This window comes from Mucilaginibacter sp. CSA2-8R, from assembly GCF_038806765.1.
GTDB lineage: Bacteria > Bacteroidota > Bacteroidia > Sphingobacteriales > Sphingobacteriaceae > Mucilaginibacter.
Genome location: NZ_CP152389.1, coordinates 980,418 through 1,038,088 on the forward strand (window position 1 = coordinate 980,418; position 57,671 = coordinate 1,038,088).

Here is a 57,671-nt window from a genome sequence, read left to right on the forward strand (position 1 = left end):
CAATACGTCGTACTTATCAAAACCGATCTTTTCCGCCTCATACATATCCCATTGCACGGTCGGCATCCCTTTCGGCGGAAGGTCAAGGGCCGTGTAATACGTGATCGGTTCTTCAGTGATCAGCACACCACCCGCGTGAATAGACCGCTGATTAGGCATGTCGGACATCAGTCCGTATATCGCCATGATCTTTTTAAAGGTCGGATTTTTCTGGTTGGCTTCTTCCTGCCGCGGATCGGTGAAACTGTCGATCTCTGATTTGGGCAGGCCCATGACCTTACCGATCTCGCGAATAATGCTCCGATCCTTGAAGGTAGACATTGTTCCTAACAATGCCGCATGATACCGGTCATACCGCTTAAAGAGGTAATCCTGAACATCTTCGCGTTCATCCCAGGAATAGTCAATATCAAAGTCCGGCGGCGATGTACGCTGCGCATTCAGGAACCGTTCAAAATACAGATTTAGTTCAATTGGATCTACATCGGTGATCTTCAAACAATAAGCGACGATGCTGTTCGCGCCGGAACCTCGTCCCACATGATAGTAGCCCTGGGATGATGAGTATCTGATGATGTCATGGGTGATCAGAAAATAAGCGCAAAAATCCAGTTCGTCAATGACCTTCAATTCATGCTTTACCTTTTTGAGCGCTAGCTTATTTTGTTTACCATAGCGGTAGTACAGTCCCTTCATGGTCAGCTTTTCCAGCAATTCCCGGTCGTTCGCTTTACTGCCGGTGAACGTGCTGCGATTCAGATTTACCCGGCCTTTAGGATAATCCATGACGCAGCCATCCATTAGCCTACGGGTATTGTCCAGAATAAAGGCGTAACGGGAAAATTTCGCTTCCATCTGTCCGGGTGGCAGGAACATATCGGTCGGATGGCATTTGTCCTCCGGACGAACCATGGTCAGTACCATATTCAGATCTATGCCCCGCAAATATTCATGGAGACGGTAACTGATCTTGTCCAGCACAAAGACCGGTTGCAATGCCACTAATTTGTCTTTAACGGCTCCAATATCTTTGCCGAAAAGTTTATTCAGTTCGTCGAAACGAATGCCAACGTATTCATTTTTCTTCAGGTCACCGGTGTATTGAAACGGATAGATGGTAACGGCATTGAGGAAAGCTGGCGCAGCGTCCGGCAGTGGTATTTTTTGTAAATTATGTTCGCTCAAAAACTCGTTCAGTTCCCGCATTCCTTCGCGGTTCTTAGCGATACCGATATAAAGCAACTGCTTATCCCTGCGGAACTCGATCCCGCCGATAGGCCGGACACCGGTCTTGTCGCATTCCCGCATAAATTCCATGATTCCCGTGGAGTTATTGATATCGGTCAGCGCCATCTGCGTAATGCCACGCGCAGCGGCCTCCTCGACCAGCGTCGGGATCGACATGGTTCCGTAACGCAGACTATATTGAGAGTGAACATTCAGGTACATAGCTTAAAGGTTAAGGTCAACACCCGATGCAAGTTTAATAGAACCCGGCCCGAAGCGGTTCCGGATCTTATCCATGGCCTGGTAGAGGCTATACTGTTCTTCTGACGCGGCATAGAGATCGATCTGCTCAAAGCCGCTGACCAGTTCGGACAATCGTACGCCGACCAGCCGGATCAGTAATCTTTTCTGGTAAAGCTGTTTGAACAGCTCTTTCGTCTTATCGATCAGCACCCGGTCTAATGCCGTATAGGGCACTCTTGCCTGTTTGGTCACGGTCTCAAATGTAGAGTAGCGTATGGTTAGGGTCACGCAGGCGGTCTGCTTCTTACTTTGTCTGAGTTCAAAAGCCAGATCCATGACCATAGAGGTCAGTAAGTGGTTGATGGTGTCTATGTCAATGCTGTCACTGCTGAACGTGGATTGCGTGCCGATACTTTTCCGCTCCTGGTAAGGGACAACCGGGGCATCATCAATGCCTTTGGCTTTTTGTAATAACCAGATGCCGTTTTTCCCAAGGATACTGGTCATATACTGCGGGTGAACCTGTGACAGGGTGTGGATGCTTTTGATGCCCATATCACTCAGCTTAATGAATGTTTTTTCACCCAACCCAGGGATCTTTCGTATGGAAAGCGGATCCAGAAAAGGCCGGACACCGGGGCGTGCGACACTCAGTTCACCATTGGGTTTGCATTCATTGGTGGCCATTTTGGATACGGTCTTGTTGACCGAGAGTCCAAAGGAGATCGGCAAGCCAGTTTCCCGGATGACTTTAGCACGTATCTCCCTGGCGTAGCGAAGGGTGCCGAAATGTTTATCCATGCCGGTCATATCGATGTAGTGTTCATCGATGCTGGCCTTTTCCAAAAGCGGCACTTGTTCGCGTATGATCTCAGTGATTTCGTGTGAGGCTTTGGAATACTCATCCATATTACCGCGTATCCAGATCCCCTGCGGACATAGACTTTTAGCCAACCTTGCAGGCATTGCCGCGTGTACGCCGAATTTGCGTGCTTCGTAACTGCAGGACGTGACCACACCGCGATCGGATAAGCCCCCGATGATCACCGGACGGCCCACCAAACGCGGGTCTTTCCTTACCTCTACAGAAACGAAGAAGGCATCCTGGTCCATATGAATAATCTGACGGTCAGTGCTCATGAGTGCGATAGCTATTACATTTTTGTAAAATATTAGTGGATAGTGCAATGCGCGGAGACCTAAGATCTATACCGTTTTACCATCCACATACAGGCAACAAAATTAATGCTAAAAATATTAGTAAAACAAAGCATATTTGAAATATTTTTGCGCAAGGTGTTCGTGCGACCGAATAAAGTGCTGACAGCAAATCCTATAGGATGTGTGATCTACGGTTGCACTTTTAATACTGAACCATGGACGATCTTTTATATCTGGAATAAATAATTTAATTTTAAAAAACGTGAGAGCGGTAGAACCAACATTTGAGGTCATTTTAGACAACATACCCGTGATCGTGACCGAAGCAGCGATCGGGAACAGACGGGTCTTTCACTGTCAGTACAGCGATGAGCGGAAAGCATTGACCCTCACGGTAGGAATAGATCTTAAAGACAAAAAGTTCTGGACCTCTGTACCGGAGGGGCGGCAGGATGAGGCAGAAAAAGTTGGCAAATTAATTGCGGCATTCATTAAAAGTAAAAAAGCATAGGTCATGTGTTATTACAACGGACAGCGCGTAACTAGGGCGGAATACATCGAATTAAAGGGGCTGGCAAAAGAGGTCAGGAAGTACAATTTCCTGAATACGGGCGTTCATAATGGGTTTAATTATGCGCCATGTGCGATACTGGTCGCTTCAGAAGATGGCAAAGATTTCGACATCGTCCAGGCGGAATGGGGCTATGTTCCCGGCTATATCAAGACCCGGGCCGAAGCGAACATTTTCCGTGCAAAATACACTACGCTAAACTTCAGATCGGAGAATCTTTATACAAAAGAAGACGGTAAGCGCTCTATGTGGGCTGATGCGGCCAAGAACCGTCGCTGCCTGGTATTGTCGAGTGGTATCGTTGAGTCGAGGCACGTACCGAAGATCGGCAAAAAAGGACAGGAACTTAAAGAACAGATCAAGTACCCGTACCAGGTGACCGTCAAAGACCATGAATACTTTTTTATGCCTGGTCTATACAATGAGTGGTTAGACCCGGAGACCGGGCAATTTGTGAATACAGTTGCATTTGGGATCACAGATTCCAATACGATCATGTCACAGATCCATAACTCCAAAAAGCGGATGCCAACGATCCTGACGGAAGATCTGGCGTGGGAATGGCTGATGGAAAAGCCGGGCGAAGAACGCCTGTCACAGATCGCCCGTACGCAGATCCCATCGCGAATGCTTGACTTCTGCACCGTAGACCGCGATTATCGCACTTCGGGAGAAGCCACTCCGTTAGCATATCCTGAGTTGGGAGCGATCGTTCTTACCTTCGTTGACACGGAAGAATTGTCGTTCAACTACTGGCCCGAAATGCAAACTGTCAAGGCGTGATCAAACTTAGATAATTGAAGATCAAGGAACGGGCTACTCAAAGCCCGTTCCTTCATTTGATCAGACACCCAGTCCTTTTTTACGCGTCTGCTTTTTTACAGGCAGGTCCTCTTTTGCCTGCTCGCTTTGCGACTTCTTATTAATTTTCGATTCAGGTTCCAACAGTGCTTCCCGTTTGATCTTTTTCATGCTGTCATCGTAGAGGTCGATCGTTTTGAACTGCGGATTGGCGGCGATGAAGTATTTGGTATCCTTGCCATCTGCTGTCACAGTAATCTGCTGTACATTCCCTTTTTTTAGAGAGCGCAATAAGTTTTCCTGGCTTTGCGGGTTCTCCATTTCTTTGATCCCGACACCGCTGATCACTTTCTTAACATCGAAGCCATAGTTCTCGTGATAGTGTTTAAGCTTCATATTGCCTTTATCGTTCAGGTTATCTTTGTCTAAAGCAACCCAGGCCTGGTATTTTTGGCCTTCCAGGTTATACAGTTGTTTGTGAACTGAACGGCCTTCCATTAAGTTAAAGGCTTCTTTTGCGGTTATGCCGCTGCCTTTATTGATGTAAAAACTCTGTTTCAGGTCTTTGGCCGGATCATTCTGATGCGGGATATTTGCATCATACTTGTTAAAAAAATACATTTCATGATCATTACCTGCTTTAAAATGCAGCGTGTAATCAATTGTTTTCTGGTTGAACTCATGACGGGTCTGAAGATCGAACTCCGGTGATTTGGCCCCGATCTGTTTTTCCAAATCGCCGTTTAAGCTTTCGCCGAACCCCAGGTTCAGCAAGCTTTTCTTTAAAAATTCTGCGTTCTCGGTATTCATAATTACTCGTTTTATGATTAAAAATTGATTGATTTCGTTCTCGCACATAAGCGATGGGGCTGTGCTATTTATTGATCTTCAGTAGTACAGGAAATTGATCGTCTAACTTCACCTTGATCTTCCTGATCTTTTTGCTGAATAGACCTTTTGCCGCGTTTATGCCACCTGCTGCTGCCTGGGAAGCGATCGATTGATCCATACTCATGATCTGCATATTTTGTAACGCACTATTGGCATTAGCGCCAACCTCTGCACTTAGTTCCGCTTCCGGTGCAGGGAGGCCGGGCATACCATCCAGGCTATAGATGATCAGATCTACTGGCACGATCTGCTGATCTATGCGAATGTTGCTGATGCGTACGATCAGCCTTTGATTCGTAATTTGCCCTGTTCCATAAACCTCTTGTCCCACAGGAAACAGCTGGCCTTTGAGCGTAACGCTTTCTGTCAGTTTTAATTTAACTGCTCCGCCGTCACGCACTTTTTGCTTGCCATCTATCGTCGCAGCGATCGCTTTGAAAGGCTTTTCCGGCTTGTTCACCGTTTTCTTTTCCGTAACGCTTTCCGGGTTTTGGATATTTTGGATCTGTGTTAGCATTCTGCTTAACTGTTTCATTTCAGGATCAGCCCCGGCACCTGTGTTGTTCATGCTTTTCATCATCTTCGAAAGCCGTTTAACATCGGCATCTGTTTCGGGTATTGATGAACCGCCACCTGCATATCTGGTCTGTTCCGGCTGGTTGATCTGGCTATTTATCTGTGCAAGCTTAGCTTTGATCTGCACCTCACTGGCTTCTGCACTGTTTGTAGTGGCATCCGATGTTACGCTGGTGTTCAGCTTTACCGATGAGTTTCCTCTGGGTAATTTTGTGCCATTTAAACCTAAGGCCTCTGTAAACGCTGGACTGATCCCATCGGCATTTAATCCGACCGAATCCTTTTTAGCATTTTGATAAACACCCATTTTGTCTTTCTCTTGCTCGTCTTTGAATTGCGCCTGAGGCAAGGTGGTGTTCAACCCGTTCGCCGGGTTGTTTGCGTCGAAATTGCTTTGTTGTCGCCCACCACCTAAGGCCCAAAAAGCCATCAGTAGAAAGGGAATAATGAGTACAGGTATCATCACCATGAACTTGCGTTGTTTTAAGAAATCCGGTGTATGCAGCGGCAGTTGACCGCTTTTAGCTGTTACTTCCATGATCTGTTATTTTATCGTTAGAGAATCGGTGAATTGTTTTTGGCCGTGTTGCGGTTCAGGCAGATCTGACGGCCTGCCGATGTGAACCGCGCTATACGGTACCTTGCTTTGTTTTGAAAGGGCATCAGATGGTCCACTAAGGGTGGTTAGTAACCAGATCGTTAAGGCCAACATAATCAAACCTAACATCCATTTTTGCCGCCTCTTGGAAAATCCATTGAACCAGACGTTGATCGTTATTGCCAAACGTTTTTGCAAATGGAGGATACCGTTAGCAATGGCCACTGCCGCCCGATCTGATGCCTGGTTTTGGTTGGCACGGGTATGTTGATCTTTAAAAAACTTCATGGCTATGGTCGTTGAATGGTCGTATCTTTATTGGCTATTGTTTCCCATTGCTGGATAAGGAAGCCGTGTGGGTTGTTATCCGAACGCGTGACATTCCTTAGATAGCCCTGGGTGATCAAACTCCGGTTTACCGTGGAAGTGGACCGGATCAGTTTTTGCGTCGCATAACATTTGAAATAGTATGGGTACTGGTCAATGTCCAAACGGACGCTGTCGACAACGACCTGCTGAGAGATATTACCGGAGATCAGATTATTGTAATAGCTTTTCTCTTTCAAGTCATTGTACTGGTTCTTTGCACTCTCATCAGCCAGGTAAAGCGCTTTACTGATGTTGGCGTTGATCACTTTCTCATCCGGGTCAAGCGTGAAAAAGTAATGGTGAAACATGCTGATGTGATCTTTAGCCTCCACCGGAATGTTATCTTTCCGATCCGCGGCAAATGCTTCCAAGGCTTTGCCGTTAGCCAAAATATAGATATGCCGGCCAGCCATATCGGCGGCCTGATAGCTTTTGTACATGGCAAAGCAAGAGATCACCATACACGCTGCGATCAGCAGGTAGGTAAATATTTTGACGTGTTTAAAAGCTGTTTCGATGTTTTTGAGATGTGTGAACATGATCGTTGATGTTTAAGTTTAAGATCCTTGTTTACCTGCAATGCGTTGCGACTGGAGGTCATTCGCTGTGGGTGAAGCATTCTGCCCATTATTTTGATAGCCATCTGCAAAGTGACCAGGTGCATTGATCAGATTGACCGCACCGGTAGCCATGCGGCTACCTAGAGCTGACCCAGCCTGTATAGACGTATTGGATGCCATGCTGACCATCGAATTGACCTTTTGAAGTAAGCCATTGCCGCCACCGGCATTCACAATGTAATTGGCTACGCTCGGTACCGTGAAATAACCGATAATACCGATGATCAGGAATATGAGGTAGGCCGTGTCGGTCGAACTGAAGAACGTATCACCCGCAGTTTGTACCTGCGAAATATCCAGCTTCAGCATGTTTTCCTCAACTTTTCCGATGATAGCCCCGAAGATGTTAGACACTGGTAGCCATAAGAAAACATTGATGTATTTGGCCAGCCAAACGGTCAACGTATGTTGGAACCCATCAAAGACAGCGAGGCCAAAAACTATCGGCCCTAAAATGGCGAGGATGATCAGGTAAAACGTTCGGATGGTATTAATACAAAGTGCGGCTGCTTCAAAGAGAACCTGCAAAACTTCACTCATCCATTGTTTGACCGTATTGCGGAAATTATAGGACGCCTTCGCCATTGCAAACTTTACGTCATTCCCAACGCTGGCAAACATCCCTTCGTCTTCACCTGTAGGATCGTCCGGGTGCGTGTATTTATACCATTTATCCCGGTCACCATCTCCATCTGAACCCACATACATCTGCCAGGTATCTGTTTTTTCTACTGCATCTTGTTTCGCTTTTAACAGTGCTGCTATGGCCGCATCAGAATTCTTGACCATATTGCCTGTTGCGTTTACCGTGGGCTGCATGATCCCATTGACCACCGCGATCACGGTCGGGAATAACAGAATGGCTAAACCCAATCCGAAAGGTCTTAAGAGCGGGTAAAAGTCAATTGGCTCTGCGCTGGCGATCTGCCGCCATACACGACTACCGATATAACCTAAGGCACCAAATCCCGCGATGGCCCTTCCGACACCGACCAGTTGGCTGCACATCGGCAGCATGTCGTTATAAACTTCGTTGAGCGTGCCTTGTAAACCCTGTATGTCGCCCGCCAACCCCTCGGCTTTGGAAAGTCCGGGCAAAGCGATAGCCGTAACCGCGATCATCGCGGCTATCCAATGTTTCTTTTTCATATAAATTTAGATTAGTTGTTTATCCCGTAAAGTTGCTTGACCGTTTTGACCTGGCCCATTTCTTTGGTTCGTTGTAAGCTAAGCATGGTGCCTTGACGGTTGAAATGGCGAAGGAATTGCAGTTTATCATTACTGCCGGTGTAGATCCGATCAATGGCTTTGATCCGTTCGTCATCGCTCATCCGTAGCTTGGTCGCCGTGAGGACGTTGGCCAGATCGCTTAGATCATTAAGGCTTTGTTTGACCAAATGCGCGTAAACGCTGCCCATGTAATTCAGTTCTTTTGGATTGAAACTCCCGCTTTTTTTAAATCTGGCGAAGGCTGTCTTATACTCCTTGAGTAAACTGGCTTGCTGGCTTACTATTTCCGCAACCCGCCCATAGTTCCGAACCACGGGACTGACCTGTAAGAGGCCATTCAGGTAGACGCCATGCAAACTAAGGTTCCCTTTAGCTAAAGAAGATACGGTACCATACCCTTGCTCGTAGATCTGGTAGCCGGTCTTCATATTGGCCAGAATACTTTTCAACTGGGTCAGCTTCTCCATATTCAATAATAATTGCTGCATTTCCTGGCCCTGCGCATTGGCCGTTTTCGAAAAGCTGATCGAAATAAATAGCAAAACCGTAGTGGCTGATTTGATGATGTGCTTTTTCATAATGCTCAGTTAATGATGATCGCCATAAATCGCCCTGATCGCCTGATCATCCCGAAAAGCTTGTTGGTGTTGGAGGCTGTATCTTTGTAATTGGCCAATAAAGCTGGAAGTGAAGCGGTAATTATCCTGCATGGCGGTATAGATCTGGTCAAGCCTGCTGATCCGTTCCTCGTCATTCATTTGCAGTTTCCCATCTTTGAGCAGCTCATGCAATAAGGATAACTGGTGCTCACAATCAGCTAACAGCGCCTTTTTGACCTTTTGGAAGTAAACCTTTTGTTCGAGTGTAAGCTCACCGTTTTGAGCGATTCGGGCAAACTTGCCCAACATCTCATTTTGCCAGGTCATGATCTGATTCACTTGCGGGCTATTCTTCACTACCGGGTTGACAGCGCTTCGCTTTGAATAATATTCATTGTGCAGCTCAAATTCCTGGCCAAGCGCACCGGTGATCGTGGCTAAGCCGTTGTGCGCAATATTGTAACCCTGTTTGACGTAACTGGAATACATATGTAGTGCAGCGATCTGTTCCAAAATGTATTTTTTCTGGGTTTTCTTTTGAGAGAACCATTCGGCAATTGTTTGCGCATCCGCATGAGCGGACAGCAAAGCTGCTGCTGAGGTCAGGAGCGTATACGTTAGCAAAACCTTACTTTTAAGGCTGATCTGATCGGCCTTATGCTTCATATCTTTAATTGATCCCATACCATTTTTTGATTGATCTAGTATCTGCTAAATCGCGGCTGCGTTGTAGAATGATACTGATGTTTTGGTTATTGAATTGCTTTAGATCGTTATAGTTCTCGTCCAGCTGATCGCCGGCCTTGTCGATCAGTTCCAAACGTTGCTGATCTGTCATTTGCGTTTTAAAGCCATTGATGACCATTAAGATCTGATCCAAATTTTGCATACTGGCTTTCAGAATCCCACTGTACACATTTTCCATGTAGCTCAATTCTTCCGGCCTGAAATGCTTATCCTGTTTGAACAAGGTCCAGGCGCGGTGGTACTGCTGTACCAATGCGGCCTGTTTGAGTGTTACGTCTTTGATCCGTTGGTAGTAAGCAATGGTCGATTTGATCTTCCAGAGTTCGGTGTAGTAATCGCTGTAAAGCTTTTTCTGCTGATCTGTCCAAGCTGATATCTCGGTGAGCTTCAATTTAGAAAGCTGGTTCTCAATCACCTTTTGGGCGTTTTGCAACCAAATGGTTTTATTCTGCATTCGCTGAACTTTCAGATCGATCGCTTTAATAACCTTTGTGACCGTTATCTTGATAACCTCGGTCACGACAAATTGTGCTTTTGCCTTATTTGTTAAGGTGATCGATAGCAGCAATGCAAGCCACACGGTGATCATTATCTTGATTTTTTTCATAATACCTCCTTGTTACTAAATGAGATCGGTGTGTTGTAAAAAGATCAACCAAATACCCAAGGCCTTAGAGACGCGTAAATTTTGATGCTTTGAGTTGGAATGCCTGATCATTAGGAAGAAGAAGAAGCTGCCGTCCATAATCCGTTTCGGATAACATTCGAGTTCTCTCGTTCCATGTCGCTTTCCAGGTTTTAACTTTGAATTCCTTTGGTGACCGCTTTTTGTTGTGTATACGATTAAAACCGGTCTTTAATGTGACTCGATAGATCTGATCTGGAATTATGGTTTGGACTATCAAAGTATCGTATGCAATGCTGTATTCGCTTTGTCCTTCGTGCACATATTTGCCTGTAATTAATTTGACAGACCTGTTGTTGCATGCTGCAAGAGCCGCTATTAGCAATAGCATTGAAATGAGTGATCTTTTCATGATGATTTTATGCTGCCTGTTCTAATTCTTCCCGTACGATAGCTGCAATACCGCGCTGTATACTGCCGTATTTTTTCGCGTAGGCGTGTACTTTTGCTTTTTCCGAAGATTCGGTGGTATAGGTCCAATATTCTTCCCGGCTCACCTCAGTGCGGTAGACTTTAGAAAGCTGGCCATTCAGGCTGATGAAAACTTCTTTGTACTTTAAGCTTTCATCGTTGTTCCTGTTCATACTCATGATCAGCGCGGTTTCCTTATCCGTTATACCTAAGAGCTGCTGAATTTTAGGAAAGTCATTTTGGTATTTACGCTGGTCAAGCAGAATCTTACAGTCACTGTTGTTGATGATCGCTTGCTTTACCACGGGAGAGCTTATAATGTCTTCAATATCTTGGGTGACCACCAGCGCCTCCCCAAAATACTTCCGCACTGTTTTGAACAAGTACTTGATATACTCGGCCATTCCTTCACGCGCGATGGCTTTCCAGGCCTCTTCGATCAGAATCATCTTACGGGTAGCTTTATCAAGCTTTCGCATTTTAGAGACGAACGTTTCCATGATGATGAGCGTTACGACCGGAAACAAAATGGGATGATCTTTAATGTTATCCAGTTCAAATACAATAAACCGTTTTTGCAGGAGGTTCAAATTTTCCTTCGCGTTCAGCAGGTAAGCGTATTCGCCACCTCTAAAAAATGGTTTCAGCACAAAGAGCAGGTTATCGATATCAAAACGATGGTCCTTTACTTTGGATCGCTTCATCGTCTCGTAGAAATCACCCGCCAAAAACTCGTAGAAAGTGTCGAAACACGGGAAAGTATCAGGCTGCTCCTTTAACTTTTCGTAATAGTGATACAAAGCATCAGAGATAGCTACATATTCTGAACGCTGTACACCTTCGTCCTCTTTTTTCCAGAGCGCAAGGATCATCGCTTTGATGCTTTCCTTTTTTTCGGTATCCAGGTGATCGCCTTCCGGAATATAGAAGGGGTTGAAGCTGATCGGATCCTGTTCTGTGTAGGTAAAGTAGTATCCCCCAACAAATTCACATAAGCCCTGGTAGCTATGACCCACATCCACCAAAACGATATGCGCGCCCTGCTCAAAATAACTACGTAACAAGTGATTGGTAAAGAATGACTTGCCGCTGCCTGACGGACCTAAAATAAACTTATTACGATTTGTGGTGATCCCTTTGCTCATCGGGTCATCGCTGATGTCCACATGAACCGGATTACCCGAAAGTCGATCACCTAACCGCAATCCACAAGGACTTAAACTTGAGCGGTAGTTCGTTTCCAGATTAAGAAAACAAGAGGCTTGTTCGACGAATGTATCAAAGGAATCATTCATAGGGAAAGTTGCTTCATTGCCCGGCAACCCAGCCCACCAGATCTGTGCAGCACCGTCTGTTTCCTGTTTAGGCTGTGCATCCATTTGCGCTAAGGATGAACTGACCCTGTTTTTCAGGTCCTTTAGATCGGCAGGGTCATCTGTCCAGGCCAGAATATTAAAATGAGCTTTTACCGGTAAACGCTGCTGGCTGATGGCTTCATTCAAAAAGTCATGCGTGGCATCCCGGCCGATCGCATTTTCCCGCGAGTAGGCGGATAGCGATTGTAAGCGCAATTTTTTAGCCTCCAGTTTTCTCAAAGTTTGCTGACTGTCTTCGATAAAGATGTACTGGTTATACAAATGGTTGCAGTTCAGCAAACCACCGATCGGTGTGGCGAATCCGGTACTGAATTTTGTCTTGTCAGTACTGTATTTATCGTAAGTGATCCTTGGCCCGCACAAAGGCGGGAGGTCTTCGGCATCACTCAGCGTGTAAAGCTGGCAGTGGTCATCACCGATACGGATCTCGTCCTGGATATGCAAGTCTTTCAAAACCGGAGGCTGATGTTCGTTCAACAGGAAGCAATATTGTTCTAAAGCACCTGTTCGTTTCGCCGTACCTGCCAACTGATCATCATCTAAACGGGTCAGTGAGATCAACCCGCTATCTTCCAACACCTTTACAAATTGCCCGGCACTATCCTGAAATTCATAAAACAGCTCATCACAGGTAGTTTGTACCGGTACAATGCGTTTACGCATCAAGGTACTGACCGCACTGGTGTATTGTTTAAACTTATCCGGCTTTTTCGTCAGGTAGATATGGCAATGGTGATGCAGATAGGCCCGCTCATTAAAGTAGCCTTCACTGGAATGGGAAAGGAATGTTTCTGACACCGCTTTACCATCCTTTGCAAATGCCGCCTGATAGCGGTCGCCTATGAACCAATCCTGCTTATGGAAAATACTGTTCTTTGGCAGGAGCTTGAGCGCTTTGATCCATACCTCGTGGAAAGCATGGTATTCATCGTTCGACAAGGTGAAGATCTCGGGGAGCTTCACTTTGAAACCAAGCGTCATATCGCCCTGCGCTGAGATCAAACAGTTGTGCTCGATCTTATAAATGGGGAAAACTTGTTCCGCTTTGCTGTGTGAGATCATGATCATCGTTTTAACCGTAAGAAAATTTTTCGGGAGCTGAATTTAAGGTGGTTTGGCAGGTAGCGTTTAGCCGCTATTTTCATCAGGCCGTGTTCACCATATTTGTGGCTTAGTTTAAATACCTGATAAAAGAGCAGACTACCTAAAACCGCAGTAATGATCAGACAAATACTGACTGGTACACCCATAATGTACATGGCGGCGAAGAGAATTAGTAAGATGACCAGGCCACCGGCCAGATAGCCGATATACTGCGCTTTCAAACCCTTAAATTCAATCGGCTTATTAATGCCTTTATTGATCTGATAGATTGCCATGGCAGATAGTTTTAAACGCCAAAAAATGATTTTAAAACCGTGGCTACGACCACCAAGAAGATGCAGCTGCCGAACCAGCTGGAAGCTACTTTACCGGTGTCATGTTCACCATCGTTCCATTTTTTGTAAACTTTGATCGCACCTACCAGTCCTACGATAGCGCCGATCGCATACATCAAGCTGGTTCCCGTATCGAAGTAGCTTTTGACCTGTGTAGTAGCTTCCTGAATACCCGCATTTCCATCCTGAGCATAGAGCGGCAAGCCGAGAAACAATGCGCTGAAAAGCATGATCATGCGCATTGATACTAATTTCAAATCCGTAACGATTTTTACTTGTTGATTTTTCATGACGTAATTTTTAAAGTGTTTATAATGAGATCCTTTACTAACTGAGTTGCACGTCTACCTCGGAGACTGAAAAAGGAAGTTTTTCATCGGACAGCTGTAACGTTTGCTGCTTGACCGCAGGCCAGTCGATCGCTTCACCATCCGCGTGATAGGAATCATATTGGATACGAAGCAGCGAAAGGAATTCAGCCTTATCGTCAACCTCCTTAAAAGCATTTATCAATTGGGAAACATCATTTAGTAATGCCTCAGTCGGCCCTCTATCAGTTGTGTTCGCGACCGGGTGAACTTCATTTGCAATGGTTTCCGTTTCCGGTTCGTCATCGATAGCGAAATGCAAGTGATCAGCATCGGAAACAGATACACCATGTTCCTGCTTAGCGACTCCCATGACCTGGTAAGATGTTCCATGGGTTCCGCCTTGGTTAAGCCCGGAGACCTTCTTTCGGTTGGCAATGGCCCGAAGGTCTTTCTGATAGTACCGTAATCCGATATAGAAATAGTAAACGAGGGTAATGATGACGAGGGCAGCGAGGAATTGCTGCCAGGATATTGAAGACAACATAAGCTTTGTTTTAATGATCGCCGCACCATGCGGCGATCTCTTAAGCAAAGGTTGAAGTACCCTGAATTTCTTTTTCACCCCTCGTACATGAGGTAGGTGTTTTTTTTTCTTTAAAGCTGTCGTTTTATAGCTAAATCACAAGAAATGATTGGGTAGGTTTAAAACCTTATCTTTTGTTGGAGAGAGAAATCTTCGTCCATTTTCTCGTCGATCCGCCGGAGTAACGCCAGTTTTAATTTATCCAAAAAGGAGGTCAGTTCCTTTTTGCGGCGGGTGATATCCGTGTATTTATGGTAGTAAGCACCGAGGTCAACGTGGAATGCGGCCTGGAAAAAACTTACTGCGGTTTTGATCTCTGCATTACCATTATTGAATACCCCTAACGCTACCAAAGCGTAGATCAATTCTACCAGATCAGTTTTGTTGGCTGTCCATGTCAATGGGGATTCGAAAGCCGGCTCTTGGGGTTGCTCGTCATGGAGGATGATCCTTTGCAATTCAAGGTTTAAATAATCCTGATATTTTTCGTTAGCAATGATCTTGGAAAGTTTATAATCGTGGCTGGTGGAGTACATTTCATCTTCCTCAAAATCCTCGAGTTCAGCTTGTACGTCAAAGCCCCCACGTGTAAAGTAGATCTCGTCCATCTGCGACGATCCTGAGCGATAATACTGATAAAATGCCTGGTTATGGTCAAAGAAGCGTTTTAGGTCGGCCAGCTCGTAAGTGATATAATCTTTGACGATCTCATCGCCGCCAAGCGGCTTCTGCATGATGAAATTATATACATTTATAAAAAAGATGTACTTACTGTAAAACTGAGGTTTGATCACTTTGAAAAAGTTCATTTCCTCTGGTTTGTCCTCAAAAGCATAGCTGGAAATGTAATTTTTCAATTTGGCCATTGCCTTTTTACATAGCATTATCGACGCACGATATTGTTCTTCTGTGGTATGGACGTTCAGGGGCACTTCATTCAGCTCCCTGTCGAGGGCACCGAATAGGCGTTCAGCAAATACTTTCATGATCCTAGTTTGGGAAAAACATCTTATTGAGCCGGTCGATCATTCGCTGCAGCAGATCTTTGATGGCCGCAGCCGTGAACTGGTCAGTTGCATAATACAATTTATTCATACTACCGTACGAGATCCTTTCCTGGTACTTGCTGCGGAAATGCCGGGTAAAGAACTTCAGGAGGGATGCGATATTCTTGACGGCAAAAACATCTTCCTCGTAGAGTAACCGAAGTAATAGCGCCAGTTGCGCTACGGTAAGCTTAAGTTCGGTCTTGATATACCGGTCCGGCTCATCATCGTTCTTTGAGATGGTATCCGTACGCTTGAACTGTTCCAGCCAGTTGCCGATCAGCTCATCTACTGAGGCCAGTGAAGGATCGTAGCGCATATCCCTGCGTACCGGCAATGAATGAATGATCAATGATTGCTGCTGCAACGCCGCATGTCTTCCGGCCTTATCTGCCTGCACGGTGTTTTGAACGATGCGCTGTTCATACCAGTAACAGAAAACGCCGTAATTGAAATTCAGCTGGAACAAAGCTTCGATAATACTGTAGGTCAGATCCCGGTCGTCGTTGAAGCCGATCGTGACCTCCATCATCTCGAACCATTGATACAGGTATTCCACATGTCCATAGATCATTTTTTTGGAAAGCGTAGAACTGATCAACGTCCCGAGGAAGTCAAGCAAGAGCGTCTTCAGTCCCGGTTCCAGTTCGACCTGCTGCAAGGCCGCGCTCATCCGGTCGGCATCATCCGAGAGTTTAGCGCGGATCTTAGCGGTCATGGCATCCGGGATCTTTCCCTGCTCATCCATATATCGGGAAAAATGATGAATCTGAAAATGCCCTAACGCTAACAATACATCCAGCACAGCAAGCTCATATTCATGTTCCTGTAGGTTGGCCGTATCCACGGTTCGGTAGAGACCGTCTGAAAGTTCCAGGAGCAAACGCTGCTGATAAGAGGTGTAGCGCTTGATGATATGGTCTTTCGCCTGGTCACCCAGGCGGGAAAGCCAGACCCTTTTGATCCGTTCCACCTCTTCAGAGATCTTTCTCAAAAGATCCGGGCCTACGGGAGACTCCGCTATTAACAAGCGCAACGTTTTAAGTTCATCGTTAATGATCATGATCGTAGCTGCTATTCTACCTGTTCTTTTGAGGTGATCCCGGGGAATGGAAATGAGTGCTGCCGCTGACGGTGGTCAGCACGGTGATCGTCGTATTGGTCGGATCGGTCTCAAAAGCAGATGCCGCCTGACCATGGCCTGCCGCATGTCCGTAGCGGTAGATACGTTGTGTTCTCTTTTTTAAGAATTTCGCTGATAACTTGTTCATAATTTAATATTTAGCTAACTTTTAGCTTAAATTACCAGTACAAAGAAGGTACAGAGAATCTGTTACATGAACGACGGGATCACCGGTAAACACAACCGCTTATGATGTTCAACTTACCTAAATCGGATCAGGATAGGTCCTCTCTGTTGTTCATACACATGGGAGGCTGGTTGCTCTTTATCGCTTATGAAGTAGGTTTCATCAGTTTGTCTACCCAAACGCAACTGGCATTGAAAGAGCTGGTCGTTTACTATGCTTTGAATATCACTTTATTCTATGTCCATGCGCTATTGATCATGCCAACGGGCATAGCAAGCAGGAGGCCTTATCTGTGGTTACCTATGCTGATCCTGGCGGAACTTCTGATCTACCTGCTGATCAAGAATCAACTCGACCGCTGGCTTTCGGAACCATCCATCACTGACCGGAGTTCTTACCTGGCCATCAAGCGTTTTCTGGTCTATAATACTTTCAGGGGAATTTATATCTCGGGAATAGCCACATTGTATTGGGCGATCCGCAGGATGATCCGATTTATCCGGATCGCTCATATCAGCGAGACGGAAAAACTCAAAGTGCTCAAAGACAAAGCAGAACTCGAACGCGATCTCATCGAAGCACAGAACGCACATTTACGATTACAGATCAACCCGCACTTCCTTTTCAACACCTTGAACTTCATACATAACACTTATTACAAGACCGCCAGAGAGGCGTCGGAGTGTATCGTACTCCTGGCGGAGATACTTCGCTTTGCACTGGAAGATCAGGATAAGGACGGTAAGATCCTGGTCAGCCATGAAGCAGAACAGATCGTCAATTTTATCGAACTCAACCAGGTACGGTATGACCATACGTTGAACCTGCGGTTCACCACCGATGGTGATCTTCGCCGTAACCGCCTGATCCCGCTCATCCTGCTTACGCTGACCGAGAACGTATTCAAGCATGCTTACCTGAAAGACCAGCAACATCCCGCCACGATCCACCTTTCTATAGACGCTGATCATACGCTGCATTTCCGGACCTGGAATATCAAACGTCAGCAAAGTGCGGTCAAGCGCCTGCGCTCGCTGGGCATTGACAATGTCATCAAGCGGCTTGATCATTATTATCCCGACCAATACCAACTAACCATAAATAACCGAGAAGATACTTATGAATTACACTTGACCGTACACTTATGCTAAGATGCTATATCATTGATGATGAATACCACTCTGTTGAAATATTGATCAGTTACATTGCGCAAACGCCGGGGCTGGAACTGGCAGGGTATGCGACTAATCCGCTGACCGCGCTGAACGACATTACCGGCGTGCACCCGCCGGACGTGACCTTCCTGGACGTCGAGATGCCTGAACTTTCGGGGATGGAAGTGGCCGGTTTGGTAAAGCCTTACACCACGGTGATCTTTACTACTTCCTTCCGTGAATTCGCCGTGGAGGCGTTCGAGAAAGAGGCATTCGATTTCTTGCCGAAACCGATCAGCTATGCGCGTTTCCGGCAATCAATAAGCCGGATCCAACGGGATCAAGAAAAAAAGATCACCTCGCAGCAGCGAGAGTTCTTTTTTGTAAAGTCAGATGTCCGGGGAAAGATGGTCAAGGTCGCGATCAAGGATATCATCTATGTGGAAGGTGCCCAGAACTACATCAAGATACACCTGACCACGGGGAACATGATGCCTTACCTGACGATCAATGAGATCGAGGAATACTTACCCTCAACACAATTTGCCAGGATCCATCAGTCTTTTATCGTAAATAACGAATTCGTCAAGGCTGTAGAACCAGGCCGTGTGATTTTGATCAATGATCATTCCCTGAACATCGGCCGATACTATAAAGATGCTTATCTGAAGAAGATCAAAGGCGATCTGCTCATCTCCAGACGTAAGTACTAAGCGGAACGGCCCCTTGCTAACCTGGAAAGCGAATGTTTGTACAAGCAATGGTAGACCACCAATTCCTGACGCCGCTGGTCATCTACAAATAAACGGTTCAGGTGCATATGTATTAGATCAGCGATCAGGCCTATCCGACGTTCGTGTCCAAAGCGCCTGATCTTTTTGCTGAACCGACGTGCACCATTTGTCAGCTTTTGTTGTTCTTGAAGCAATCCAAGTTTCGCGTAGTGATCAGGCGACGACAAGACCTGCGTTATGTCCGTTCTCAGGTCCCGGTATTTACGGTCCAGGTCTATACGAAGTGATCTCTGGCCGGAAAACTCCGACTGAAAGGTCAACGACATCTGTTCACAAAAGCCGACCCTATCTTTCAGGTCGGGGAGAAATATTTCAAGCAAGTTTTCCACGCTGGAGAAAGCTAAGCTGTGATAACTGACCTCCGTGCGTTTTTGTTGCAACTGGTAAATGTACTTTAAGATCAGCGCACTGCTCAAGCCGGAAAAAACTTCGACCTCATTTATCATATCGGCACCATACCGCTCCAGTTCCCGTCTATAGGTATCTGCCTGGTATTCGCGTATCAGGTGTTGTCCTACGTCTCCGGCAAGAGCTTTTTGGAAGAGGGTCAATACCCGACCCAGGTTACCTTCGTCAACTTTAATGCGGAGACGGATATGATACTGGCTATCCCGGTATCGTACAAAGAACCAGTTGGTCGGTCGATCCGCATTGACCTTCTTCAATAGAGGGGATATCTTTTGGGCGAGCAGATCATTAGCTAAGGACGGCTGACAATAAAGCTTCAGATACAACCACTTACTGCCCAGCAAATAGTTGCGAACGACAAGCTGTCTGCTGGCTTCCGAAGGCGTTCGAACTGTATGATAAATTTGATCGGAACGGTATAAAAAAGCGACGAACTGATCCACCAGACCTTTACCATCTGCACTTACGACCGGTTTTACCGGCAGAAAGAACTCTTGTATGACCGCCGACGTGGAACCTTTCAAACAGTCTCGTAAGAATAAGACGTCCTCGCTTCGGTCGAGATGAAAGACCAGATACTGGTCATGCCGCTTTAACGAGATCACGGCTGGCCAATGCCATTCCTGCCGATAACGATCGAACAATAACAATGTCGCATCTTTTGGGCCGGTGGTGAGTTGCCGGATATCATCAGCGGATAGTGACCAGGTGGCCCGATATAATATCGTATCGCCGAATATTACCCGTGGATAATGACCCATCCCCGGAAAGTATCGCGCCATGTCCAGATCAAAGTTACTGTGAAGGCCCTGATACTGTAGGTCGCAGAGCAATTGAAACGGTGCGAACTCATTGCGGTTATAGTTGTAAGCCGAAGATAATCTCGGTATGATCTGCCGGCCCAGGCGTCTGGATTCCAGCACCAAGCGGCCATTCACGACCGAAAGCAACAGGTCAGAAAGCGGCAGTTGATTTTCCTGCGGCAGAACCGAAGGAGCATTGATAAGTATCTCGTACGGATAGACCGGCAAGCGACGGTTGATATTATCAGCATGCGTATCGGACAATTGTCCTAACTCCGCAAAGATCATCTCAGGGTTCGACTTCTGCTCCAGGGCAGCTGTTTCCTGAGCGATCTGATGCACCTCCGGGCTCCATAGGGTAAAGCGTCCGATCAGTGCGGTGGCAGAAATGCCGCCGGCACTTTCGATATAGAGATGGTCATCTAAGACCCTGAACATCACCGATATTGAGGCGGGCGTAGGGAGTGTGTCACTGAGTCCTTCATTCAGTTCCGCGATATCATCGGGTGTGATGCAGATGATACGATCACCGTCCTTCAAAGCATTCCACTTTCGAAGCAACAGCCGGTGTGCCGCCGTCCATTGGAGGGTGACCGGGCCAGTTGCAGAACGTTCAAAAACGATCTCATTGAGCAGTTCATCACCGATCAGTTGTACACCCGAAGCGGTATAATTGATCCCGGACTCCGGGTCAAGGGCGATCAGTAACGGCACCTTGCGGCGCTCATAACGGGCCTCGAACTGCCGAATAAAATCGTTCAGTCTTTCCGGGCTTGAAGGGAGACTTAATACGCGAAGCGCTTCCAGGGAAGCTTTGATCTGGTCCTGGTATTGGTGATCAAGGCTGCCGCTGATCACCCGCCGCTCCAAACCTGCATAAAAATAATTTTTATAGGAGATATCGCTATTCAGTAATTTTTGAAGTTCCTGATTCAGATCCTGCAAGCGATTAAAATCAACAATGGTCAGATCCTTCATTCTTTCTATTAGATCCTTCAAATTGGACCTCAAAGGCGACCGGGCAAGTGTATTGTTATCAAGTAGTGAGGTCAGATGATCCGGACCGACCAGGTAGGGCCGCTCTAAGTTGACCAAGATCTGTGCATCGGTCAAGAAGCTCAAATACTCTTGTGCCATAGCCAGATCACACTGAATTGTGTCGGTGATCAGCTTGATGATCGCGGAACCTTCAGGACTGATTTGAACACAAAGTTCAATAACCCGATCGACCAGCTTATCTACTTGAAACGAGTCCAGCTCAAAGAGTAACTTACTACTTCCGGAAACCTGTCTGGTTGTCAAAAAACGGTATTCCTTGCCCATCTTGTACAAGGTCGGATTTACACTGAATCGCTGGTCGTCAACTGATCGCTCCTGCAGCAACTTCGCGCCCAGTTGTAAAGCGACCTGCTGGTCTAAATTCAGATGCAGTTGCGCTTGTTCTAAGCTTACTAATTCGATCGACTTATCTTTACCCCATGAACCCACTGAGAAGGATGCGAAAGCGCCAAACGGTGTTGGCCTAAAGGTTAACCTATTGATATATTTATTATAACTCAGTAATTCTTTTGGAGATGTTGTATCGATTGGCTGGTCACTTCGTAAAGTAAAAAATATTGGATTTGCCAATGCGAATGCTACTAGCAAATGAGAATCGTGCTTCCGAGATATATCCGTTGACAGTTTATACCCTTTGTAATCATGAGTTGGGGTTCTGATGAATATTTTTGGATAAACATTGTATTGATACATCGTCTACTTTGTTTCTTTTACATGATTTGTTTTGACTTATAGAGGAAGGTGTTTTTCTTGACAGGGTGCGCGGTAATAAGTACTTGCGTATTAAGACGCTTTAATGCATTTGAGATTGAAGTGCCTTTGTAATGCCAACCGAGAGATTCGAAATAGGCTCTGACTTCTCTTATCTCTCTCGGAGACTGAAAAAAATCACTTGACAAAAGCTTATGCTTGATAGCATATACGATCTCTGGAGCTTGGTCGAAAAAATATGACTGAACGTCTTTATTGAATTTATGCTTTTCAAGGAGTTCTTCTCTTAAATTTTTGTTAGGCTTAAATGTTTCATTAGCTAATTTGGTCAATGTGAAGTTTGTGAATTTGAGGATGTTATCTAATAGATTTAGGTTGTATCCATTTTTCCCACTTTCGACATTCACTAAACTTGCTTTCGATATCCCGGTTGCCAATGAGAATTTCAGCAAAGAAAAACCCAACGATAATCTAATAGCTTTTACATTCCTTCCTATAATTGTCCTTGAAACTTCTTTCATGGACAAATAGAAAAATGCATATCATTTCTATTTGACTACGAAAAATATACTAATGAGATAATTTTTATTATATTTGATTTTGTAACAAGGTATTAATAAGAGTCTTGCGGTCGCATATTCTGACGCCGTGACGTGAGACAGCAGTTGATACCCATGTCTATGTGTAGATATACATATATTTGTATGTCGAGATAGATGTGGGGGCTGCTGTAATTCCATGTCATGTAAGGCGTCAGAAACTTTATTGCGACCATGGTTTGCCGCCCTCACATTTATTAATCTAGCAAACCACCCAAGACTCGTATTTCATACGAGCATGAAACCAGTTGATTTCCATCTTCCAGTACTTGTTGATCGCCAGCGATGGTTAGAGATCGTTCATGCTTATTATTTTCCCTTTCTCTGTTCCAAATTCTTCTATCGTAATCTTTTTAAGGCACCCGAGTGACCTCACTAGAACGGCAACTCTAATCAGTTAATAGTTCACCGCTGAGTTGCCGTTTTTAACTGATCAAATTCTCACTCAACGCTACTCACACATGAAAAAAACTATATTGATTATAGCCATGGCCGCGCTTTGCCTAAATTTTGAGTCCTCAGCTCAACAATCAAAAGCGCCTACTTATAAGATAGGTGACCGCATACCAGATATCACGATCAAAAATGTCCTCAACGCCAAAGGATCAACATTACGACTTTCTGATTATCGCGGTCAGTTATTGATCATCGACTTTTGGGCTACCTGGTGTTCCCCATGTGTAGCCATGATCCCTAGAATGGATAGCTTACAAAAGCAATTCGCGGGAAAGTTATCCTTTCTACCGGTGACCACACAAAGCAAAGAAACCGTTCAAAACTTTTACCAGAAGTTCAACCGCCAGCGATCATCCGCCCTGAAGCCTGTACAGGTCGTTGCTGACAGCCAACTGGATGAAATGTTCCCGCACCGCACCCTTCCGCATTATGTCTGGATCGATGGCTCTTCCACCGTCAGGGCGATCACGGAATTCAATGAGATCACAGCATCGCATATCCAGACCTTTCTGGAAACCAATCAGCTGGATGTACAGAAGAAAGAAGACCAGCCCGCGATCGCCTATCAAAATGATAAGCCATTGCTCGTGAATGGTAACGGCGGCGATGGACAGGGATTGATCTACCATTCTGTAATGACGGGATATAATAGCGGCTTGCCGCTGCAACGCGTGATACAGAAAGAACCGAACGGCGGCTACAAAATATTGTGCAAGAATTTAAACGTGCTTCAACTGCTGGCCACAGCTTACGCCGATCAAGGCAAGGACTATCTATTCAACCTGGATAGTATCAAACTAAAAGTTCGTGACCCTCAAAAACTCACCTCCAATGCGATAGGCATGGCCTATGACCAATGGTTACAGTCGGGTAACGGCTATTGCTACGAACTCATCGTCCCGGCGGCGCTTAAAAAAGATGCTTTCGCCATCATGAGAAAGGAAATGGAAAAATTATTCCCTGCCTATGCACCTTCCATGCAAAGCAAGACGGAAGCCTGTCTTATCCTACAGCAGATCGACCCCGGCGTTATGTCCCGCTCAAAGGGCGGTGAATATCGCGTTTCTGTGGACGCTTTCGGTGCAGATCTCAACAATGCCTATCTCAAACAATGGGTCGATCAGGTCAATGTTCAACGGTTGACCACACTGCCCATACTTGACAGATCCGGAATAAAAGACCGGATAGACCTGAAGATCAGCAACGGCTTCAAAGATACCAAAGTATTGAACCAGGAACTTCGGAGCTATGGACTTCAGCTGATCGCAGGTACACGAACCGTCCCTTTATTGATCGTTGAAGATCGCTAACTACTTGATCAACCTTACTCACATGAAATATATACTATTTTCTATCATTTTCGTTTCCTGGAGCATAGCCCTTCAGGCACAGCATATCATCAACGGTAAAGTGCTCGGCGGTCCTGACAGCACCGTACTTACCGGTGCAACGATCAAGGTCCTGCCAACCGGCGCGGGTACGGTGACCAATAATGCTGGTGCATTCATGATCAATGCGCCATTGTCAAGCAGGCTCCTGATCAGATATCTCGGGTTCAAACCCTTGGAATATATCGTAGGTTCCGGTCAAGACCACAACCTGATCTTTCTCCTGCAACCTGACCCGGCACAACTAAAGGAAGTCGTCATTTCAACCGGCTACCAGGAATTGCCCAAAGAGCGTGCGACCGGCTCATTCGTACAGGTAGACCAGCCATTACTCAACCGTAGCGTCAGTACCAGCGTGATCGATCGCTTGGCAGATGTGGTGCCGGGCCTGACCTTTAACAAAGTAGGCAATAAGGTATCGGAGCAGACGGCCATTTCCATCAGGGGACAAAGCACTCTTTTTGCGCAAACATCTCCGCTGATCATATTAGACAATTATCCATATGACGGAGATATCAACAATATCAATCCGAATGATGTAGAAGGTGTCACGATACTCAAAGATGCTGCCGCCGCCTCCATATGGGGGGCCAGGGCGGGCAACGGCGTCATTGTGATCACGACCAAAAAAGGCCGGTATAACCAGGCGACCAATGTCTCATTCAACAGCAACGTGACCGTTGGCCAAAGACCGGATGCCTTTTATTCGCCGGTGATGAGTGTGTCAGATTTCATAGAAACTGAAAAAACGCTGTTTTCCAAAGGATATTACAATAATCAGGAACGCAATGCCAATAAGATCGCATTGACCCCAGTTGTAGAACTACTGATCGCTAAGCGTGATGGAAAGATGAGCGCCGTTCAAACGGATGCAGCCATAGAGGCGTTAAGGTCAAAAGATGTCCGGAAAAACTACGAACGATACCTGTATCAGCCATCCATCAACCAACAATACAGCTTAAGTATCAACGGTGGATCCGCCGGACAGAAGTTTTATTTGTCTGCCGGCTACGATCATAACCGTAACAGCACCGTTGGCAACGGATATGAACGGATGACCCTGGATGCTAATCACAGTTACTTATTGGCCAATAAAAAACTGACGATCAATTCCAGTCTATTCATTTCCTACAGCAACACTCCTCAAAACGGCCTTGCTCTTTCCGCATTGAATTATGCTACCGGAAAATTACTTTACCCGTATGCAAGCCTGGCCGATGAACAAGGCAACGGATTAGCGGTCACACATACTTACCGTGATGCCTTCCTGCGATCCGCAAATGCGAACGGTTTACTGGACTGGCAATACAAACCATTAGAAGAACTCTCCGTAGCAGATCAGCGTACGGGTCTTCAGAACATCCGAACGAATATCAATCTGAAATACAATTTAGCGACAGGCTTGAGTGCTCAACTACTATATCAGTTCGATCAACTTAACTCGAATTATCGGAATCTACAATCTGTAGCCAGCTGGTATACCCGCGATCAGATCAACAGGCTTTCGATCCTGAACAGTGACGGCAGTATCACCCGGCCCGTTCCCTTAGGGGGGATCCTAGACATCAGGCACAGTACTACCAACAGCCATAACCTCCGCTTTCAAACGGATTACTATCGGAACTGGACATCTGCGCATCAGCTCAACCTGCTTGCCGGGGCTGAGGTACGTGATATTCACGCCGCCGGGAGCAGTTACCGTTATTACGGCTATGATAATGAGCATGCCAGCAGCCAGCCTGTCGACTACATCAGTACGTTCACTTCATTCGTCAATCCGGCATCCAGAAGTAACAAGATACAGAACAACGATGCGTTGACCGATCTGACCGACCGCTTTGTTTCCTATTATGCCAACGGTTCGTATACCTACCAGCAACGCTATATTCTGACGGGCAGTATTCGGCTCGATCAGAGTAATCTGTTCGGCGTGTCGGCCAATCAAAAAGGCACCCCGCTTTATTCGGCAGGACTGAGCTGGAATATCAGTGATGAACCGTTCTATAAAGTGAACTGGTTGCCATCGCTTCGCCTGCGTTTTACCTATGGCAGCAACGGGAATGTCGACCGCACACTTTCGGCTTACACGACGGCATTCTATTACAATGCAAGCAATTCGTACCTCAATTTGCCTTATGCAGTGATCGCTAATCCACCCAATCCGGAACTGCGTTGGGAAAGAGTGAATATCGCCAACTTAGGTCTTGATTTCGAAGCACTGAACGCCAGGATAACCGGTATGGTCGAGTACTACACCAAAGCGGGTAAGGACCTGATCGGCAATGCACCGCTGGCACCGCAGACCGGTGTGGCCCAGTTCAAAGGAAATACGGCGAATACGCAGGGGAAAGGTGTCGATCTTACGCTAACGGCTAAGAATCTAAATGGTGCTTTCAAATGGCATACCACTTACCTGTTCACTTGGTCCAAAGATATCGTCAGTAAATACCTGCTTGGATCGACGAACACCTCGCGTGATTATCTTTCAGGCCTCTACAGTACGATGCCGACCGAAGGCAAGCCCCTTTACGGTGTTTACAGTTATCCATGGGCCGGTCTTGATCCGGCGACCGGAGACCCACAGGGATATCTGAACGGCGTCGTAAGTAAAGACTATGGTGGAATCATTGCAGCCTCAACGAAGGACAATATCACTTACCATGGCTCGGCTCGCCCGGTAACTTACGGTGCATTGCGTAACACCTTTTCCTTGGGTAATTTTTCCGTCTCAGCCAATATCACTTATCGATTGGGCTATTTCGTGCGCCTGTCTTCCATTCAATATGCTACGGTGCTGTCAGGACTTGGCGGGCATGGAGACTATAGTGATCGCTGGCAACGACCCGGCGATGAACAACGAACGCAAATCCCGTCGATGCCTTCAGTGATCAATACTAACCGCGATAATTTTTATACCTATTCTTCAGCACTTGTAGCGAAGGGAGACCATATCCGTTTACAGGATATTACCGCATCTTATGAACTGACACGGAAGCATTGGCGAAAACTTCCTTTCAAAACTTTGCGCATTTACGGCTATGCTAATAATCTCGGTATCCTGTGGAAAGCGATGAAAGGTGACCTAGACCCTGATGCCGTGAACGGCGATACGCTACCGTTACCTAAGACCATTGCCTTGGGACTCAAAGCTGACCTTTAAATCTCAGATCATGAAAAATATATACCTTATAATCATATTACTGCTACTGTCCACTGGTTGCACTAAAGAATACCTGGAGAAACGGCCGAATAAAGCATTATTAGTGCCGGAAACTCTTGATGATTTCCAAAAACTACTCGACGCCAGCTTTGACGCCAACCTTAATACGGTCACCGGCCTGAACGAGATCGCTGCTGATAATTTCCAAGCGGACGAACCAACGTTACGATCGCTGGATGTGATCGAAAGGAATAGCTATCTATGGTCTCAGGATATCTACGAAGGCAATTCAGTAAATGACTGGAACTTTCTTTACCAGGAGGTCTTTGTCAGCAATGTCGTACTTTCCGGCTTGCAAAAACTGGATGAAAAGGTCAATGCGTCGCAATACAATGCGATCAAAGGAACTGCACTTTATTATCGTGCAGAAGCATTTTACAGCCTTGCTCAAATGTTCGCTGTACCTTACAATGCTGCGACAGCCACAATTTTGTCTGGCATCCCGATCCGTACCGATCCTGATGTTAACCAGATCTTGAGCAGAGGTACTTTGCAGCAATCTTATGACCGTATCTTAGCTGACCTGCAAGAGGCGGCTCGACTGTTACCTGCAAATGTGCACGTAAAGATCAGGCCCACCAATATTGCCGCATTGGGCATGCTGGCGAGAGTGTCGATCACCATGGGCCGTTACGCAGAAGCATTTAATTACGCCGATCAGGCCTTGCACCAAAATGGTACCTTGATCGATTATAATACGCTAACACCTACAGGATCCGATAGCCCATTCCCCATGATCCTGCCTTTTGGCAACGAAGAGGTGTTATGCTACAATAATCTGGTCGGCTATTCTTTCTTTCTGGAACCATTGGTGCTGATCGACCCTCAATTGTATCAGAGTTATGCAGACGATGACCTTCGCAAAACCTGTTATTTCGCGGACCAGGGTAATGGTGGCTTTAATTATATTGGTAGTTATTCCGGTACCTATGCCACGCTTTTTGGTGGCCCTGCGACAGACGAACTTTATCTTATTCGTTCCGAATGTTCGGCAAGGTTAGGCAACATGGTGCAAGCGCTTAATGACCTGAACGCACTACTGGTTAAAAGATGGAAAGCCGGTACGTATCGACCGGTCACTATCAGCGAAGCAGAAAAATTGTTGGGGATCATATTGACTGAACGACGGAAAGAACTTGTCGGCAGAGGCCTGCGCTGGACCGACCTTCGTCGATTAAATCAGGACCCTAGATTCGCGACCACGCTGACCAGGAATTATGAAGGGAAGACCTTAACGCTGGCACCCGAAGATAAGCGCTACACGTTTCCTATCCCTATGGATGAGATAACCCGAAGCGGAATAGAACAGAATGACCGCTAACAAGAAAGCCGTATGAGGATCATACGGCTTTCTTGTTGTATTAGTTAGCTTTGTAGCCCAGGTTGACCGTGCCTTCCGCATTGTCAGTATTTTCCTGCAACGTGTGCTGGTTAGGGTCATAACCATCGGCGAAGGAGGCGGTACAGATCTTGGTGGCAGACACGCAGTTGCCGCTACCGCTTCCCTGCATCCACGAATTACTGGTCTCGCGGGTGGATGAAGTGGCGATCCGGCGCCATACGCTGGCGAACTTTTTAGGCTCCGGTGTCTTAAAGGCGAAAGCTGCACTGATTCCTAATAACATGGCGAACAGGGTAAGATTTGACTTGATCTTTCTCATGGTGACGAACGCTTTATTACATCAAAAAGCGTTCAGAAAAACTTTAATTAAAATGATCTTTGATTTTTGCCTACTCTTTTGTCGGGTTTTCGGCACCTCCTGTGCGAACCTGGCTATATTGATCCAAGAGCGCTATTTGGTTTAATCCTTCCTGCCAAGCAATCTCCTTTCCCTGTTAATGATGTATATACCGGTCCAACTTAACAGCAAGAAAAAAATGTTGAACAGCAGGTGCGTTTTCCAGTCCATCGATTGGATCACGCCCCCACATGAGCAAGGCATCCAGCCAAAGTAACCAGCCAGTACCAAGGCTACATAGCCGGTGAACAATGTCATGAGTATGGATGATGCAATGTACCCATATAGCCGGCTGCGATTTTTGAAGATCAGGAATGCTGTTACGAGTTCAACGCCCGGCAGTGTCCAAATGATGATCCCAGCTGCCCATTTTGGAAGGGTTTGATTGTACATCTGCTGATTGAATATATCGAAGGCAAGCAGCTTACTGAACGCTGTATAAGTATAAAGTACGATCAATAAGGCACTGATCGCCGTCATCAGCCATTCATGGTTTCGTGAAGCAGGTATTGTATCGATTCTCATAGGATAATGCTCGACACAAAAGAACGATGGTTATCTATAGCAAAACAGTAGTAAAACGGTAGTGTCTATACAATGCCATGAAAGACAGGTATTGATCGTAAATCGAAAACCTCAGCTAATGAACCGGAATATGTCAAAGACAGACCAACACTTTTCGAATCTGTTCCCGGCAACTTTTTTACTACACCAGCAGGATGAAAGATTTTATTGATCATGGCCAGGCTGGCCAATTTGGACACAGGCTGTGTCCAAATTCATTAATCCTGTTCCTCATCGGTAGCAGCAATACCTGCACCATTAATGATACGACTGAAATCATCCTCGGTAGGTAAGTAGCGCGCAATGTCTTCCGGTAGCTGGCGATAATGGTAAGTTGCCACACCCATAGGCTTGTTGACCAGTTCCAATGCATATTCTACGGTCAGCTTACTTTTACTTTTGCAGAGTAGAATGCCGATACTGGGATTATCTTCCGGATAGCGAACGGTTTTATCCAGCAGATGCAAATACCAGTTGAGTTGTTGACTATGTTCCGGCTTAAATTCCGAAGCCTTTAATTCTAACGCGATCATACATCTCAGCTTGCGATGATAAAATAATAGGTCGATGAAATATTCTTTGTCATCCAGCTCCAGGCGAAACTGACGACCCATGAAAGCAAAATCGTTACCTAATTGGCCAAGTGTCTTTGAGATATTGTCAACAATGGCGTTTTCCAGTTCACGCTCAGTGTGCTGGTCATCCAAGCCCAGAAAGGAAAGATTGTATTCATCCCGAAATTCCTGCCGGTGGATACTTAAGCGGGTCTCGTCGATCGTTTGTGAAAAGTTATTCTGAAAATCAAGCTGTTTATGGTAGCGGTCGTATTTAATTTCTTCTTCCAAAATACCCCGGCTCCATCCGCGCTCGAAGCACTGCTGGAGGTAAAACCCACGTTGTTCGGGCTCTTTTACTTTGGCAAAGATCAGGTTGGTATGCCCCCAGGGAATTTTGGCCACAGCCTGTGTCCAAATCTCATTGCCTGCTGTCTGCTCATAAACCAGACGCATCCGTCTGAGATTACGGGAAGAAAAGCCCTTCACACCCGGATACTCGGCCTGCAAATCTTTCGACAAAGTATCGATGATGCCGTTACCCCATCCGCTTTGCGTCCTGACTGACAATACTTCACCCATGTACAGGTAAAGTCCGATAAGTTCCCGGTTTACGGCAAGCAAGCTTTGGTAACGCGCCTGGCTGATACGTAGCTTCAGATCCCTAAGGGTGACCTGATAATTTAATGGAACTATAGACATAGCTGTAATGATTTAAAGAGATTGTGACCTGATGCAAAGTTAATCCAATTGCTTAGAAGTAGTTATTATAGTGGTCACCAGCTTTTTGATGTCACGCTTGATCTGCTGGTATTGATACTGAATTTCCTCAGCGGTCACGCTTCTCACCGAAGGTATATCCTGGTAGGAGCGTTCTTCTTCCTGAATAGCCTGATGATTATTTTGAATAGCGCAGTGGAAAGATTTAAGTGAGATCGGATCATCAGGGTTATCTGCCACCATACCTACAAACTCGCCGGAGGAAAGAGAGGCGATCGTTGATGCAGGCACGGCGAAATCGAGATGGGTTGATTTACTGACAGAAGTATCAGAACTATTCACAGACATACTTTCTTTTTGCTGATTGATCTTACCGATCCGTTCGGACAGTTGCTTTGCCGTATCACCGGTAACCTGGCCACAAATGACGTTACCTACAATGTTCATGATCACTTCTGCCTGTTCCCGGCCATAATCCTTTTTAAGCTGACTATAGTCCTGAACCGCTAAGGTAACAGCCACCTTATTAGACCTTGCTGTAGCAATCAGGTTGTCGATGCCGTTAAAGTAAATGGTCGGAAACTCGTCGAAGATCATACTGCACTTCTGCTGGTTTCTACGGTTGACCAATTTGTTGATTCGATTAACATAAAGAGAAAGTACGGCACCGTTGACCTGCGCCTTTTGCGGATTGTTAGCCAGACACACGATCTTGGGTTCTTCCGGATTATTTATGTCTAAAGAAAAGTCGTCGCCACTGAGCACATAATAGAGTTGTGGAGAAGATAACCGTGCCAAACTGATCTTGGCACTGGCCACCTGACCTTCCAACTGTTCATAAGCTTCATTCCGCCAGGCAGAAATGAATGGGTTGATCAGCACCTCGACCTCCGGTTCCTGCAATAGAACCGCGAACAATTCTTTGTAATCAATCTGTGCCAGTTCGATCACATGCGGCAGGGTGCAGTATTGGCCACCTTCGAACTTTTTCAGGAACCAGATAATGGCCGTAACAAAATTGATCGGTGATTCCACAAAAAAGTCACCCTGCTTTTTGATCCATTCCCTGTTCAGCCCCAGCATAATGGTCCGGCTGGAATCGATGGCATCGGTAATGTCCGTCATGGTTTGCGGTTCTAAGGGATTAGCGCGGTGCATCACCTGATCCAGGTTGATGATGTATTGGACGGGCTTAATGGGATACAAGTAACCATACTTCAGTAAAGCATTATAAACTATCCGCGTCAGATCATCATATTTAAAATCGTATACGAGCATCGTAAAACCCTTTTGGATATGCTGGGTAATGAGGTGGCGGATGACAAAATAAGACTTACCAGCGCCGGGACTACCGGCGACCAGTGTACCACGGAAGGGGTTAATTATATTGATCCAACTGTTGCGGTTCTTGCCCCGCATTTGATACTTAGCAGGAAGATTAAAGGAATATTCATTTTCGAGCAACCGTTCTTCCTGCGGGAAAGACTCATTGTCCTTGTTAAAGATGTCCTGATCTAGCTTGAGCCGCAACTTCCGCATCAGCATACTACCACCGGAAAGGATCAACAGGTAACCCGCGGTTGTCACTGCAACATAAATAAAAGTGAACGATACTTGATCAATAACAACGGAATGCAAAAGCGAACTGGTGCCATACAGCAACAAACCGAGTAGTATATATGTACCTGCCGTCCGAAGCCTGATCTTATCGTCCTTTTTACCTTTGCTGCCCACCAGTGAAACGATCAATAATAACAACGCAGCACTCTTGGCATAAAGCGTATGCTTAAAAAGTCCAAGATTTGTGACAGGTACCAAGATCCTGTCCAGTAACGGCGTTGTCATTTGAATGACTTTGAGTCCCGCATAACAGAACAGGTAAAAGTGGATGATGAGAATCACCAAACTTACCAGCCTGGTAAAATCAATGATCTTTCTGAGTGCTTGTTCATTCTCTCCGGTTTGCATAGCCATAAAATTAAAGGGAGTGTCCGCGTCGTTTTTTTCGTCGCTTATTTTGTTTAAGCTTCGCTAACGCGCCAAAATCTGTGTATTCTTCCTGGTAAAGCGTTTTTAGTAAGCGGTGCTCAGTAATGAAGCTTGGTGCAACTGCTGAAACATGTTCGTTTGTCAAATATGTCTTGGTAATAATTGATGATTCCTGTGGAGGGACTTGGCCTGCCGGACCAGGTAGCCTAAAAATAGCAGCCAAATTTGATGCGCTATATCTTTTACCCAGGTCGCTGCCTTTAAATACGCCTCCGGTATTGTGGTCAATAAAAGTTAACCCATAGATCATACCCTTGGGATTTTTACGGATTACGGCATCAATTCCCTGCGCTTTAAGCGAATGTTCGAATTTCAACCGGGCCGGGTGATTTTGCAGGCTATGATCCAAAGCTGTAATAAGCGATGGTTTCAATGGCTTACGCATGATCTCGTTCAATCGAAATCTATCCGTTAGTGTTTGAAGTGTCGGCTTACCGTAAATACTGCTGGCCTTGATGGGTACGCCGATCTTGTTGCCATTCGCATCCAGTGCCCAGTAGACCAAACCATTTTTGTCATAGATCCGTGTGTCCTTGGCACCACGATCAGCCAGTACGTTGTATTGGTTCAGCACCGCGTTAAATTCTGCCAGGCTGGTGAACTTATAGTTTCTTATAACTCCGCTGATGACGTTGGTGATCGCACGTTTGGTCTCTGACTTCCCATACACGATCGGTTCCAAAGACAGCTTGCCAGCAATTTTTTCAGCTTGTCGTTGATCTTCCGCCTTCACCAGGCCATAATTTAGCTCTACCTGTTTTCGAGATCGCTCGGATGCTCTGTTGGCTAATAAGTGAAAACTGATCCGTTCACCATTGGGCTTGATGTTGGTCGACACCAAATGGAGGTGTGGATGACCGGCATCGTAATGCTGATAGACGAGGTAAGGTTGTCTGCCAAACCCTAAACCCTCCATGTACTCGTCAGCTATTTGCTGAAGCGTATCCTTATCCAGATTTTCGCCGACTGCAAAATTCAACGAAACGTGTAGCGCATTGACCAGTGTGCGCTGGTTTCGCTTGGTCAGATCGGTCAACCGGTGTAACTTGTCACTGAACGACAGGTCAGACGGGTCCTTTAAATAACCCTGCGCCAGGATCAGTTCCGCCTTTCCTAAACGAACCTTATGCTCGTTGTAATTTATTGCACCGAGGATGCTTCGTCCGGTTTTAATTTTTGCGACCATAACTCTGAAAAGCTTTGCATCCGGTCATTGATCTGGGCAATAGCCGGGTCTACTTTATTTCCAATAATCGACATCAATGACAGCCACAAACGATTGTCTGCGGAGCCATGCGCGGCGTTGATTTGACGTACAGCCTGGTTTAAATTATTGCCAATAGCGTTGAGTTCACGGCGCAGCAAGGAGAGCTCTTCCAGCATCTCATCCATGGACTTGTCACGATAATTCACGGTGACCGGTTTTTCCAAAAGAACACTCCTTATGTACTCGCTCATTTTGCGAAAGCGTGTCTTTTTAAACCGCCGGTCAATTAGCAGGAATTCACCTGGTTTGAACCTCGTGGTGATCTTTCGCTCACGGTTTCCTTCCTCATTTTCCATACCTTCTGTCTCATTAAAAATCCGACTTCGGAGGATATTTACCATAACCCCCAAACTGACTTCGGAAGGGAGGGCAAGATCCGTTTGTCCGACAAACGTTTATCTTGCTGATTGCTCAAAAATGCAATCTCGTCCTTTTGCAAAGTCTTCGATTTGGATTTGTTCAACGTCACCAACTTAAAACGATTCACTGTAAAATGGAGACTGCCTAAACCTGCGTTTTACTTCTTGTCGATGGTTATAGATCCACTCAACTGCACATACCTTCCAGTTAAAAATCTTGCCGCCAGTTGGTGTCTTCCACCCACGAGCATCATGCTCGTTGAAGAAGTCGTCAGCTAATTCGTCTTCGCCTTTTTGGTCAAAGTAGATCAGTAAAACGTCCTTATCAGGTGGCATGGTCGTCCCCATGCCATCGTGAATTTGCCTGGTCTTATTGCGGCATTTCCTGTCCTCATTCGGCTGCCTGGGAACAATGCGTTTAGCCTTGCGTTTCATGCCATCTTCATCTGATCATTCAACTTACCGGAGGCCATCAGCTTTTCAATTTCCCCGGAATTGTAATAAGTGATACCACCCAATTTTTTAAATGGGATTAAGCCTTTATCACGAAGATATTGGAGTTTGCTTTCAGATAGCCGGAGCATTTTTTTGATCTCAAAAGCTTTCAGCCACTGGTGGCCCGGCTGGCCGGATTGTTCTTTCAGGAGCTTCTTAATATCAACGATAAGCTGTTGCTTAAAGTCGAGCAAGTCCTGAACCGTGATCAGCTGATCACGGTTTACTTTAGGAAAGTCATGTTGGATTTCATTATGATTTGCCATAGCTTAAAATTTAGCAACAGCAAAGGTGAAGAAGTGAAAAATAAATTTATCACACCTCATGTACGAGGTAGGGTATTTTTTTCGAATTGATGCTCAAGAATATGTTTACTCTCCTATTGATAAGTCTTATTTATTCTTTAATATTTTAGGATTGAAGATTCGAGTCCCGTTCATTCCGCTAAGAGACCCGTCCGGTCCGCGAAAAGCCTCATTTATTGAGGCCTTTTTCGTTTAAAGCCGCGTCCTGCAGCATTATTTTAAAATTCATTGCACAACTAATATCAATCAATGGTAACCATTTAGGTGCTTGTTCGGGTACCTATTTTTTTCGTCCATTTTAGGTACCCTCGAAGCTGAATAGCGCTGTCAGCGTGGGTTTTGGACAGTACGCAAAACAAATTGTTCACTTAAAATTGATGTGTTTTGAAAGTAAATGAAGAGCTGTCATTACTGGTGATGTTAGAAAATCAAAAATGACCAAAGACGGCAAAGCACCGATTATTATCCGACTGACCATTAAAGGTCAACGTCGGGAAATTTATCTTGCGACTTTAGAGAAGACCGTAAAACGGATCAAGGGAACCCCATTAGGAATAGCAGTGGAAAGCCCGCAGGCACGAAGACTTGCAGCGAATAGCCCGGCCCGAAAGGGAATAGCAATGAAAATATTTTAATTTACTTGTCGTGATTAAATAGTTACGGTTCGGTGTTTTTATCTTTAAAATTATATTAATATTGACTAGACCTTTATCCTATCATGAAGAAAAACTCGACCAATGAAAAAGAAAATTTAGAAACACCCATGCCGATTGTTTCTAAGACCGTTCATAAATTACCTTTTAAAGAATTAGGTGGTGAAGGTTTTGAAAGACTAGTTTTGGCTTTTTTACATGAATGGAAAGAATGGAAAACCCTGCAATGGCTTGGCGAGACGGGTAAAGACCAAGGACGGGATATCTGGGCAGTTGACGACGAAAGGACCTATTGCTATCAATGTGCCAATTACCAGAAGCTGACTTTTAAAAAAGTGAGTGAAGACATAGATAAACTGTTTGGAAATAATCTGCAACCGGATAATTTAATAATCGTTTGTGGTGGAAGTGTTCCGAACACGCTTCGGGATAGGATTTTCAAATATGCCACCAACTATTCAATTAACCAGGTAGAGGTTTGGAGCGGCTCAGAGTTTGAAGAGAAATTACGCAGGTATGCTTTCAACGCGATGCTGCGGTTTTTCCATGGGGAAGCATTTCCTAAATCAGGAAATGAAACACGGAAAAAAAAGGTACTGTCTGCTGCGGAAACGATACCTTGTATAGAAATTAGCCTAACTCCATCTTTGCAGGTAAACAATTCAGATGTTGAACTAAGTGTATTCTTAGAGGAAGCGTTTTACAATAAAGAAAAGACGATCGTTCCTTCTGTTCAGATCTCTATCAAAGAAGAATCAATGCTTCGAGAAAAAGTTGAAAAATTATCGAAAGACCAAACCGGAAACAGGAAGCAATTACTCGATTTGAGAAAAATACTTGATTTGATAACAAAAATCAAAGAGGAGTTAGCCGTTAAAGTAAACATAATGGCAATCGCTGACTTATATCCGGTAAAGAGTGATTTTCAAGCATTGTGTGTTAGCTTTCGCGAATTATTAAAACTATGCTTTGATATTAAAATACTCTACGGCGAAACCGAACTCGACACCTTTTTCCCTGTTGCAGACAAAAAAGAGCAAGCTTTAAAATTTGATGGCAAATGGAAGATAGATGTATTTAGAGATTTTGGTGGGAGTACAGGTTTTAGTATATGGTTATCTGATCATGAATTCGACGAATTAAAAAAGAGATTGCCTGCCTCTGTCTCTCCGAGTGATATGTGGATCTTTGGATTTGAATGTAGTGATCTTTCGCAAAAAACCATGGTAGAAAAAGTAATCCCAGCATTTATCGATAAGATTTACGACCTGGCAGTTGACAACGACATTTCACTTGAGAATAAAAACGACTGGTATTATCTGCCGGGATATAGATTAGGTGTCGGTTAGGCCGAAAACAGCTTAGATTTACTGGAACGGATAGCCCAGCCTGGTAGCAATTCTGATATTCACAATGCAAATTAGCTATGTCCAAGGTATAATATCAAAAAAACACCATAAATACTATGTTCGAGGCCGATGATATAAAAAAGGTAAAAAATGTCAAGCGAAATGGCGGCACTGAATGGGCATATTTTAATGATGGCGAGGAAAAAACATTAAAGCTTAATTTCTCTAAAACCCAGGTTAAAGGAGGCCGCGAGCTTCGTGTAGGAGAGATCATTCTATTGTTTCAAAAGGTGGATAGAATACGCGGCGTTCAACCCTTTACTTATCTTACCCATTTGGTGACGCCATTAGGAAAGCCAATTATTAGAAACGATGAACTTGAACATAAATGGAAATGGGAATTAGAGGTTGCAGTAATAGCTAGAGCCAATCCAAGAACCGCAATACACACACGACCTAACCTACTAAGCTTTCGCAATCCTAACTGGGGGAAAATATGCAATATTGAAATGCTTAATTATGAACTTACCCTAAATGAGATACAGAAAGAAATTTGGAACTATTTTCAACCGTTCTTTAGCTCTGATCTTGATGGATTACTAAAATCTCCTGCAATTAATAATGAAGAAATAGAATTGGATTTTGGTTTATTGGAAGGACGTGAATACGAATATGTAAAAACACACCTAAGCAGGGAACGGAATAGTGTTATAATTGGGTTAGCTAAATCGCGGGCATTCAGGAAAAGTAACGGCCGGGTTTTGTGTGCTTGTTGTGATTTCGATTTTTTAAGGACCTATGGTGAACATGGCTTAAATTTTATAGAAGCACATCATATAATCCCGATAGGAACGGGTGTCGAGCGAATAACAAGAATTGAAGATCTGGCGATGGTTTGCGCGAATTGCCATCGTATGCTGCATAGAAAAATAGCAGGAACCGATCGTTATTTTAACGTGAAGGAACTACGAGATCATGTAATCGATAGGAAAATAAACTATAAATGAATATAGCTTGCTTGAGTTGGGGATCATTAATATGGGTACCGGGTCAGTTGGAGATTATTGGGAATTGGCTTGTTGATGGTTCATATCTCCCTGTAGAGTTTTGCAGGCAGTCGGCAGATGGCCGGCTGACTTTAGTACTTACACCTTTCGCCAAACCTGTTCAAGTTCTATGGGCTAGAATGAGAAGTGACAACTTAGATCAAGCTATAGAATCTTTGCGTGTGAGAGAAGGTACAATAGTCAAAAACATTGGTTTAGTTGCGGCTGGCGAAGATTATATCGATCCCATTAAAAACGAAATTTTGAATTGGGCAACCGCAAAGAATTTGGATGCTGTTATTTATACAAATCTTCCACCGAAATTTAGCGGGCAAACAATGTGGCTCCAACAATGGATGATGTAATTGGATATATAAATAGCTTAAACAATGATCAAAAAGCAATAGCTGAGATTTATGTCAGTAGAACTCCGGTGCAAGTTAAAACAAGCTACAGAGTATTGTTTGAGCAGGCTTTTGGCTAGTTCCCCGTTAAATAAAATTCTAAATGCAACTAGTCCGCGCTGCAAGTGGCGAATATGGCATCATTCAATTCCTGCTCTAAACTTTGACATGGAGGTAGTACAACATCTAACATTGCAATTTGAATTGTTGATCCAGATTGACCTGCATATGGAACCGGCATTCTCTGTCCCCGTGCTGGACATAAACCTGGAACAATTGAAGCTTTAGATTATTTACCTGTTCAAACCGGAAGGCAACCTCTTTACCCTGGACGAGAACAGTTGTTTTGAAACGCTGCATCATCGGGTGCAAAAGTAGTTTTAACCGAGGTATTGTTACAGCTATTACTGAAGTTTATTAAGCGGCGAAAGTTGTTGTTTTTGGGTGTCTGTTATTGTTTCCGTGTTTTTCATCTCCAATCACATCGATTGAGAGCAAAGCTGACCGGAAAATATGGCTTTTCACGCCGAGAACCGAGCACGGCAAATTAAAATTGCCTTATACATAGAGACCTATATCGATTTTGTAGTTGATTCGATGGCGTTCTTGATTACTTTGGTTAAGTTTACGACTGCAAAAAGGGATTTACAGTTTTCCCAAAAAGTATAAAACTAACGAGTGCCCGGTATGGACAATTGGAAGACATCTTGTTGGTTTGCAATCTATTTGAAAGCGCAATTAGACAAATACAAAAGCAGTTCTTCCTCTGATTTAACCACGCTTGATTTAGTTTATTACTATAAACAATCTAGGGTTTTGTAAGATAGTTGCTGTTTCAGAGGAATTGAACGAATCTACGACATTTTGTGGGTATTAAATTATAGGTGGTTCAAATAGGGGTATTTAAATATTAAAAATGGACAAAGATTTAGGCTTACATAATTTGCCAATAAATTGGCAGTTGGTTCATTTGGAAGATATCGCGCTATTTTCTAAAGGAAAAAAAACTGCCCTTACAAAGTTACCACATAACAAAACAGTTCCCTACCTGGATATCGAAGCACTAGAAAAACACCAAATACGGCATTATGCAATCGCTAGCGAAGCGATAATGATAAACGAAAAGTCACTCGCTATGGTCTGGGACGGCGCAAGGTCCGGATTAGCCTTCAAAGGCAAAGAAGGTGCTTTGGGGTCAACATTGATGAAAATTACACCAATTCTTGTAAATGAAATCTACATCTACTACTATTTTCAGTTTATAAGGGATTATATCAAAAATAATACAAAGGGTACGGGTATTCCTCACGTAGACCCTCAAATATTATTTAAAACGAAGATACCCTTACCACCAACTGAAGAGCAGGAAAGAATTGTTCAACAGATAGAAGAATTATTTAGTGAATTGGATGATAGCCTTGAAAAAATTAAAGAAGCGCAAACAAAGTTAAGTTTGTACCAACAAGCTTTATTTGAAGAATCGTTTAAACGTATTAATGTAGAGCGTGAGGTGCCATTGAGTGAAATTTGCTTTATTGTAGGTGGAGTAACAAAAGGACGCAATTTGGTTAATAAAGAAACCATAGAGTTACCTTACTTAAGGGTGGCGAATGTCCAAGATGGTTACCTGGATTTAGAAGACGTGAAAACAATCCGAATCCCTTTGAAGGAAAAAGATAGGTACTTGCTTGCAATAGGTGATATTCTTTATACCGAAGGCGGAGACAGAGATAAATTGGGAAGGGGTACTGTATGGAAAGGTGAAATAAACGAGTGTATACATCAAAATCACATTTTTCGGGCAAGACCCAAGTCAGCTAATTATAATTCAAATTACATTTCTTACTACTCAAAAACGAAAGCAGCACGAAACTATTTTTTTAAAAGCGGTAAGCAGACTACTAATCTAGCGTCAATCAATATTAAAATTTTATCGAACTTAAAAATTCCTATTATTCCACTTGACGAGCAAATAAGAGTTGTTGAAAAAATAGATTCACAATTAAGTATTCACCGTCATTCTGTTTCAAAAATTCAGTCCATACAAATTGAGATAAATCATGCAAAGCAAAGTATTTTAAAAAAAGCCTTTAACGGATATCTAGTTTCACAAAAAACATCCTGGGATTCTATCGACGATTTGTTGGTAGATATAAAGCGGGAAAAGCAAAAGATTACAACAGCGCTAAAAAGTGCAATTAATAAAAGTGCTAAAAAACTAAAGATGGATAATAAAGAGATAGTTGAGGTGCTAAGGGGATCAGAGCAGCCTTTGTCCGCAAAAGAAGTTTGGGAAAGTAGCCGATACAAGGGGGACATTGAAAAGTTTTATGCAGAGCTAAAAAAGGTTGCGCACCTAATCAAAGAAGATACAAAAGGGTTTATTTCACTTAAAAAAAATTAAGGGCATGCGAGTCGATAAAGTACATATCAAAACGACGTTTAAAAACCTCACAGATTTCAAGATCGACATTGACGAGAAAGCAATGGAAACTGTTTTGCTCGGTTTAAACGCAACGGGTAAATCAAACTTTATGGAAGCTCTTGTTATTATTTTCAGAGATTTGGACCTGACTTATAATTACAATAGAAAGCAATCGCCAATTTTTGATTTTTACATTAAGTACGAGTGCCGTAACCGTATAATTGAAGTAGACTATGACAAAGGAAAATACAAATTTAATGTTGATGGAACACCAGAAACTTCAAACTTCACAAGGAATATAGATCGGTATCTTCCAAAACATATTTTTATTTACTACTCTGGAATAAGCGATAGGTTAAATGATTTGTATATACCTCATCAAAAACTATATTATGACCAAATCATAAAAGAGCACGCAAAAATTGAGAGTTTCAATAGTATTCGCAGAATTTTCTTGGCCCAAAATGTACACGCAAATTTTGCGTTAATTGCGTTTTATCTTTTCCCCGACCAATCTGCTGAGACATTGCAATTTTTAAAACAAGAACTAAAAATTACAGATTTTGGGTCTGCACTATTCATGCTTAAAGAACCAGCATGGGTGCAATCAAAGAATAAAGGCGAATTGTTTTGGGGTGCTGATGGCTTAGTTAGAAAATTATTAGATGATTTATATGAAATCGCATATGCCCCGATAGAAGAAAAAGCGCGAGTAAATGTAAGTTATAAAAAGACCGAGAACCAAAATCGGAAATATCTATTCATCAAAGATTTAATCGATTTTAAAAAATTAGTTGATTCAAAATATAGCAATAAGATCGAGTTGTTTAATGCCTTAGAAAGCATCCATATTTCTGATCTTTTACATGACGTAAAAATTACGGTTGGCAAAGAGGCGGTAGATGGCGAGCTTGCTATGAGCGAACTTAGCGAAGGTGAAAAACAGCTCTTAACAGTTTTGGGCTTATTAAAATTTACTAAAGATGAAGAATCGCTCGTTCTACTCGATGAGCCTGATACACATCTAAATCCCATGTGGAAATGGAAATATCTTGATTATTTAGATAGTGTTGTGAAGAGACAAGATACAACACAGATCATATTTTGCTCCCATGATCCTTTAGTAATTGGTAATCTCAAAAGAAATCAGGTGCAGATCTTTAAAAAAAATGAGGAAGGGAAAACTGAGGCATTTAATCCTTTTGTTAGTCCGCGTGAAATGAGTGTTTCTAAAATACTCACAAGTGAATTATTTGGAATTCCTTCACTAATTAGCAAAAAGCTTGAAGACTTGCTTAATCAGAAGCGTTATTTACAAGCAAAACTAGCGAATGGAAAACTTCAAGAGGACGAAAAGACGGAGTTCGAACGACTAAAAAAATATTTTGATCGAATAGGATTCGATGATGACACTGCTGATAGCAGATATAATAGATTTTTGCAACTCACAAGTGAAAATGAAGCTTTTGTAAATCGGAAATATACCAAAGCAGAAGAGGAGGAATTAGACAAGATCGCCCGCGACGTGCTTGAAGAAATATCAAAAGAAAAGAAAAAAGCATGAGGTATATCGACAATAGTAAGCTTGAGGAGGCTGCCGTTGATATTGGATGGGATGCAATAAGACAACATCATATAAATGCAATGGCTGGTTTAAGCGTAGGTGAAAGGAAGACTTATATAACAGCCCATCCAGACTGGAATTTGTTTCAACCTTTTATGTTGGCTTTATCACACAATAAATGCTGGTATTCGGAAGCGCCGATTGGTAATGGAGACTTTGAGGTGGATCATTTCCGACCCAAGAACAAATCGAAGCAGAAGATAGATTATACAAGTGCTAAAAGCAAATCAGTTGTTCATAAAGAAAACGGCTATTGGTGGAAAGCATACGATTGGGATAATTATAGATTGGCTGGGGCACTGGCAAATAAACTAAGGCGTGACAGGCTTGGCGATTGTGAGGATGTAAAAGGGAAAGGTGATCACTTCCCCCTTGATCTTGTCTTAGGGAGAGTTGCAAATGATGAAGAGGACTTAGCATGCGAAGAGACAGTGTTATTAGATCCCACAAATCCGGTAGATGTATCCTTACTCACTTTCGACAAAGGGATTCCTATTCCAGCAACAACTGATGAAAACGACATAGACAGAGTTAAACAATCTATATTTTATTATCACCTCGATTTAGACCAGCTTAATACTGCTCGAAAAATAGTTTGGGATGATTGTGTGATCCAGATAAAGGACGCAAAAAAAAATATTGATAACTCTGCACCGGCGGTTAAAAAGGCAATGGTAAGGAAATGCTTTGAAGAATTAATTAGATTGGTGGACTCCGAAAGAAAGTCATATACGAGTACAGTAAAGGCGTGTTTGATGGTTTATTCAGAACTTGATGGATATTCTTGGTTAAAAAATTTAGTAAGAACATTATGACTACAAATAACCTGGTACAGAAAATCTGGTCATTTTGCGATACATTGCGAGATGATGGCTTAGGATACAATGATTATCTGGAGCAGCTTACTTATCTGCTGTTTTTAAAAATGGCCGATGAAAATAAGAATAAATACAACTTACCAAACATTTGTGATTGGACAAGTCTCGTCGCGAATAAGGGTGGAAAGCTACTTGATCAATATGAGAGAATATTAAAAGCACTCGCAGATTCTGGCGGGATGCTTAAAAAGATTTTTTCTGGTGCTCAGAATAAAATACATGACTCATCCAAGCTGCAAAGACTGATTAATCTGATAGATGAGGAAAACTGGACATCTACAGGCTTCGATATTAAAGGCGAAATTTACGAATCACTGCTTCAAAAAAATGCTGAAAATAGTGGAGCTGGCCAGTATTTCACCCCGCGATCTGTTATCCAGGCCATAGTTGAATGTATAAAACCGCAACCATCCGAAACAATAGCAGATCCGTCTTGTGGAACTGGTGGCTTTTTTTTAGGCGCATTGGAATATCTCAATAGGAAAAAGCTAACTAACGAGGAGCGAGATGTTATTAGATTCGATACATTTCATGGGTGGGAAATTGAGAAAGCTACCGCTCGACTTTGCCTAATGAATCTTTATTTGCATGGTGTAGGGGATCTTAAAAAAACACCAGACATACAAGTTACGGATAGTCTTAAAGCAAAGGATACAAAAAAGGTGAAGATAGTATTAGCTAATCCACCTTTCGGAAAGAGCAGTAGCGATATTCCTACTAATGATATAAAAATGTCCGAGAAAGAAGGCTATTTCCTTAGAGAAGACTTTTGGGTTACGACCAGCAATAAACAACTCGCTTTTATACAGCACATAGTTAACATGCTAGAGGAAAACGGACGCGCTGCTGTGGTTTTGCCAGACAACGTGCTTTTTGAAGGAGGCGCAGGTGAAGTAATACGGCGTAAAATTCTTGAAGAGGTTAATTTGCACACTATTTTAAGATTACCTACGGGCATATTTTACGCACAAGGCGTCAATGCTAATGTCTTGTTCTTTAATAAAAAACAAGTCTCTAAGAGGAAAAATAAAGATGTTTGGTTTTATGATTATAGAACGAACGTCCATCATACTCCTAAAAAGAATCCGCTATCGTTTAATAGTTTAAAGCAATTTGTTGAGTGTTACAATGAAAGTAAAAGGAAAGAAACATGGGCAAAAGCTAGTCCTCAAGGACGTTGGAGAAAATATTCGCATGAAGAGATTCTGGCTAGGGATAAGGTAAACTTTGATATAACTTGGCTAAAGGACGAAAGCTCAATAGATATGGATGCACTACCTGATCCTGATATTTTGATAGCCGAAATAATCGATAACTTAGAAACCGTTCTAAACAATTTAAGAAATGTGAGAGACTCAATTTCAGTTTAGTTTAGTCGAAAAAAAAGTAAGTGATTTTACTTTCTTAATTCTGGAAAGAAGAATAACTACAACAACCTTTGGATTTCGTCAAATTCGATTGAAGTTGATTTAAATAGGGCTAATAGACCTTCTTTGCGAATTCCTTTTAATTTATTATCAACAATTTCTAAGTTTAAGCGTCCTCGATTATAAATTGCTATCGCGGTGTGGCGTGATAATCCTATATTTTGTAAGGCTATGACAATTCTGTTTTGAGTGCCATATTCTAAAAGAGTAGCCCAATTTTCGCCAGCACTTTCGGCACCCAAAATTGTCACCAATACCTGGTAATAGTGATTAAAATACTTTTCAAAGAGAAATCGCAGAACGTGCTCAATATCATCGATGATATTCTCTATTACGATATTGATATGTTGAAGATTATCTTTTTCGAATGGCACATAGGAATTATAGTCAATAGCTACAGTACCCCCCTTAGTCTCATAATATTTTAGGGATTGATTTATAATTTGACTAAGACTAAAACCTTTAATCCATTGAGTCATTATTGTAGCATAATATGCCATGCTACTTTTCTTTCGAAGATCAGATTCCGCCCCGTTCCATTGGTACAAATCAAAAAAGTATTCCAAAAGAGTTTTACAAGTTTCATAAAACTTTTCACTATTGGCATTTGGTAATAAAATAGATCGACCTTGCTTGTGGTCATTTAACAATTTGTTGTAAACCTGTTGTTGAATGCTAATTTTAATTGATGGGTTGCCATTTAGAATTGAAAATGGCACGTTAATATTCTGGCCTTGTTTTTTTGCGAGCTCAATGATTTTTTCCTTTTTGTCTGCTATTAATTTATTTATAACAGGACTTTGATAGTTTGATTGTGTCTGTAAACTATCAATTGATATGATATTTGCAATATATCTTAAAACTTCTTTTTCGGTCTCTGATCCACTAATATCTTGCTCCAGCAATATTTTTTCTATCTTTTTTAAATTGCTATCGATTCTAGCAATTACAGTCGGCACTATCGTAATCTCCTTCTTAGTAAGAATACTTTCCTTATTTTCCCAATTGCAATCTTCATGTTTAATACAATAAATATTTCCGGACAATTCTATATTTAAACGTCCAGCACGACCAACCAAATTCCAAAAATCGATATCCTCTAATTTATTAAGGCCATTTTTGTTATTTAAAATAAAGAGGTTTTTAGTTGGCATGTTAACACCTTCTAACAAGGTTGATGTGCAAAAAACAAATGATACCAATTCATTTTTATATAAGGACTCTACAACATTCCGAATTAACTGTGGCAATCGCCCATGGTGATAAGCCGTTTTTTTAGTTAATAGATCGGATAGATAATAATCGGGATGTACGTATTCTTTAATTTGTTCAATTGCTTTTATAATCTCTGGATGTAAACTTGCCTCAACTACCCTAGTATCTGCGAAGGTTTTGGCAACATTAATAGTTTTTTGTTTACTATTATTATAAATCAAATTATTTTGATTCTTGCCTAATAAGGTTATTACTTCATTGATTCCCGTTAATCGTTTATCGAATGGTATAAGACGATTTTGTATGCTATTTTTCTGAATGGCTTCAATACGTTTATCAATTAGATCAAGAAAGTAAATATTTTGGGTAACCGGCGATTCATCGGTCTTAAATACCTTATCCTCTACACTTCGATTAAACAGCTTGAGAAAAATTTCAGGATTGGAAACATTAGGAGATGAAAAATAAAGTTTAAGGTTTCGTCCAAACTTCGCTTGTGATTTCTCAATAGCTGTGTATGTTGTAACACTCCGGGTATCTTTTAATTGTGCTAACTTGTGTGCTTCGTCAACGAATAAAAAACCAATGGAAGTTTGAGAATCATTTGTAAGAAATGATATTAAACGCTCAGGAGTAAGAATCATTATATAATTAAAACTTTCCTCAGTAAGCTCAGTTACATTCGAGTTTGTGATGATTTTATAACGGTAATATTGAAGGTCTTCATCAAGATCTTTTTTTACATCCATCGCAAACTGATTGATCAATGCCCTAGTAGGAACTAGTATGACCATATTCTCCCGTGGAGTATTGCGAAAAATATTCTTGATAAATGTTTTGATAATAAACGACTTTCCCATTGATGTTGGACCAGAAAAACTAAATTCAGCGCTGTTAATCAAGCGGGAATAAAGCTGATATTGGGTGTATGTAAAGACAAAACCCTTCAGATTTGGCACAGCTTGTATTATACGCTTTGATTCGATTTCCAATTGACGATCAAATGGTACTTCTGCCCAATTATCGTTTTTTGTTTCCAGATAATTAATAGCAGGAAAATTTCCTAGCTTAAAATATACTGCTTTTGCAACGGTTTTATAAAATGGATCCTGGGAGAAACTTGTGTTTAGGTGGGCAATAATTTGATGAGCATACTCTCTTGCTCCTAAACTTTCAGAATTCGATAGTATGTCCGCATAACGCAATGAATCTTTCAATTCTTTAGCATTAAGAGAAAGGGAAGGCTCAAAAGACGTTTGAAAACTCCTAAGTGCATTCGACTGCGCACACTTATCTAAAAGTGTATAAAAATAAGGTTCATGCAGTATTTCAAAAGTTAATTTCTCAATTAGGGTTTCGCTCATTTGATTAGCTGATTAATTATGGCAACGCGATGTTCGCTTAAGTCGCTGAATGGGATTACATATACATAGAAGCTGTACCCGGTAAAACATTGTTTATTGATTTGATAATTTATTGAGCCGATCTTACTCTGAATTTCACTTTGGATTCGTTCCCGTATATGCCTTCTAAATTCAGCATTGGATTTATCAAACTCTTCTTTAGTAATTTCAACATTGAAACCAAGGAAAATGCCAAAAGAATAATCCATGTTAGTTTCGTCATCCTGAGCGCTTGGTAATAATATTTTCTTTAGTAAGGAATAAGCTGCATCATCAAAAACCTCTTTAACCAATTGACTATTTACAAGATCAATTTCAAAATGTAATTTATTCTTTCTGTTGTCTAATAATGTATTTATTGAACCGAAAGCATCATAAATCCCTTGTGCCAAATCTGCATGCAATTTTGATTCACCAAACACAAGCTGGTAATCTTTGTCAGTAATCTTTAAAAGATGAACACCGTCAGCGCCATTTACATACATTTGGTTTGAGGTTTTCAACTCTAGTTTGCTAAGTATCTTTGGTGCATTCAAATGACATTCCAATAAGCAATACAATAGCAATTCACCTAATTCACCACCTTCGTTTTGACCAGCTTTTGCACTTGCTTTCTCCTTTTCTATATATTCACGCAGTTTTGATTTTGATTTCTGGATTAACGTATTTAATTGGTCTTTTTGGCGCAGAGATTCAACTTCAGTTCTGGATAATGCAAAATGATAAAGCTTGTTGCCTAATAATTCGACCAATTCATTATAAGCAAAACTGTTGTTAGAAATTTTCAGAGTGAAAACATTTAACTTATTATTCCTATCTAGCGGTTGATCTTTAATGTCGGAATAAAATAGATCAAGGAAGTTACTTTTAATTGAAGTTGAAATCATGAATCAAGGCCTAGTTTCATTTGTTCCTTATAGAATTTACAATCTATTTCTGAACTTAATATGCTAATATATAGATATTTTAAGCTTGTTAGAATAATAGAGTTAAAGATTCAATATTATCAACCGGTTTAAGTATAGAGTGAGTTTGTTTGTACAACAAAAGTTCTTTACAAAAATTCCCAATGACACATATTTATCTCGTGTGCAAAATCCGATACCATTGTTGATATGCAATAGAATATATCTCTAAGAGGACATTAAAGCATTTTGGTCCGTCCCGTACAATCCGTTTACGAAAATATTGTTTTAATAAAAAGGCTTATTGTACAATAAGCCTTAAACATTCTACTTCCTATCAAGCCGTATCTTTAGGTTACTCATATCTTCTTTCAACTTACGCTCGACAACTTTAGCATAAATCTGAGTGGTGGTTATTTTGGTATGACCTAAAATCTTACTCACCGTTTCAATGGGAACGCCATTAGATAATGTTACAGTGGTAGCAAATGTGTGCCTGGCAATATGAAATGTGACGTTTTTAATAATGTCACAACGATCAGCAATTTCTTTCAAGTAGCTATTAACCTTCTGGTTTGATATTTTTGGAAAGACCCGACCGTCATATAAAGCACGCTCGTTATCTCTGTACTTATCCAGTATCATTAAAGCGTTAGGCAAAAGGGGGACGATAACCGGAATCAACGTTTTTTCTCTGCATGTCCTAATCCATCTGTCGCCGTCAGCTCCCGTTACAATATGCGCGGGCTCAAGATTGCTTACATCCACGTAGGACAGTCCGGTATAGCAGCAGAAGACGAACATATCCCTAACCATTTCGAGGCGCTCAATTCCAAACTTCTTTTCTTCAATAGCCTTCAATTCAACTTCTGATAGCTGCTCTCTATTAACTTTTTGGATTTTAAGTTTATAAGTAGCGAACGGGTCTGAATCTATCCAGTGGAGGTTTAATGCCAGATTCGTCATCTTTTTTAATCGAATGATGTGTTTCATCACGCCGTTGTTATTGAGCGGCTTTTGATGATCTTTCGGTTTGTGATTACGCAAGAAAACTTCGAAGTCTTTCACAAACTTGTAATTGAGCTCACGCAGGTAAATGTCAGTAGCCTTATAATGCTCTTCAAGGAACTTCTTTAAATACCGCTGAGTAACGTAATAATGCTTAAGCGTACTCCACTTCAAATCAGAGGTAGCCGTCTCGTTATGATAACTCATTAGGCTGCTGAGTGTAAAGGCCTCTTCCTTCTCGCCAAGAAAAAGACTCTTGATCAAACGGGTATTGATTAGTTTTCCTTTTAATTGTAGTTCCTTATAGCAGTTGCCTAACTTCAATCGAACCTCTTCCAGGTAAGCGTTCAGCTCCTTTATTTCACTCTTGGTGCCTTTAGCAGTACCTTTTCCAAAATCCCAGATACTGATGTCAACCATTTTCTGCTTTAGAGCAATAAAGCACTTTTCCTTGTTGATGGTCACCACCACATATAGGGGTGCTTTGCCGTCCTTCTCCTTATCACTCTTGATGGTAAAGTAGATGCGGAATGACTGTGATGTCTTCATACAATAACATTTTTAATGATTAATGAATTAATTACATCCTGTTTCAGCTTCGCTTTCAGGTGTTCAAAAGGTGTTCACAGCTTTTTGGTTCTTGTAAGTTTTATCCATCTAATGGATTATTTATCAGCGCGTTACATCACTTTTGAACACCTAAGGTAAAAACTAATCTCAGGTAGTCAGTTAGGTGTTCAGAAGTTTGGCTTTCTTTGGGGTTAGGAAGGGGATAATTAATGAAAAAACCCCCTAAATAAGCTATTTAGAGGGTTTCGAGGGACGTTGCTGTCCTAATTTGTGCGCCCACCTGGGCTCGAACCAGGGACCAAAAGATTATGAGTCTTCTACTCTAACCGACTGAGCTATAGGCGCAGCTCTTGGAATGATGGAAATTTTGTTTCCGGGTGCAAATTTAGATATTTGCGGCAATTACCCAAACACTATTTATGCAAAATATTAAAAACATCATATTTGATTACGGCAATGTTATCTTTAGTATCGATTTTGCCAGGGTACAGCAGTCGTTCAATGAACTGGGCATCAGTAATGTAGATGAGTTTTTTGGTCATCTGCAACAAGATCCTATTTTTGATGCTTTTGACCGCGGACAAATCACCGCTGCCCAGTTTCGTGACCGTATTCGTGAAAAAACTAACAATGCTAATCTTACCGACGACGAAATTGATGCCGCCTGGAATAGTATTTTAGTGGGTGTCGCCCCCGGTAATCATGATTTGCTGTTAAAATTGCAACAAAAATATCGCACCTTTTTGCTAAGCAACATCAACGAAATACATTACGACTTCATTTTAAAATACTTGAAGAACAACTTTGGCTTCGACAGTAACGACCATTTGTTTGAGAAAATTTATTACTCGCATTTTACCGGCAAACGCAAGCCCGAGATTGCCATTTTTGAACAGGTATTGCAGGAAAATAATCTTAATCCGGCCGAAACATTGTTTATAGATGATAGTCCGCAGCATCTGGCTGCTGCGCAAACCTTGGGCATACAAACCTTTTTGATGAAAGCCCCAGATACTATACAAGCTTTTGCCGGTCGCGAACATTTACTATAATCCACAAAGTAAAAACGCCGGTTAAGCTAATGCTGACCGGCGTTTTTAGTTATAATATATTCTGTTAAATCTTTCTGCGCCTTTTCTCTTTAATAATCAGGCCTAATTCGCGGCTCATTTGGCCGGCAATGGCGGTATTTTCCTGGGCGCGCCTAAACAGGTAGGGTAATACTGCCTTTACTGGTCCGTAGGGTACATATTTTACCACATTGTAACCGGCATCGGCCAGGTTAAAGCTCAGGTTGTCGCTCATGCCCAGTAATTGCGAAAAATATACATGTGGGTGGTTATGCGGAATGCGGTGCTGGTTCAGCAAATCGGCCAGTAAACGGCAACTGCTCTCGTTGTGTGTGCCGGCTACCAACGCAATACGGTCAATATGCTCTATACAAAAACGGATAGATTCGTTGTAATCGCGGTCGCTCGATGCTTTATCAGGTTGTATGGGCGATGGATAGCCCATCTCCTGCGCACGTCTGCGCTCTTTTTCCATGTAAGCGCCGCGTACAATTTTAACGCCTAACAAAAACTCTTCGGTACGGGCTACGTCAAAATCTACTTTTAACGAGGCTAATTTATCATGGCGGTAAATCTGATAAGTGTTGTACACAATAGCCTTATTACGGTTAAAGCGGCGCATCATGTTCAGGGCTAATTTATCCAGCGTTTTTTGTATCCAGCTTTCTTCGGCATCAATCATTACCGGTATGCCTGCCTGGTGCGCCTTTTGGCAAATGGCCAGCACCCGGTTTTGTACCTTTTGCCATTCTTCTTCTTCGGCTGAGGTTAAGGGTGTGCCGGCATCCAGTTTTTCGAGCAGGCCGAAGCGGCCTACGCCGGTTACTTTAAATACGGTGATCGGGATGGCCGGGTCGCCGGTGGCGCGTTCAATGGTGCGTATAATTTCGTCACCTGTTTCATCAAAAACATGCTCCTCTTCTTCGCCCTCTACCGAGTAGTCCAAGATGGTGCCTACACCGCCCGACTGCAGGTTTTTAATGGTAGCATTACACTCGGCAATAGTTTCGCCGCCGCAAAATTGTTTAAATATGGTGGCCTTGATGATTCCTTTTATAGGCAAACCAATATTCATGGCAAAGTTGGTGATGCCAGGTCCAATTTTAACTAACAAATTATTATTAATAGCCGTAAAAAGCCAGTAAGCCCGCGTTAAATCATTATTAGAGGCATGTTTAAAGGCAATCTCTGTGTTTTCGAATGATAGGGTGCCCCTTTCGGGTTGCGGTAAATCGGTACGTTGAGCAAGCATCGTGCAAAATTAGAAAATCAATCTATATAACTCATTTTCTACACTAATAGTTTATTTTTGCCGCCACCATGATTGAATTTAAACTAAATGGCGAGTTTATCCCTCTAATACAGTTATTAAAGGCCACCGGGTTAGTGCATACCGGCGGTGAAGCACAGATAGTGGTCACTGAAGGCGAAGTGAAATATAACGGCCAGGTTGATTATCGCAAACGCCTTAAAGTAAAAAAGGGCGATGTGATTGAATTCCGGTCTAAAAAAATTGTGGTGATATAATTTATGGATACAATTGAAAGTATAGACTACCCTGTTGTTTTTAATGAAACACTTACCCAACTGGTAAATTTTATTGAGCAAGGTAACTACACGCGTTTTTTTATTTTAACAGACGAACATACCGGCGAGCATTGCCTGCCCCTGCTGCAAAGCCGCTTGGAGCATTTGAATGACAGGTATGATGTAATAGAGGTAAGTGCGGGCGAAGAAAGCAAAAATATTGATTTTTGCTCGGGCATCTGGAAAATGCTGATTGATTTTAGTGCCGACCGCCATAGTTTGATGATTAATCTGGGCGGTGGGGTGATAGGAGATATGGGCGGCTTTGCCGCATCTACCTATAAGCGCGGTATTGATTTTGTGCAAGTGCCAACTACTTTGTTATCTCAGGTTGATGCCTCGGTAGGGGGTAAAACAGGTATCGATTTCGACAATCTCAAAAATATTATAGGCACCTTTACATCGCCAAAGGCAGTATTTATTGAGCATGCCTTTTTAGAGACCCTGCCATCACGGCAGATTTTGTCGGGTTATGCCGAAATGCTGAAACACGGTTTAATACAAGATGCTGCTTATTGGAACGAACTGAAAAGTCTGGGTGCGCCGCTTCAATTGCCTCCTGCCGAACTGGTGTACCAATCTGTAGCCATTAAAAATAAGGTAGTAGTGGCCGATCCTTTTGAAAAAGGGTTCCGCAAGTGTTTAAATTTTGGCCATACCATCGGCCATGCCGTCGAAACATACTCGCTGCAAAACGATGACGATCACCTTACCCATGGCGAGGCGGTAGCTATCGGCATGATTTGCGAAGCTTGGCTATCTCACAAAAAAGCCGGCTTAAGTTTGGATGAGCTGAACGAAATTACGGAGGTTTTAAACAATCTCTATCCTAAATATCAACTGGAAGATTCGTGCCACTCGGTGCTGCACGGCCTCATGAAAAAAGATAAGAAAAATCAGGGCGACGAAATCAATTGTACTTTGCTGCACCGGATAGGCGAGTGCAGCATTGACCATATTTGCAGCGAAGAAGAGTTATGCGAAAGCCTGAGTTATTATACTAATCTACAGTTAGCTTAGCCTTTAAGTATTTATAGCCTGAACCAGGCTTAATTTGGGCTGCATAATCTGTTGGTTTTACTATATATTTGTTTAAACCCAAAAAGATATTATGCAGCCCATCAGTACATGTATATGGTTTAATAACCAAGCCGAAGAAGCAGCGACTTTTTATACTGGTATATTCCCTGACACAAAAGTAAGCAACGTTATGCGTTATGGCCAGGGCATGCCCGGCGAACCGGGTTCGGTAATGGCGATGACAGTAATGCTAAACGACCGGGAATTTATATTTCTGAACGGTAATTCGGGTTTTACAGCACCCGGAGCTGCGATTTCCTTTTTTATTAAGTGCAATACCCAGGAAGAGGTTGACCATTATTGGGATAAGCTGGTGGACGGAGGTACGCCGATCCGCTGCGGTTGGTTAACAGATAAATATGGGATTACCTGGCAGGTTGTACCCGTAAAAATGTCGCAATTGATGCAAAGCGGTAATGCACAAAAATCGCAAAAGGTAGCGCAGGCCATGATGAAGATGGTAAAGTTGGATATTAACGAATTGCAACGCGTTTTTGACGAGGCATAAGTCTTTTGTGTAATAATTAACAAGTAGAATGGGTGTGCCTAATTTTTGTCAACACAGCATAGGAAATGCAAGAGCCTAAAAAAGCAGTTTATATCTACGAAGAAACAAACTATTTTCCTGGTACGGATACCTTTGTTGATAGTGTAGCTGATAACGGTAATGCTGTGGTTTTTGAAGATGATGAAAGAACTGGTTATTTTTATGCTGTAGATGGAGTTAATAGTAGTAAAATATTAGATGCCCGACACATTTATAACGTGGACAGCCTGATTGATAAAGACCGAGTTTCGATACTGGAAATATTATGGAGCGAAGACGAATCTATCGCATTTTTATCAATCAACGGGTACTACCACGCTTTATTTGATTTTAAAAACAAGGCTGGGTACTGTCGAAACGGCTTTCCTGATAGCGGTGAGTGGTGCGCAATGAAACAAACAACGCTTACCGACGAGATGCTTGAAACTATCATCCCTTAAAGTATAAATAATCAGGATTTTGAAAATTATGCTATGGCATATTATTAAGCATTAATTTTTTTTATTTTTCTATTGACAATTAGATTTAATCTTGTAGTTTTACCGCCAGCAATACAACAATGAAGTTAAATAACGCATTTGGTTTTGGTTTCTATTACTTTTACTTTAGCAGTAAGAGCCGGGACTGATATGCTTTAAAACAAACATATAAACAAACAGAAAGTCCCGGCCCAACAGCCGGGACTTTTTTGCTTTTAACAGGTTATGGAAAGTAAAACGCCACGAGTGGCCATACAAGGTATCCGCGCCTCGTTTCATGAAGAAGCGGCCTTTAAGTACTTCGGTACCAACATCCAAACGGTTGAGTGTAATTCGTTTAAGCAAACCTTCGAGGCGCTTAAAAATAACGAGGCCGACTACCTGGTGATGGCTATCGAAAATAACATTGCCGGTAGTATATTGCCTAACTACTCGTTACTCATGAGCTACAACTTTCCAATCGTTGGCGAGGTATATCTGCCCATTCAGCTCCATTTTTTAACCCTGCCCGGTGTAAAGTTCGAGGATATTAAAACGGTGATTTCGCACCCCATCGCCCTGCGCCAGTGTGTTGATTTTATTGACGAATACCCGCAGCTTAAAGTGGTTGAAAGTAACGACACTGCTGCTTGTGCCAAACGGGTACACGATCAGCAACTTACTGACACCGCCGCTATTGCCAATAGTCTGGCTGCCAAACTTTATGATTTAGAAATTATGGAGCGCCGCATCGAGAGCAATAAAAAGAACTTTACGCGCTTTTTAATTTTTACCAGTCATGCAAACGCCGGTAAGGTAAAGGCTAATAAGGCATCGCTGTGCTTTCAGGTAGCTAACCAGGCCGGGGCTTTGGTTAAGGTGCTTAATATTTTGGCCGAGCAAAATATTAATATGAGCAAAGTGCAAAGCATGCCCATATTAGGCAAACGCAACGAATATAATTTTTATGTAGATATTGAGTGGAACAATACCACTGAGTATGACACCGCCATCAGGCAGATACTCAAATACACTCAAAACTTCAACATTTTGGGCGAGTATGAGCGGTATGAGGAGCCTGTTCATTAAAGTTCGTGAGTCCGTAAGTCGGTGAGACTGAAAGTAGGACAGAGACAAGAAAAAGCAATCAAAAAATAAAATAACCCTACAAAATAATTTAATACCGGACGCTGTAGTAACGGACGCCCGGACAAACCCCCACACTATGAAACTTGATTTGAAAGTAGAGCCGCTTAACAACTGGATTACGGCCAAAGCAGAACCTTTATTAATTGCCGGTCCGTGCAGCGCCGAAACTGAAGAACAATTAGTAGCAACGGCTCATTTGCTGGCCAACACTGGTAAGGTAACTGCCCTGCGTGCAGGTATCTGGAAACCACGTACCCGCCCCGGAGAGTTTGAAGGTATTGGCAGCATTGGTTTAGAGTGGTTAAAACGTGCTAAAGCCGAAACCGGTTTACCTACAGCTATCGAGGTTGCTACCGGTAAACACGTTGAAGAAGCTTTAAAAGCTGATGTTGATATTTTTTGGGTAGGTGCGCGTTCAACCGTTAACCCGTTCACCGTTCAGGAAATTGCTGATGCTTTGCAAGGCGTAGATATTCCGGTAATGGTTAAAAACCCGGTTAATCCTGATTTGTCATTATGGATTGGTGCTTTAGAGCGTATCAACCGCGCAGGTATCACCAAACTGGCGGCTATACACCGCGGTTTTTCATCGTTTGAAAAAACAGCTTTCCGTAACGAGCCAATGTGGGATTTGGCTATCAACTTAAAAACACATGCGCCTGAGCTGCCTATCATTTGCGATCCAAGCCATATTTCGGGTAACCGTGAGCTGATCCCTTATGTGTCGCAAAAAGCGCTGGATCTGGATATGCAAGGCCTGATGATTGAGTCGCACATTGATCCGTCTGTTGCCTGGACTGATGCTAAACAACAATTAACTCCTGCTGCTTTAAGTGACTTGATGGACCGCCTTACTTTGCGTAAACCTGAAGTTGCCAGCGTTGAGGTAAAAGATAAATTAGCCGAACTACGCGACAAGATTGACAAGATTGACGACCTGGTGATTCAAAAAATGGCCGAGCGTATGAAAATTGTAGAGCAGATTGGTAATTACAAAAAAGATAACGGTATCACTATTTTACAGGTGAACCGTTGGGACGAAATTTTGCAAAAACGTACCAATTATGCCAAAGCCCTGAACTTAAACCCTGAGTTTACCGAAAAAATGCTGGAGCTTATCCACGGCGAGTCTATCCGTAAACAAACTGAAATCATGAACAAAGGACAAGGTACGACTCCGGTTCATGAGCAGTTAACGCATTAATAGCCGTTAGGCTTAATTGGTTATGGCAGGCAGTGATTTGTTTAATTATTGATTACTTGTTGCTTGCCATAACTATTATTTTACCTAATAGCTTTTAATCAATCATGTCTAAAAACATTATTGTTAGCCGCAGTCATAAATCGGTTAACACCACTATACAACTTACCGGGTCTAAAAGCGAGTGTAACCGTGCGCTGGTAATTGAAGCTTTAAGCAAAGGCAAAGTGCAGG

55 protein-coding genes and 1 tRNA gene (2 of these 56 cut by a window edge) are annotated in these 57,671 nt (G+C 42.9%); 23 read left to right on the forward strand and 33 right to left on the reverse strand.

What is annotated here, in order from left to right:
- Positions 1-1,449, reverse strand: the 5' end (the start) of a protein-coding gene (gene dnaE / locus AAGR14_RS04240) for a DNA polymerase III subunit alpha (RefSeq protein ID WP_342647358.1). The gene continues 1,494 nt to the left of window position 1, outside the view; the window shows 1,449 of its 2,943 coding nt (coding positions 1-1,449); the start codon lies at positions 1,447-1,449; its stop codon lies off the left edge, out of view.
- A gap of 3 nt (positions 1,450-1,452) precedes the next feature.
- Positions 1,453-2,610, reverse strand: coding sequence for a DNA polymerase IV (gene dinB / locus AAGR14_RS04245; RefSeq protein ID WP_342647359.1), 1,158 nt, complete (start codon positions 2,608-2,610; stop codon positions 1,453-1,455).
- Between the two features lie 283 nt (positions 2,611-2,893).
- Here dinB and AAGR14_RS04250 point away from each other — a divergent pair, with 283 nt between their 5' ends.
- Positions 2,894-3,142 (forward strand): hypothetical protein, encoded by a 249-nt coding sequence (locus AAGR14_RS04250; protein WP_342647360.1) that lies wholly within the window; start codon positions 2,894-2,896, stop codon positions 3,140-3,142.
- Positions 3,143-3,145: 3 nt separating this feature from the next.
- Positions 3,146-3,985 (forward strand): SOS response-associated peptidase family protein, encoded by an 840-nt coding sequence (locus AAGR14_RS04255; protein WP_342647361.1) that lies wholly within the window; start codon positions 3,146-3,148, stop codon positions 3,983-3,985.
- Between the two features lie 60 nt (positions 3,986-4,045).
- On the opposite strand, the gene AAGR14_RS04260 is transcribed toward AAGR14_RS04255, so the two are convergent.
- The 16 genes from AAGR14_RS04260 to AAGR14_RS04335 form a co-directional block, all read right to left on the reverse strand.
- Positions 4,046-4,813, reverse strand: coding sequence for a hypothetical protein (locus AAGR14_RS04260; protein ID WP_342647362.1), 768 nt, complete (start codon positions 4,811-4,813; stop codon positions 4,046-4,048).
- 64 nt (positions 4,814-4,877) lie between these two features.
- Positions 4,878-6,008: a conjugative transposon protein TraM gene (gene traM / locus AAGR14_RS04265; RefSeq protein WP_342647363.1), complete on the reverse strand. Its 1,131-nt coding sequence runs from the start codon at positions 6,006-6,008 to the stop codon at positions 4,878-4,880.
- Between the two features lie 6 nt (positions 6,009-6,014).
- Positions 6,015-6,356 carry a hypothetical protein gene (locus tag AAGR14_RS04270; RefSeq protein ID WP_342647364.1) on the reverse strand — a complete coding sequence of 114 codons (342 nt, stop codon included), beginning with the start codon at positions 6,354-6,356 and terminating at the stop codon, positions 6,015-6,017.
- Between the two features lie 2 nt (positions 6,357-6,358).
- A complete protein-coding gene (gene traK, locus AAGR14_RS04275; protein ID WP_342647365.1) occupies positions 6,359-6,976 on the reverse strand; it encodes a conjugative transposon protein TraK in 618 nt (205 codons plus the stop codon).
- Positions 6,977-6,994: 18 nt separating this feature from the next.
- On the reverse strand, positions 6,995-8,206 hold the full coding sequence (gene traJ, locus AAGR14_RS04280; RefSeq protein WP_342647366.1) for a conjugative transposon protein TraJ: 1,212 nt from the start codon (positions 8,204-8,206) through the stop codon (positions 6,995-6,997).
- A gap of 11 nt (positions 8,207-8,217) precedes the next feature.
- Positions 8,218-8,865, reverse strand: a complete 648-nt coding sequence (locus AAGR14_RS04285; RefSeq protein WP_342647367.1) for a TerB family tellurite resistance protein — start codon at positions 8,863-8,865, stop codon at positions 8,218-8,220.
- A gap of 9 nt (positions 8,866-8,874) precedes the next feature.
- Positions 8,875-9,552, reverse strand: a complete 678-nt coding sequence (locus AAGR14_RS04290; protein ID WP_342647368.1) for a hypothetical protein — start codon at positions 9,550-9,552, stop codon at positions 8,875-8,877.
- Positions 9,553-9,556: 4 nt separating this feature from the next.
- Entirely contained in the window at positions 9,557-10,240 is a 684-nt protein-coding gene (locus AAGR14_RS04295; protein ID WP_342647369.1) for a conjugal transfer protein TraI, read from the reverse strand.
- Positions 10,241-10,304: 64 nt separating this feature from the next.
- Positions 10,305-10,670, reverse strand: a complete 366-nt coding sequence (locus AAGR14_RS04300) for a hypothetical protein (RefSeq protein ID WP_342647370.1) — start codon at positions 10,668-10,670, stop codon at positions 10,305-10,307.
- Positions 10,671-10,677: 7 nt separating this feature from the next.
- On the reverse strand, positions 10,678-13,167 hold the full coding sequence (locus AAGR14_RS04305; protein WP_342648727.1) for a TraG family conjugative transposon ATPase: 2,490 nt from the start codon (positions 13,165-13,167) through the stop codon (positions 10,678-10,680).
- A 2-nt stretch (positions 13,168-13,169) separates the two neighbouring features.
- On the reverse strand, positions 13,170-13,484 hold the full coding sequence (locus tag AAGR14_RS04310; protein ID WP_342647371.1) for a DUF4133 domain-containing protein: 315 nt from the start codon (positions 13,482-13,484) through the stop codon (positions 13,170-13,172).
- Positions 13,485-13,495: 11 nt separating this feature from the next.
- Complete coding sequence (locus AAGR14_RS04315) at positions 13,496-13,786, reverse strand: DUF4134 domain-containing protein (protein ID WP_342648728.1); 291 nt, start codon at positions 13,784-13,786, stop codon at positions 13,496-13,498.
- An 85-nt stretch (positions 13,787-13,871) separates the two neighbouring features.
- Complete coding sequence (locus tag AAGR14_RS04320; RefSeq protein WP_342647372.1) at positions 13,872-14,477, reverse strand: hypothetical protein; 606 nt, start codon at positions 14,475-14,477, stop codon at positions 13,872-13,874.
- An 80-nt stretch (positions 14,478-14,557) separates the two neighbouring features.
- Positions 14,558-15,424, reverse strand: coding sequence for an RteC domain-containing protein (locus AAGR14_RS04325; RefSeq protein ID WP_342647373.1), 867 nt, complete (start codon positions 15,422-15,424; stop codon positions 14,558-14,560).
- Positions 15,425-15,428: 4 nt separating this feature from the next.
- The gene (locus AAGR14_RS04330) at positions 15,429-16,547 is read right to left on the reverse strand and encodes a hypothetical protein (protein WP_342647374.1); all 1,119 of its coding nucleotides are present in this window, start codon (positions 16,545-16,547) and stop codon (positions 15,429-15,431) included.
- A gap of 16 nt (positions 16,548-16,563) precedes the next feature.
- Complete coding sequence (locus AAGR14_RS04335) at positions 16,564-16,755, reverse strand: hypothetical protein (protein ID WP_342647375.1); 192 nt, start codon at positions 16,753-16,755, stop codon at positions 16,564-16,566.
- Between the two features lie 158 nt (positions 16,756-16,913).
- Between AAGR14_RS04335 and AAGR14_RS04340 the strand changes: the two genes are divergently transcribed.
- Both AAGR14_RS04340 and AAGR14_RS04345 read left to right on the forward strand, forming a co-directional pair.
- Positions 16,914-17,945: a histidine kinase gene (locus AAGR14_RS04340; protein ID WP_342647376.1), complete on the forward strand. Its 1,032-nt coding sequence runs from the start codon at positions 16,914-16,916 to the stop codon at positions 17,943-17,945.
- Complete coding sequence (locus AAGR14_RS04345; protein WP_342647377.1) at positions 17,939-18,661, forward strand: LytTR family DNA-binding domain-containing protein; 723 nt, start codon at positions 17,939-17,941, stop codon at positions 18,659-18,661. Before AAGR14_RS04340 ends, AAGR14_RS04345 begins: the two co-directional genes overlap by 7 nt.
- Here AAGR14_RS04345 and AAGR14_RS04350 read toward each other — a convergent pair.
- Together AAGR14_RS04350 and AAGR14_RS04355 are read right to left on the reverse strand one after the other, a co-directional pair.
- A complete protein-coding gene (locus AAGR14_RS04350; protein ID WP_342647378.1) occupies positions 18,658-21,705 on the reverse strand; it encodes a lantibiotic dehydratase in 3,048 nt (1,015 codons plus the stop codon). The two genes, AAGR14_RS04345 and AAGR14_RS04350, sit on opposite strands and share 4 nt — an antisense overlap.
- A gap of 17 nt (positions 21,706-21,722) precedes the next feature.
- A complete protein-coding gene (locus tag AAGR14_RS04355; RefSeq protein WP_342647379.1) occupies positions 21,723-22,244 on the reverse strand; it encodes a helix-turn-helix transcriptional regulator in 522 nt (173 codons plus the stop codon).
- A 539-nt stretch (positions 22,245-22,783) separates the two neighbouring features.
- Here AAGR14_RS04355 and AAGR14_RS04360 point away from each other — a divergent pair.
- From AAGR14_RS04360 to AAGR14_RS04370, 3 genes are read left to right on the forward strand one after another with little or no spacing between them, the layout of a single operon-like run.
- Positions 22,784-24,088, forward strand: coding sequence for a TlpA disulfide reductase family protein (locus tag AAGR14_RS04360; protein WP_342647380.1), 1,305 nt, complete (start codon positions 22,784-22,786; stop codon positions 24,086-24,088).
- Between the two features lie 22 nt (positions 24,089-24,110).
- On the forward strand, positions 24,111-27,326 hold the full coding sequence (locus tag AAGR14_RS04365; RefSeq protein WP_342647381.1) for a SusC/RagA family TonB-linked outer membrane protein: 3,216 nt from the start codon (positions 24,111-24,113) through the stop codon (positions 27,324-27,326).
- A gap of 10 nt (positions 27,327-27,336) precedes the next feature.
- Positions 27,337-28,707 (forward strand): RagB/SusD family nutrient uptake outer membrane protein, encoded by a 1,371-nt coding sequence (locus tag AAGR14_RS04370; RefSeq protein WP_342647382.1) that lies wholly within the window; start codon positions 27,337-27,339, stop codon positions 28,705-28,707.
- 40 nt (positions 28,708-28,747) lie between these two features.
- On the opposite strand, the gene AAGR14_RS04375 is transcribed toward AAGR14_RS04370, so the two are convergent.
- The 8 genes from AAGR14_RS04375 to AAGR14_RS04410 form a co-directional block, all read right to left on the reverse strand.
- A complete protein-coding gene (locus AAGR14_RS04375; protein WP_143822036.1) occupies positions 28,748-29,047 on the reverse strand; it encodes a DUF6520 family protein in 300 nt (99 codons plus the stop codon).
- A gap of 141 nt (positions 29,048-29,188) precedes the next feature.
- Positions 29,189-29,650: a MauE/DoxX family redox-associated membrane protein gene (locus tag AAGR14_RS04380; RefSeq protein WP_342647383.1), complete on the reverse strand. Its 462-nt coding sequence runs from the start codon at positions 29,648-29,650 to the stop codon at positions 29,189-29,191.
- Positions 29,651-29,907: 257 nt separating this feature from the next.
- Positions 29,908-30,945, reverse strand: coding sequence for a PDDEXK nuclease domain-containing protein (locus tag AAGR14_RS04385; RefSeq protein WP_342647384.1), 1,038 nt, complete (start codon positions 30,943-30,945; stop codon positions 29,908-29,910).
- Positions 30,946-30,984: 39 nt separating this feature from the next.
- Positions 30,985-32,931: a conjugal transfer protein MobC gene (gene mobC, locus AAGR14_RS04390; protein WP_342648729.1), complete on the reverse strand. Its 1,947-nt coding sequence runs from the start codon at positions 32,929-32,931 to the stop codon at positions 30,985-30,987.
- Between the two features lie 10 nt (positions 32,932-32,941).
- The gene (locus tag AAGR14_RS04395) at positions 32,942-34,198 is read right to left on the reverse strand and encodes a relaxase/mobilization nuclease domain-containing protein (RefSeq protein WP_342647385.1); all 1,257 of its coding nucleotides are present in this window, start codon (positions 34,196-34,198) and stop codon (positions 32,942-32,944) included.
- Positions 34,153-34,575: a plasmid mobilization relaxosome protein MobC gene (gene mobC / locus AAGR14_RS04400; protein ID WP_342647386.1), complete on the reverse strand. Its 423-nt coding sequence runs from the start codon at positions 34,573-34,575 to the stop codon at positions 34,153-34,155. The genes AAGR14_RS04395 and mobC (AAGR14_RS04400) overlap by 46 nt, the downstream gene beginning before the upstream one ends.
- Positions 34,576-34,752: 177 nt before the next feature.
- Complete coding sequence (locus AAGR14_RS04405) at positions 34,753-34,974, reverse strand: hypothetical protein (RefSeq protein ID WP_342647387.1); 222 nt, start codon at positions 34,972-34,974, stop codon at positions 34,753-34,755.
- Positions 34,975-35,069: 95 nt separating this feature from the next.
- Positions 35,070-35,399, reverse strand: coding sequence for a helix-turn-helix domain-containing protein (locus tag AAGR14_RS04410; protein WP_342647388.1), 330 nt, complete (start codon positions 35,397-35,399; stop codon positions 35,070-35,072).
- Between the two features lie 473 nt (positions 35,400-35,872).
- Here AAGR14_RS04410 and AAGR14_RS04415 point away from each other — a divergent pair, with 473 nt between their 5' ends.
- From AAGR14_RS04415 to AAGR14_RS04450, 8 genes are all read left to right on the forward strand, one after another.
- The gene (locus tag AAGR14_RS04415; protein WP_342647389.1) at positions 35,873-36,073 is read left to right on the forward strand and encodes a hypothetical protein; all 201 of its coding nucleotides are present in this window, start codon (positions 35,873-35,875) and stop codon (positions 36,071-36,073) included.
- Positions 36,074-36,156: 83 nt separating this feature from the next.
- Positions 36,157-37,440, forward strand: a complete 1,284-nt coding sequence (locus AAGR14_RS04420) for a hypothetical protein (RefSeq protein WP_342647390.1) — start codon at positions 36,157-36,159, stop codon at positions 37,438-37,440.
- Positions 37,441-37,556: 116 nt separating this feature from the next.
- Complete coding sequence (locus tag AAGR14_RS04425) at positions 37,557-38,447, forward strand: HNH endonuclease (RefSeq protein WP_342647391.1); 891 nt, start codon at positions 37,557-37,559, stop codon at positions 38,445-38,447.
- Complete coding sequence (locus AAGR14_RS04430; RefSeq protein ID WP_342647392.1) at positions 38,444-38,851, forward strand: hypothetical protein; 408 nt, start codon at positions 38,444-38,446, stop codon at positions 38,849-38,851. The genes AAGR14_RS04425 and AAGR14_RS04430 overlap by 4 nt, the downstream gene beginning before the upstream one ends.
- Before the next feature lie 955 nt (positions 38,852-39,806).
- Positions 39,807-41,294 carry a restriction endonuclease subunit S gene (locus AAGR14_RS04435; RefSeq protein ID WP_342647393.1) on the forward strand — a complete coding sequence of 496 codons (1,488 nt, stop codon included), beginning with the start codon at positions 39,807-39,809 and terminating at the stop codon, positions 41,292-41,294.
- A 4-nt stretch (positions 41,295-41,298) separates the two neighbouring features.
- Positions 41,299-42,879, forward strand: a complete 1,581-nt coding sequence (locus AAGR14_RS04440; protein WP_342647394.1) for an ATP-binding protein — start codon at positions 41,299-41,301, stop codon at positions 42,877-42,879.
- On the forward strand, positions 42,876-43,754 hold the full coding sequence (locus AAGR14_RS04445; RefSeq protein WP_342647395.1) for a hypothetical protein: 879 nt from the start codon (positions 42,876-42,878) through the stop codon (positions 43,752-43,754). Before AAGR14_RS04440 ends, AAGR14_RS04445 begins: the two co-directional genes overlap by 4 nt.
- Positions 43,751-45,187, forward strand: a complete 1,437-nt coding sequence (locus AAGR14_RS04450) for a class I SAM-dependent DNA methyltransferase (RefSeq protein WP_342647396.1) — start codon at positions 43,751-43,753, stop codon at positions 45,185-45,187. Before AAGR14_RS04445 ends, AAGR14_RS04450 begins: the two co-directional genes overlap by 4 nt.
- Positions 45,188-45,243: 56 nt before the next feature.
- On the opposite strand, the gene AAGR14_RS04455 is transcribed toward AAGR14_RS04450, so the two are convergent.
- The 4 genes from AAGR14_RS04455 to AAGR14_RS04470 all read right to left on the reverse strand — a co-directional run bounded on the left by AAGR14_RS04455 (position 45,244) and on the right by AAGR14_RS04470 (position 50,690).
- Positions 45,244-47,823, reverse strand: a complete 2,580-nt coding sequence (locus AAGR14_RS04455; RefSeq protein ID WP_342647397.1) for a DEAD/DEAH box helicase — start codon at positions 47,821-47,823, stop codon at positions 45,244-45,246.
- On the reverse strand, positions 47,820-48,749 hold the full coding sequence (locus AAGR14_RS04460) for a DUF1837 domain-containing protein (RefSeq protein ID WP_342647398.1): 930 nt from the start codon (positions 48,747-48,749) through the stop codon (positions 47,820-47,822). The genes AAGR14_RS04455 and AAGR14_RS04460 overlap by 4 nt, the downstream gene beginning before the upstream one ends.
- Before the next feature lie 345 nt (positions 48,750-49,094).
- The gene (locus tag AAGR14_RS04465) at positions 49,095-50,324 is read right to left on the reverse strand and encodes a site-specific integrase (RefSeq protein WP_342647399.1); all 1,230 of its coding nucleotides are present in this window, start codon (positions 50,322-50,324) and stop codon (positions 49,095-49,097) included.
- A 292-nt stretch (positions 50,325-50,616) separates the two neighbouring features.
- Positions 50,617-50,690 (reverse strand) — tRNA-Ile (locus tag AAGR14_RS04470).
- A gap of 74 nt (positions 50,691-50,764) precedes the next feature.
- On the opposite strand from AAGR14_RS04470, the gene AAGR14_RS04475 reads away from it, so the two are divergent.
- The gene (locus tag AAGR14_RS04475) at positions 50,765-51,397 is read left to right on the forward strand and encodes an HAD family phosphatase (RefSeq protein ID WP_342647400.1); all 633 of its coding nucleotides are present in this window, start codon (positions 50,765-50,767) and stop codon (positions 51,395-51,397) included.
- 64 nt (positions 51,398-51,461) lie between these two features.
- On the opposite strand, the gene AAGR14_RS04480 is transcribed toward AAGR14_RS04475, so the two are convergent.
- Entirely contained in the window at positions 51,462-52,667 is a 1,206-nt protein-coding gene (locus AAGR14_RS04480; protein WP_342647401.1) for a proline dehydrogenase family protein, read from the reverse strand.
- 68 nt (positions 52,668-52,735) lie between these two features.
- On the opposite strand from AAGR14_RS04480, the gene AAGR14_RS04485 reads away from it, so the two are divergent.
- The 7 genes from AAGR14_RS04485 to aroA form a co-directional block, all read left to right on the forward strand.
- Positions 52,736-52,942 (forward strand): RNA-binding S4 domain-containing protein, encoded by a 207-nt coding sequence (locus AAGR14_RS04485; protein WP_342647402.1) that lies wholly within the window; start codon positions 52,736-52,738, stop codon positions 52,940-52,942.
- 3 nt (positions 52,943-52,945) lie between these two features.
- Positions 52,946-54,022 carry a 3-dehydroquinate synthase gene (aroB, locus tag AAGR14_RS04490; RefSeq protein ID WP_342647403.1) on the forward strand — a complete coding sequence of 359 codons (1,077 nt, stop codon included), beginning with the start codon at positions 52,946-52,948 and terminating at the stop codon, positions 54,020-54,022.
- Positions 54,023-54,113: 91 nt separating this feature from the next.
- Positions 54,114-54,590, forward strand: coding sequence for a VOC family protein (locus AAGR14_RS04495; protein WP_342647404.1), 477 nt, complete (start codon positions 54,114-54,116; stop codon positions 54,588-54,590).
- A gap of 65 nt (positions 54,591-54,655) precedes the next feature.
- Positions 54,656-55,069, forward strand: a complete 414-nt coding sequence (locus AAGR14_RS04500; protein WP_342647405.1) for a DUF2251 domain-containing protein — start codon at positions 54,656-54,658, stop codon at positions 55,067-55,069.
- 264 nt (positions 55,070-55,333) lie between these two features.
- Complete coding sequence (locus tag AAGR14_RS04505) at positions 55,334-56,176, forward strand: prephenate dehydratase (RefSeq protein WP_342647406.1); 843 nt, start codon at positions 55,334-55,336, stop codon at positions 56,174-56,176.
- Between the two features lie 136 nt (positions 56,177-56,312).
- Positions 56,313-57,440: a chorismate mutase gene (locus AAGR14_RS04510; RefSeq protein WP_342647407.1), complete on the forward strand. Its 1,128-nt coding sequence runs from the start codon at positions 56,313-56,315 to the stop codon at positions 57,438-57,440.
- Between the two features lie 104 nt (positions 57,441-57,544).
- Positions 57,545-57,671: the 5' end (the start) of a 3-phosphoshikimate 1-carboxyvinyltransferase gene (gene aroA, locus AAGR14_RS04515; RefSeq protein ID WP_342647408.1), read on the forward strand. The gene runs 1,145 nt beyond the window's last position; 127 of the gene's 1,272 nt are visible here — the first part of the coding sequence; the start codon lies at positions 57,545-57,547; its stop codon lies off the right edge, out of view.

Bases quoted from the DNA above. Each gene is read 5' to 3' on its own strand.
- AAGR14_RS04295 (WP_342647369.1), bottom strand. From the start codon at position 10,240: ATGAAAAAAATCAAGATAATGATCACCGTGTGGCTTGCATTGCTGCTA.
- AAGR14_RS04450 (WP_342647396.1), top strand. From the start codon at position 43,751: ATGACTACAAATAACCTGGTACAGAAAATCTGGTCATTTTGCGATACA.
- AAGR14_RS04440 (WP_342647394.1), top strand. From the start codon at position 41,299: ATGCGAGTCGATAAAGTACATATCAAAACGACGTTTAAAAACCTCACA.
- mobC (WP_342648729.1), bottom strand. From the start codon at position 32,931: ATGCAAACCGGAGAGAATGAACAAGCACTCAGAAAGATCATTGATTTT.
- AAGR14_RS04395 (WP_342647385.1), bottom strand. From the start codon at position 34,198: ATGGTCGCAAAAATTAAAACCGGACGAAGCATCCTCGGTGCAATAAAT.
- aroB (WP_342647403.1), top strand. From the start codon at position 52,946: ATGGATACAATTGAAAGTATAGACTACCCTGTTGTTTTTAATGAAACA.
- AAGR14_RS04365 (WP_342647381.1), top strand. From the start codon at position 24,111: ATGAAATATATACTATTTTCTATCATTTTCGTTTCCTGGAGCATAGCC.
- AAGR14_RS04485 (WP_342647402.1), top strand. From the start codon at position 52,736: ATGATTGAATTTAAACTAAATGGCGAGTTTATCCCTCTAATACAGTTA.
- AAGR14_RS04375 (WP_143822036.1), bottom strand. From the start codon at position 29,047: ATGAGAAAGATCAAGTCAAATCTTACCCTGTTCGCCATGTTATTAGGA.
- AAGR14_RS04425 (WP_342647391.1), top strand. From the start codon at position 37,557: ATGTTCGAGGCCGATGATATAAAAAAGGTAAAAAATGTCAAGCGAAAT.
- AAGR14_RS04300 (WP_342647370.1), bottom strand. From the start codon at position 10,670: ATGAAAAGATCACTCATTTCAATGCTATTGCTAATAGCGGCTCTTGCA.
- AAGR14_RS04475 (WP_342647400.1), top strand. From the start codon at position 50,765: ATGCAAAATATTAAAAACATCATATTTGATTACGGCAATGTTATCTTT.
- AAGR14_RS04480 (WP_342647401.1), bottom strand. From the start codon at position 52,667: ATGCTTGCTCAACGTACCGATTTACCGCAACCCGAAAGGGGCACCCTA.
- AAGR14_RS04330 (WP_342647374.1), bottom strand. From the start codon at position 16,547: ATGATCATTAACGATGAACTTAAAACGTTGCGCTTGTTAATAGCGGAG.
- AAGR14_RS04380 (WP_342647383.1), bottom strand. From the start codon at position 29,650: ATGAGAATCGATACAATACCTGCTTCACGAAACCATGAATGGCTGATG.
- dinB (WP_342647359.1), bottom strand. From the start codon at position 2,610: ATGAGCACTGACCGTCAGATTATTCATATGGACCAGGATGCCTTCTTC.
- AAGR14_RS04500 (WP_342647405.1), top strand. From the start codon at position 54,656: ATGCAAGAGCCTAAAAAAGCAGTTTATATCTACGAAGAAACAAACTAT.
- AAGR14_RS04350 (WP_342647378.1), bottom strand. From the start codon at position 21,705: ATGTATCAATACAATGTTTATCCAAAAATATTCATCAGAACCCCAACT.
- AAGR14_RS04325 (WP_342647373.1), bottom strand. From the start codon at position 15,424: ATGAAAGTATTTGCTGAACGCCTATTCGGTGCCCTCGACAGGGAGCTG.
- AAGR14_RS04430 (WP_342647392.1), top strand. From the start codon at position 38,444: ATGAATATAGCTTGCTTGAGTTGGGGATCATTAATATGGGTACCGGGT.
- mobC (WP_342647386.1), bottom strand. From the start codon at position 34,575: ATGGAAAATGAGGAAGGAAACCGTGAGCGAAAGATCACCACGAGGTTC.
- AAGR14_RS04270 (WP_342647364.1), bottom strand. From the start codon at position 6,356: ATGAAGTTTTTTAAAGATCAACATACCCGTGCCAACCAAAACCAGGCA.
- AAGR14_RS04505 (WP_342647406.1), top strand. From the start codon at position 55,334: ATGGAAAGTAAAACGCCACGAGTGGCCATACAAGGTATCCGCGCCTCG.
- AAGR14_RS04415 (WP_342647389.1), top strand. From the start codon at position 35,873: ATGACCAAAGACGGCAAAGCACCGATTATTATCCGACTGACCATTAAA.
- AAGR14_RS04260 (WP_342647362.1), bottom strand. From the start codon at position 4,813: ATGAATACCGAGAACGCAGAATTTTTAAAGAAAAGCTTGCTGAACCTG.
- AAGR14_RS04315 (WP_342648728.1), bottom strand. From the start codon at position 13,786: ATGCGCATGATCATGCTTTTCAGCGCATTGTTTCTCGGCTTGCCGCTC.
- AAGR14_RS04510 (WP_342647407.1), top strand. From the start codon at position 56,313: ATGAAACTTGATTTGAAAGTAGAGCCGCTTAACAACTGGATTACGGCC.
- AAGR14_RS04455 (WP_342647397.1), bottom strand. From the start codon at position 47,823: ATGAGCGAAACCCTAATTGAGAAATTAACTTTTGAAATACTGCATGAA.
- AAGR14_RS04255 (WP_342647361.1), top strand. From the start codon at position 3,146: ATGTGTTATTACAACGGACAGCGCGTAACTAGGGCGGAATACATCGAA.
- AAGR14_RS04360 (WP_342647380.1), top strand. From the start codon at position 22,784: ATGAAAAAAACTATATTGATTATAGCCATGGCCGCGCTTTGCCTAAAT.
- AAGR14_RS04420 (WP_342647390.1), top strand. From the start codon at position 36,157: ATGAAGAAAAACTCGACCAATGAAAAAGAAAATTTAGAAACACCCATG.
- AAGR14_RS04355 (WP_342647379.1), bottom strand. From the start codon at position 22,244: ATGAAAGAAGTTTCAAGGACAATTATAGGAAGGAATGTAAAAGCTATT.
- traM (WP_342647363.1), bottom strand. From the start codon at position 6,008: ATGGAAGTAACAGCTAAAAGCGGTCAACTGCCGCTGCATACACCGGAT.
- AAGR14_RS04405 (WP_342647387.1), bottom strand. From the start codon at position 34,974: ATGCCACCTGATAAGGACGTTTTACTGATCTACTTTGACCAAAAAGGC.
- AAGR14_RS04340 (WP_342647376.1), top strand. From the start codon at position 16,914: ATGGGAGGCTGGTTGCTCTTTATCGCTTATGAAGTAGGTTTCATCAGT.
- traK (WP_342647365.1), bottom strand. From the start codon at position 6,976: ATGTTCACACATCTCAAAAACATCGAAACAGCTTTTAAACACGTCAAA.
- AAGR14_RS04385 (WP_342647384.1), bottom strand. From the start codon at position 30,945: ATGTCTATAGTTCCATTAAATTATCAGGTCACCCTTAGGGATCTGAAG.
- AAGR14_RS04460 (WP_342647398.1), bottom strand. From the start codon at position 48,749: ATGATTTCAACTTCAATTAAAAGTAACTTCCTTGATCTATTTTATTCC.
- AAGR14_RS04285 (WP_342647367.1), bottom strand. From the start codon at position 8,865: ATGAAAAAGCACATCATCAAATCAGCCACTACGGTTTTGCTATTTATT.
- AAGR14_RS04290 (WP_342647368.1), bottom strand. From the start codon at position 9,552: ATGAAGCATAAGGCCGATCAGATCAGCCTTAAAAGTAAGGTTTTGCTA.
- AAGR14_RS04435 (WP_342647393.1), top strand. From the start codon at position 39,807: ATGGACAAAGATTTAGGCTTACATAATTTGCCAATAAATTGGCAGTTG.
- AAGR14_RS04305 (WP_342648727.1), bottom strand. From the start codon at position 13,167: ATGATCTCACACAGCAAAGCGGAACAAGTTTTCCCCATTTATAAGATC.
- AAGR14_RS04345 (WP_342647377.1), top strand. From the start codon at position 17,939: ATGCTAAGATGCTATATCATTGATGATGAATACCACTCTGTTGAAATA.
- traJ (WP_342647366.1), bottom strand. From the start codon at position 8,206: ATGAAAAAGAAACATTGGATAGCCGCGATGATCGCGGTTACGGCTATC.
- AAGR14_RS04495 (WP_342647404.1), top strand. From the start codon at position 54,114: ATGCAGCCCATCAGTACATGTATATGGTTTAATAACCAAGCCGAAGAA.
- AAGR14_RS04370 (WP_342647382.1), top strand. From the start codon at position 27,337: ATGAAAAATATATACCTTATAATCATATTACTGCTACTGTCCACTGGT.
- AAGR14_RS04410 (WP_342647388.1), bottom strand. From the start codon at position 35,399: ATGGCAAATCATAATGAAATCCAACATGACTTTCCTAAAGTAAACCGT.
- AAGR14_RS04465 (WP_342647399.1), bottom strand. From the start codon at position 50,324: ATGAAGACATCACAGTCATTCCGCATCTACTTTACCATCAAGAGTGAT.
- AAGR14_RS04335 (WP_342647375.1), bottom strand. From the start codon at position 16,755: ATGAACAAGTTATCAGCGAAATTCTTAAAAAAGAGAACACAACGTATC.
- AAGR14_RS04310 (WP_342647371.1), bottom strand. From the start codon at position 13,484: ATGGCAATCTATCAGATCAATAAAGGCATTAATAAGCCGATTGAATTT.
- AAGR14_RS04445 (WP_342647395.1), top strand. From the start codon at position 42,876: ATGAGGTATATCGACAATAGTAAGCTTGAGGAGGCTGCCGTTGATATT.